The 53,299-nt window shown below is 62.9% G+C and carries 44 protein-coding genes; 24 read left to right on the forward strand and 20 right to left on the reverse strand.

Annotated features, from left to right (window positions below):
• Nucleotides 1-196 precede the first annotated feature (196 nt).
• From BMY84_RS25900 to BMY84_RS25910, 3 genes are read right to left on the reverse strand one after another with little or no spacing between them, the layout of a single operon-like run.
• On the reverse strand, nucleotides 197-946 hold the full coding sequence (locus BMY84_RS25900; protein ID WP_093087794.1) for an SDR family oxidoreductase: 750 nt from the start codon (nucleotides 944-946) through the stop codon (nucleotides 197-199).
• Nucleotides 946-1,884: a 2-hydroxyacid dehydrogenase gene (locus BMY84_RS25905; RefSeq protein ID WP_093087795.1), complete on the reverse strand. Its 939-nt coding sequence runs from the start codon at nucleotides 1,882-1,884 to the stop codon at nucleotides 946-948. Before BMY84_RS25905 ends, BMY84_RS25900 begins: the two co-directional genes overlap by 1 nt.
• Before the next feature lie 23 nt (nucleotides 1,885-1,907).
• Entirely contained in the window at nucleotides 1,908-2,669 is a 762-nt protein-coding gene (locus BMY84_RS25910) for an SDR family oxidoreductase (protein ID WP_093087797.1), read from the reverse strand.
• Nucleotides 2,670-2,807: 138 nt separating this feature from the next.
• Between BMY84_RS25910 and BMY84_RS25915 the strand changes: the two genes are divergently transcribed.
• From BMY84_RS25915 to BMY84_RS25940, 6 genes are read left to right on the forward strand one after another with little or no spacing between them, the layout of a single operon-like run.
• Nucleotides 2,808-3,863 carry an L-idonate 5-dehydrogenase gene (locus BMY84_RS25915; RefSeq protein WP_093087798.1) on the forward strand — a complete coding sequence of 352 codons (1,056 nt, stop codon included), beginning with the start codon at nucleotides 2,808-2,810 and terminating at the stop codon, nucleotides 3,861-3,863.
• Nucleotides 3,860-4,195, forward strand: a complete 336-nt coding sequence (locus BMY84_RS25920) for a hypothetical protein (protein WP_093087800.1) — start codon at nucleotides 3,860-3,862, stop codon at nucleotides 4,193-4,195. The genes BMY84_RS25915 and BMY84_RS25920 overlap by 4 nt, the downstream gene beginning before the upstream one ends.
• A gap of 45 nt (nucleotides 4,196-4,240) precedes the next feature.
• Entirely contained in the window at nucleotides 4,241-5,323 is a 1,083-nt protein-coding gene (locus tag BMY84_RS25925) for a LacI family DNA-binding transcriptional regulator (protein ID WP_218147040.1), read from the forward strand.
• Nucleotide 5,324: 1 nt separating this feature from the next.
• Nucleotides 5,325-6,206, forward strand: a complete 882-nt coding sequence (locus BMY84_RS25930) for an NAD(P)-dependent oxidoreductase (protein WP_093087801.1) — start codon at nucleotides 5,325-5,327, stop codon at nucleotides 6,204-6,206.
• On the forward strand, nucleotides 6,203-6,697 hold the full coding sequence (locus tag BMY84_RS25935; RefSeq protein WP_093087803.1) for a gluconokinase: 495 nt from the start codon (nucleotides 6,203-6,205) through the stop codon (nucleotides 6,695-6,697). Before BMY84_RS25930 ends, BMY84_RS25935 begins: the two co-directional genes overlap by 4 nt.
• 39 nt (nucleotides 6,698-6,736) lie before the next feature.
• Nucleotides 6,737-8,092 carry a spinster family MFS transporter gene (locus tag BMY84_RS25940; protein WP_093087804.1) on the forward strand — a complete coding sequence of 452 codons (1,356 nt, stop codon included), beginning with the start codon at nucleotides 6,737-6,739 and terminating at the stop codon, nucleotides 8,090-8,092.
• An 8-nt stretch (nucleotides 8,093-8,100) separates the two neighbouring features.
• Here BMY84_RS25940 and BMY84_RS25945 read toward each other — a convergent pair whose 3' ends face one another.
• Nucleotides 8,101-9,162, reverse strand: coding sequence for a LacI family DNA-binding transcriptional regulator (locus tag BMY84_RS25945; protein WP_093087806.1), 1,062 nt, complete (start codon nucleotides 9,160-9,162; stop codon nucleotides 8,101-8,103).
• Nucleotides 9,163-9,469: 307 nt separating this feature from the next.
• Here BMY84_RS25945 and BMY84_RS25950 point away from each other — a divergent pair, with 307 nt between their 5' ends.
• The 7 genes from BMY84_RS25950 (at nucleotide 9,470) to BMY84_RS25980 (ending at nucleotide 21,120) form a co-directional block, all read left to right on the forward strand.
• On the forward strand, nucleotides 9,470-11,851 hold the full coding sequence (locus tag BMY84_RS25950) for a TonB-dependent receptor (RefSeq protein ID WP_093087807.1): 2,382 nt from the start codon (nucleotides 9,470-9,472) through the stop codon (nucleotides 11,849-11,851).
• Between the two features lie 64 nt (nucleotides 11,852-11,915).
• Nucleotides 11,916-13,622, forward strand: a complete 1,707-nt coding sequence (locus BMY84_RS25955; RefSeq protein ID WP_256215450.1) for an arylsulfatase — start codon at nucleotides 11,916-11,918, stop codon at nucleotides 13,620-13,622.
• Entirely contained in the window at nucleotides 13,619-15,328 is a 1,710-nt protein-coding gene (locus tag BMY84_RS25960) for a glycoside hydrolase family 3 protein (protein WP_093087809.1), read from the forward strand. Before BMY84_RS25955 ends, BMY84_RS25960 begins: the two co-directional genes overlap by 4 nt.
• A complete protein-coding gene (locus tag BMY84_RS25965) occupies nucleotides 15,322-17,247 on the forward strand; it encodes a glycoside hydrolase family 3 protein (RefSeq protein ID WP_093087810.1) in 1,926 nt (641 codons plus the stop codon). Before BMY84_RS25960 ends, BMY84_RS25965 begins: the two co-directional genes overlap by 7 nt.
• 8 nt (nucleotides 17,248-17,255) lie before the next feature.
• Entirely contained in the window at nucleotides 17,256-18,188 is a 933-nt protein-coding gene (locus BMY84_RS25970) for a formylglycine-generating enzyme family protein (RefSeq protein WP_093087846.1), read from the forward strand.
• On the forward strand, nucleotides 18,185-19,828 hold the full coding sequence (locus BMY84_RS25975; protein WP_093087812.1) for a sulfatase family protein: 1,644 nt from the start codon (nucleotides 18,185-18,187) through the stop codon (nucleotides 19,826-19,828). The genes BMY84_RS25970 and BMY84_RS25975 overlap by 4 nt, the downstream gene beginning before the upstream one ends.
• Before the next feature lie 35 nt (nucleotides 19,829-19,863).
• Nucleotides 19,864-21,120 (forward strand): MFS transporter, encoded by a 1,257-nt coding sequence (locus BMY84_RS25980; protein ID WP_093087813.1) that lies wholly within the window; start codon nucleotides 19,864-19,866, stop codon nucleotides 21,118-21,120.
• On the opposite strand, the gene BMY84_RS25985 is transcribed toward BMY84_RS25980, so the two are convergent.
• The 12 genes from BMY84_RS25985 to BMY84_RS26045 form a co-directional block, all read right to left on the reverse strand.
• Nucleotides 21,121-21,810, reverse strand: coding sequence for a pentapeptide repeat-containing protein (locus tag BMY84_RS25985; protein WP_093087815.1), 690 nt, complete (start codon nucleotides 21,808-21,810; stop codon nucleotides 21,121-21,123).
• A gap of 112 nt (nucleotides 21,811-21,922) precedes the next feature.
• Nucleotides 21,923-22,921 carry a DUF6607 family protein gene (locus BMY84_RS25990; protein WP_093087847.1) on the reverse strand — a complete coding sequence of 333 codons (999 nt, stop codon included), beginning with the start codon at nucleotides 22,919-22,921 and terminating at the stop codon, nucleotides 21,923-21,925.
• A 16-nt stretch (nucleotides 22,922-22,937) separates the two neighbouring features.
• Nucleotides 22,938-23,537 carry a biliverdin-producing heme oxygenase gene (locus BMY84_RS25995; protein ID WP_093087816.1) on the reverse strand — a complete coding sequence of 200 codons (600 nt, stop codon included), beginning with the start codon at nucleotides 23,535-23,537 and terminating at the stop codon, nucleotides 22,938-22,940.
• Between the two features lie 63 nt (nucleotides 23,538-23,600).
• A complete protein-coding gene (locus BMY84_RS26000) occupies nucleotides 23,601-26,096 on the reverse strand; it encodes a TonB-dependent receptor (RefSeq protein ID WP_218147041.1) in 2,496 nt (831 codons plus the stop codon).
• A gap of 197 nt (nucleotides 26,097-26,293) precedes the next feature.
• Nucleotides 26,294-27,253, reverse strand: coding sequence for a FecR family protein (locus tag BMY84_RS26005; RefSeq protein ID WP_093087817.1), 960 nt, complete (start codon nucleotides 27,251-27,253; stop codon nucleotides 26,294-26,296).
• Between the two features lie 93 nt (nucleotides 27,254-27,346).
• A complete protein-coding gene (locus tag BMY84_RS26010) occupies nucleotides 27,347-27,853 on the reverse strand; it encodes an RNA polymerase sigma factor (RefSeq protein ID WP_093087819.1) in 507 nt (168 codons plus the stop codon).
• Nucleotides 27,854-27,981: 128 nt separating this feature from the next.
• Complete coding sequence (locus tag BMY84_RS26015; RefSeq protein ID WP_093087820.1) at nucleotides 27,982-28,332, reverse strand: UrcA family protein; 351 nt, start codon at nucleotides 28,330-28,332, stop codon at nucleotides 27,982-27,984.
• Between the two features lie 712 nt (nucleotides 28,333-29,044).
• Nucleotides 29,045-29,860 (reverse strand): phosphotransferase family protein, encoded by an 816-nt coding sequence (locus BMY84_RS26025; protein ID WP_093087823.1) that lies wholly within the window; start codon nucleotides 29,858-29,860, stop codon nucleotides 29,045-29,047.
• A gap of 77 nt (nucleotides 29,861-29,937) precedes the next feature.
• Nucleotides 29,938-31,623 carry a hypothetical protein gene (locus BMY84_RS26030; protein WP_093087825.1) on the reverse strand — a complete coding sequence of 562 codons (1,686 nt, stop codon included), beginning with the start codon at nucleotides 31,621-31,623 and terminating at the stop codon, nucleotides 29,938-29,940.
• A gap of 117 nt (nucleotides 31,624-31,740) precedes the next feature.
• On the reverse strand, nucleotides 31,741-34,869 hold the full coding sequence (locus BMY84_RS26035) for a M10 family metallopeptidase C-terminal domain-containing protein (RefSeq protein ID WP_093087826.1): 3,129 nt from the start codon (nucleotides 34,867-34,869) through the stop codon (nucleotides 31,741-31,743).
• Between the two features lie 174 nt (nucleotides 34,870-35,043).
• Nucleotides 35,044-39,720, reverse strand: coding sequence for a calcium-binding protein (locus BMY84_RS26040; RefSeq protein ID WP_093087828.1), 4,677 nt, complete (start codon nucleotides 39,718-39,720; stop codon nucleotides 35,044-35,046).
• Between the two features lie 297 nt (nucleotides 39,721-40,017).
• Nucleotides 40,018-43,581: a calcium-binding protein gene (locus BMY84_RS26045; protein WP_093087829.1), complete on the reverse strand. Its 3,564-nt coding sequence runs from the start codon at nucleotides 43,579-43,581 to the stop codon at nucleotides 40,018-40,020.
• A 75-nt stretch (nucleotides 43,582-43,656) separates the two neighbouring features.
• On the opposite strand from BMY84_RS26045, the gene BMY84_RS29480 reads away from it, so the two are divergent.
• Together BMY84_RS29480 and uvrA are read left to right on the forward strand one after the other, a co-directional pair.
• Entirely contained in the window at nucleotides 43,657-43,953 is a 297-nt protein-coding gene (locus tag BMY84_RS29480; RefSeq protein WP_143075167.1) for a hypothetical protein, read from the forward strand.
• A gap of 10 nt (nucleotides 43,954-43,963) precedes the next feature.
• Nucleotides 43,964-46,885 (forward strand): excinuclease ABC subunit UvrA, encoded by a 2,922-nt coding sequence (uvrA, locus tag BMY84_RS26050; RefSeq protein ID WP_093087831.1) that lies wholly within the window; start codon nucleotides 43,964-43,966, stop codon nucleotides 46,883-46,885.
• A gap of 111 nt (nucleotides 46,886-46,996) precedes the next feature.
• On the opposite strand, the gene BMY84_RS29485 is transcribed toward uvrA, so the two are convergent.
• On the reverse strand, nucleotides 46,997-47,593 hold the full coding sequence (locus tag BMY84_RS29485) for a hypothetical protein (protein ID WP_143075168.1): 597 nt from the start codon (nucleotides 47,591-47,593) through the stop codon (nucleotides 46,997-46,999).
• A complete protein-coding gene (locus tag BMY84_RS29490) occupies nucleotides 47,590-48,150 on the reverse strand; it encodes a hypothetical protein (protein ID WP_143075169.1) in 561 nt (186 codons plus the stop codon). Before BMY84_RS29490 ends, BMY84_RS29485 begins: the two co-directional genes overlap by 4 nt.
• 211 nt (nucleotides 48,151-48,361) lie before the next feature.
• Between BMY84_RS29490 and BMY84_RS26055 the strand changes: the two genes are divergently transcribed.
• The 7 genes from BMY84_RS26055 (at nucleotide 48,362) to BMY84_RS26085 (ending at nucleotide 51,460) form a co-directional block, all read left to right on the forward strand.
• Entirely contained in the window at nucleotides 48,362-48,556 is a 195-nt protein-coding gene (locus BMY84_RS26055; protein ID WP_093087832.1) for a type II toxin-antitoxin system RelB family antitoxin, read from the forward strand.
• Entirely contained in the window at nucleotides 48,556-48,831 is a 276-nt protein-coding gene (locus BMY84_RS26060) for a type II toxin-antitoxin system RelE/ParE family toxin (RefSeq protein ID WP_177204208.1), read from the forward strand. Before BMY84_RS26055 ends, BMY84_RS26060 begins: the two co-directional genes overlap by 1 nt.
• Before the next feature lie 22 nt (nucleotides 48,832-48,853).
• Entirely contained in the window at nucleotides 48,854-49,117 is a 264-nt protein-coding gene (locus BMY84_RS26065; RefSeq protein WP_093087835.1) for a hypothetical protein, read from the forward strand.
• Nucleotides 49,118-49,303: 186 nt separating this feature from the next.
• Complete coding sequence (locus BMY84_RS26070; protein ID WP_093022591.1) at nucleotides 49,304-49,516, forward strand: cold-shock protein; 213 nt, start codon at nucleotides 49,304-49,306, stop codon at nucleotides 49,514-49,516.
• Between the two features lie 148 nt (nucleotides 49,517-49,664).
• Nucleotides 49,665-49,865, forward strand: a complete 201-nt coding sequence (locus BMY84_RS26075; protein ID WP_093087837.1) for a hypothetical protein — start codon at nucleotides 49,665-49,667, stop codon at nucleotides 49,863-49,865.
• Between the two features lie 88 nt (nucleotides 49,866-49,953).
• On the forward strand, nucleotides 49,954-51,066 hold the full coding sequence (locus BMY84_RS26080) for a hypothetical protein (RefSeq protein ID WP_256215451.1): 1,113 nt from the start codon (nucleotides 49,954-49,956) through the stop codon (nucleotides 51,064-51,066).
• A gap of 181 nt (nucleotides 51,067-51,247) precedes the next feature.
• Nucleotides 51,248-51,460, forward strand: coding sequence for a cold-shock protein (locus BMY84_RS26085; protein ID WP_177185283.1), 213 nt, complete (start codon nucleotides 51,248-51,250; stop codon nucleotides 51,458-51,460).
• 45 nt (nucleotides 51,461-51,505) lie between these two features.
• Here the strand turns inward: BMY84_RS26085 and BMY84_RS26090 are convergent, their stop codons facing one another.
• Complete coding sequence (locus BMY84_RS26090; RefSeq protein ID WP_093087838.1) at nucleotides 51,506-52,105, reverse strand: hypothetical protein; 600 nt, start codon at nucleotides 52,103-52,105, stop codon at nucleotides 51,506-51,508.
• Nucleotides 52,106-52,228: 123 nt separating this feature from the next.
• Between BMY84_RS26090 and BMY84_RS26095 the strand changes: the two genes are divergently transcribed.
• Together BMY84_RS26095 and BMY84_RS26100 are read left to right on the forward strand one after the other, a co-directional pair.
• On the forward strand, nucleotides 52,229-52,438 hold the full coding sequence (locus tag BMY84_RS26095; RefSeq protein WP_093087840.1) for a hypothetical protein: 210 nt from the start codon (nucleotides 52,229-52,231) through the stop codon (nucleotides 52,436-52,438).
• A 173-nt stretch (nucleotides 52,439-52,611) separates the two neighbouring features.
• The gene (locus tag BMY84_RS26100) at nucleotides 52,612-52,968 is read left to right on the forward strand and encodes a glycine zipper 2TM domain-containing protein (RefSeq protein ID WP_093087841.1); all 357 of its coding nucleotides are present in this window, start codon (nucleotides 52,612-52,614) and stop codon (nucleotides 52,966-52,968) included.
• Nucleotides 52,969-53,086: 118 nt separating this feature from the next.
• Here BMY84_RS26100 and BMY84_RS26105 read toward each other — a convergent pair.
• On the reverse strand, nucleotides 53,087-53,299 hold a 213-nt coding region (locus tag BMY84_RS26105), incomplete at its 5' end, for an electron transfer flavoprotein subunit alpha/FixB family protein (protein WP_218147042.1).

The raw sequence follows: 53,299 nt of genomic DNA on the forward strand, positions 1-53,299 counted from the left end.
CCGCCATGCGAAAACTCATCGTCACCGCCAATGCCGTCCTGCAATCCAAATCCCAGTGGCAACAGATAACTTGACACATCAACACGGTTGCTGAGCTTGTCGAAGGACGCGCGCAACCTCACTTCGAAAAGCTCAGGACGAACGGAGATCGGATGGTCCCAATTTTAGCGAATGAGCCCTAAAATGCGGACCGCTCTCACCCCCGCCCGATAAACGGCATGTTCGTCGCCATCAGAGTCATGAACTGGACATTCGCGCCCAGCGGCAGGCTGTCCATATAGGCGATGGCCTCCCCCACCTGCGCCACATCCATGACCGGTTCCGCCATCAACGCGCCATGCGCCTGTCGCACGCCGTGCTGCATCCGGTCGCCCATCGCGCTGCTCGCATTGCCGATGTCGATCTGGCAGCAGGCAATGCCATACGCGCGGCCATCCAGCGCCGTGGACTTGGTCAGGCCCGTCACCGCATGTTTGCTGGCGGTATAGGCGATCGAATCCGGCCGGGGGCTATGGGCCGAAATCGATCCGTTGTTGATGATCCGGCCTCCTTGAGGCGACTGCGCCTTCATCACGCGAAAGGCCGCCTGAAGGCACAGGAATGCGCCGGTCAGATTGGTGTCGATGATATGGCGCCAGTCCGCTTCCGCCAGATCGTCTATCGCCACGTCCGGCACATTGACCCCGGCATTGTTGAACAGCAGGTCGACCCAGCCGAACGCCGCGACACTCTGGTCGAACAACGCCCGCACGCTGGCCGCATCGGTCACGTCGGTCGGGATCAACAGCGCCTCGACATCGGCGCCCAGCAAGGCGCGACTGTCCGCCAGCGCCTCCATCCGCCGCCCGGCCAGCGCCAGACGATAGCCGCGCTGCGCGAGCGCAATCGCCGCCGCGCGACCGATCCCGCTGCCCGCGCCAGTGATGACCGCGACTCGCCCCGTCATTATAGCGCGCTCGGCAAGGGCTGCCCGGCCAGCAGCGCATCCACATTGGCCAGCACCAGATCGGCCATGGCCTTGCGCGTTTCCGCCGTCGCGCTGGCGATATGCGGGGCCAGCACGGTGCGATCGCTGGCGATCAGCCCGGCCGGGACCGAAGGCTCGTCCACGAACACGTCGAGCGCCGCCCCGGCAATCGCTCCGCTCTCCAATGCCTGCACCAGCGCCTCCTCGTCCACCACGCTGCCGCGCGCGACATTGACCAGATAGCCCTCGCGCCCCAGCGCATCCAACACGCCCGCATCGATCAGGTTGCGCGTCTCCTCCGTCGCGGCGCAGGCCAGCAGCAGCACATCGCTGTCCCGCGCCAGCGCCAGCAAGTCCGGCTCGAACCGATAAGACGCATCCTTGGCCATGCGACCATGATAGGCGACCGGGCCGAAAGGCGCCAGCCGATCGGCAATGGCGCGCCCGATATGCCCCAGTCCGACGATGCCGAAGCGCCGCCCGGACATCTTGCGCTTCAGGGGGAAGCCGTCCTCCAGCCAGCGCCCGTCGCGCACGAAGCGATCGGCGGCAGGCAGGCCGCGCAACAGGCCGATGGTCAGGCCGATCGCCAGATCGGCGACATCATCGGTCAGGACGCCCGGCGTGGTGCTGACCGCCACGCCCCGTTCCCGCGCAAAAGGAATGTCGACCTTGTCATAGCCCACGCCATTGATCGCGATCAGACCCAGCGCGGGCAGCGCCGCCATCAGATCGTTGGAACAGCCCAAATGCCCGCCGGTCACGACGATCCGGACGGAGGCGGCATTTTTCGCCAGCCAGTCCGCCTGTGCCGCCACGTCCAGATCGAACCAGCGCACCACCGGGCCACGCCCCGCCAGTTCCGCCTCCAGATAATCGGACAGCGGACAGAGCTGCAATGCGATCCCCTGGTTCATGATCCCTCTCCTTTCTCTTTTTTTTAGATGACCGACAGGATGCCGCCATCGACATAGATGGTCTGGCCGTTGACGAAATTGGATGCGGAGGAGGCAAGGAAGACAGCCGCGCCGTGCAGCTCCTCCAACTGGCCCCATCGTCCGGCCGGCGTGCGCCTGCACAGCCATTCGTCGAACACCGGGTCTTCGACCAGCGCCTTGTTCAGCGGCGTATCGAAATAGCCCGGCCCGATCGCATTGACCTGAAGCCCGTGCCGCGCCCAGTCGGCGCACATGCCCTTGGTCAGATTCTTCACCGCGCCCTTGCTGGCGGTGTAGGGGGCGATGCCGGGGCGGGCCAGTTCGCACTGGACGCTGCCGATGTTGATGATCTTGCCATGGCCGCGCGCGATCATGTGCGGGGCCACCGCCTTGCTGACATAATAGACGCTGTCCAGATTGGTCGCCATCAGTTCGCGCCAGTGATTGTCGTCGAAACTGTCGAGCGGCGCGCGGCGCTGAATGCCCGCATTATTGACCAATATGTCGATCGGCCCGACATCGGCCTCCACCGCCGCGATGCCGGCATTGACCGATGCCTGATCCGTCACGTCGAACAGGCTGGTCGCAACTGCGATCCCCTGCCCTTCCAGTGCCGCCGCCGCGGCATCCAGCGCCTCGCGGCTCCGGCCATTCAGCACGACGCGCGCGCCGGCCTGACCCAATGCCGTGGCGATCGAAAAGCCGATGCCGCGCGCGGCGCCGGTGATCAGGGCAGTGCGCCCTTCAAGCGAGAACAGGGACATGATGCAAACCTCCAACTTGTCTTCAGCCTATTGAGTGACCGGTCACATTGCAATCTCCACCACTTCATTTTTATAAATTCCAATGGATATTGCGGCACTATTTGACAAATGATATCGGTCCCATAAAGGAGAGTCGATATGCTTGCTGCCGTGTGCCACGGAAAGAAGGATTTGCGGGTCGAAGCCAGGGAGGAACGGGCGCTGGCGGCCAATGAGGTGCGCGTGGCGGTGGCCTATGGCGGTATATGCGGGTCCGACATGCATTATTATCATCGCGGCGCCGTTGGCGATTTCGCCGTGCGCGAGCCGATGGCGCTGGGGCATGAGATTTCCGGCGTTGTGGTCGAAGTCGGCACGGACGTCACCCATGTCAGCCCCGGCATGAAAGCGGCACTCGACCCCAGCCGCCCCTGCCTGACCTGTGACTATTGCCGCGCCGGGCGCATGAACCTGTGCACCGACATGGTCTTTCTGGGCAGCGCCGGCCGCTTCCCCCATGTGCAGGGTGGCTTTGCCCAAACGCTGATCCTGCGCGGCGACCAGATCATCCCCGTGCCCGCCGATACCGACCTGCTCAAACTCTCGGTCGCCGAACCCCTCTCCGTCGGCCTCCATGCCGTGGCCCGCGCCGGTTCCTTGATGGGCAAGCGCGTCATCGTCACCGGCTCCGGGCCGATCGGCCTGCTGACCGCCCGCTCCGCCCTATATGCCGGCGCGATCGAGGTCGTCTGCACCGATGTCGAGGATGCGGCGCTGGCCGTCGCGCGGGACCATATGGGCGCGACCGGCACGATCAACGTCGCGCGCGACCCCGAAGCACTCAGCGCCTATGCCAGCCCCGCCGGCTATTTCGACGTCGCCTTCGAAGCCTCCGGCGCGCCTTCCGCCCTGCTCTCGCTCTTCCCCGTGGTCCGGCGCGGCGGCCGCATCGTGCAGGTCGGCATGCTGCCCCCCGGCACCGCCCCGATCCCGGTCAATCCGCTGCAATCGCGCGAGATCGAATTTGTCGGCGCCTTCCGCGCCAATGGCGAATTCCGCCTTGCCGTCGACCTGATCGTGTCGGGCGCGATCGACGTCGCCCCGATCCTGTCGGGCACCTTTCCGCTCGCGCAGTCGGTCGATGCCTTCGAACAGGCCGGCGACCGCTCGCGCTTCGTCAAACTCCATATCGCCATCAGCAAGGACGCCCAATGATCACCCGCACCGCCATTTTCGAAGGACATATCAAGCCCGGCTTCGAGGACCGATTTCGCGAGGAAGTGCGCACCCGCCTTGCCCCGCTCTGGGGCCAGTTTCCCCATGCCAGCAATGTCCGCCTCTTCTTCGTCGACCAGATGGATGATGGCGCCCCGCCGATCGCGATGATGCAGCAGGTCGACTATCCCTCGCTCGCCGCACTGGAGGAAGCCCTCGCCTCCCCCATGCGCACTAGGGCCCGCGCCCTGACGCTGGAATTGCTGGAGATGTTCGAAGGCCGTTTCTACCACGCCATCAGCGGCGGCAACGCAGTGGCCGCCACCGCCTGACGCTGATATGCGAAGAGGATTGCCTCTTTCAGGAAAGCCCCAGCCATGAGCCGCCCCCCCCGCGAGACAGACGCCGCCGCCGAACCGAAAGCCGGTCGCCGTGCGTCCCAGCGACCGACCATTCGCGACGTCTCGCGGCTGGCGGGGGTATCGCGCATGACCGTCTCCCGCGTGCTCAGCGATCCCGAACTGGTACTGCCCGCCACGCGGGAAAAGGTGCTCAAGGCGGTCGCCGACCTCGGCTATGTACCTGACAAGACGGCCGGCAGCCTGTCGAGCCGCCGTACCGGCTTCATCGCGCTGATGCTGCCGACGCTGACCAACGCCAACTTCGCGGCGGTCGCCCATGGCCTGACCGAAGCGTTGCGGGAGGCCGACTATCACCTCCTGATCGCCTATACCGATTATGACATGGCGGAGGAGGAGCGACAGCTCCGCAACCTGCTCGCTCGCCGTCCCGAAGCGATCGTGCTGACCGGCGCGATGCACCGCCGCAACGCCAGCCGCATGCTGATGGCGGCCGACGTGCCCGTGGTGGAAATCGCCGATCTGCCCAGCCAGCCGATCGAACATGCCATCGGTTTTTCCAACTACCAGGTCGGCCGCACCGCCGCCCGCTATCTGCTCGATCGCGGCTTCACCCGGATCGGCGCGCTGGCCGCCTCCCCCGACGGCGAAGTCACCGATCATCGCGGCGAAGAGCGTATGCGCGGCTTCGAGGATGAACTGCGCCTGTCACGCCTGTCGACCGACCGCGTGTTCCGCCACGGCACCGCGCCGGTCAGCTTCCATCATGGCGCCGCGGCCTTCCGCGCGCTGGTGGAACAATATCCCGATGTCGAAGCCCTCTTCGCCGTGTCCGACCTTTCCGCCGTCGGCGCGGTGATGGAGGCGCAGCGCATGGGCCTGCGCATCCCCGAAGACATCTCGATCATGGGCTTTGGCGATTTCGAAATCGGCCGGGAAATCAACCCGGCGCTCACCACCATCCTGGTGGATTTCCGCGCGCTCGGCGTCCGCACTGGCAAGATGCTGGTCGATCTGCTGGCCCGCGACACCCCTCTATCGCCCTCGATCGTCGATGTCGGCCTCCGCATCATCGAACGGGCATCAGTGAAGGACAAGTAGAATGCATATTGCGGTCATCGGCGTGGGCGTGATGGGATCGGCGATTGCCGGCCGCCTGCTGGACAGCGGGGTCACCCTCCACCTCTATGACCGCAATGCCGCAGCCATGGCGCCTCTCGTCGCACGGGGTGCCATGGCTGCGGACAGCGCATGCACCGCCACCGCCAGCGCCGATCATGTCATCATCAGCCTCAACAGCGCCGCGATCGTGGAGCAGGCCGTGTTCGGCCCCGATGGCGTGGCGCAGGCCGCCGCTCCCGACAAATTGCTGATCGACATGTCCAGCATCGACGCCGGTCGTACCGCCGCCATGGCACAGCGCCTGCGCGACGAAAGCGGCATGGGCTGGGTGGACGCCCCCCTCTCCGGCGGCGCACCGGCGGCCGCGCAGGGCAAACTCACCCTGATGGTCGGCGGCGCGGCAGAGGATTTCGAACGCGCACGAGCGGTACTGGACCTGCTGTCCACCAACATCACCCTGTTCGGCGCACCGGGCGCGGGCCAGACGGTGAAGCTGATCAACCAGATATTGTGCGCCAATTATTTCATGGCCGTGGCCGAAGCCGTCCGCTTTGCCGAAGCCCATGGCGTGGACGCAACCCTCATCCCCGCTGCCCTTGTCGGCGGCCGGGCAGACAGCCGCATCCTTCAGGAATATATGGCCAAGATGGCCCGGCGCGATTATTCGCCGACCGGCCGGATCGACAATATGCTCAAGGATCTGGAAACGGTGCAGGCGTCGGCGCTGGCCACCCGCACCCCCCTACCCGTCACCTCGCTGATCGCCGATCTGCACCGCATGGCCGTCGCCGGGGGCCTCGGCCCGGCCGACAGTGCGGCCTATATGCGCCTGTTCGCGCTGGACGGGGAGCAGCCGGCATGACCCGCGCTGTCGTGGTGATGGGGGTAGCGGGCTGCGGCAAGTCGACCCTGGGCCGGGCATTGGCCCAGCGCCTTGGCTGGTCCTTCGTGGAGGGCGATCTGTGCCATCCGCCGGAAAATGTCGCGCGCATGACCGCCGGCATTCCGCTGGACGACGAAGCGCGCCAGCCCTTCCTGCGCAATGTCGCCACCGCCCTCACTGCCTCGCGGCAGGGCGCCGTCGCCTCCTGCTCCGCCCTCAAGCGCGGCTATCGCGACCTCATCCGGCAGGAAGTGGGCGACGTGCTGTTCGCCCTGCCCCAACTGTCGCGCACCGATCTGGAACAGCGCATGGCGCAACGCCCCGGCCATTTCATGCCGACATCCCTGCTCGACAGCCAGCTTGCTACGCTGGAGCCGCCGGATGCGGACGAGCAGGCCCTGATCCTGGACGGAAACCTGCCGGTCGCAGAGCAGGTCAGCCGGATCGAAGCGGCCCTGCGCCACTCATAAAAGGCTGAAGTCGCCAGCTTATAAAAGAAGAGGATTGCCATGGCCCTGATGATTCAGCCGGACCCTGCCGCCGCCACGCCAGTCGGTACGGACCAGCGCCCCTGGCCCAACCCGCGCCGCGCCTGGACGGTCGCGCTGCTGTTGGCGCTGGCATCGATCGCATCGCAGTTCGACCGGGTCGTGCTCAACCTGACCGTGGAACCGGTGAAGGCGGAATTCGGGCTGGACGACACAAGCTTCGCCTTGTTGCAGGGGGTGGCGTTCGGCATCTTCTACACGCTGGGCGCCGTGCCGCTCGGGCGCATGGCCGACCGCTATGAACGGCGCATCGTATTGGGCATCAGCCTCTTCTTTTTCAGCCTCGCCTCCATGGCGTCGGGCTTGGCCCGCAACTTCTCCCAACTCTTCCTCTCGCGCGTCGCGGTCGGCTGCGGCGAAGCCAGCGTCACGCCCAGCGGCCTCTCTCTGCTCAGCGACCTCTTCCCGCCCGAAAAGCTCGGCCGCGCCGTCAGCGTCTTCTTCCTCAGCGCGCCCTTCGGCATCGGCCTTGCCTTCATGGCCGGGGGCAAGCTGCTCCAGTCGCTCACCGAACGCTGGCATGGCACCGGCCTGCCCTTTGGCCTTGAACCCTGGCAGGCAGCCTTCCTGATCGTCGGCGCGCCCGGCCTGTTGCTTGCGCCCCTGATGCTGTTCATGAAGGAGCCGGAACGGCGCGGCCCCGGCGGCGCGACACCGCTCAGCGTGCGCGAAGTCGTGCAGGTGGTGCTGGATCGGCGCCATGCCCTGCTGCTGATGTTCGCCGGCTTCTCGATGGTGACGGTGGTGAACTTCGCCTATAATGTCTGGACGCCGGCCCTGTTCGCCCGCGTCTATGGCTGGAACCCGGCGGAGGTCGGCATCGGCTTCGGCCTCATCATGATGATCTGCGGCACGGGCGGCACCTATTTCGCCGGCTGGCTCAGCGACCGGCTGACCCGCGCCGGCCATGTCGACGCCCATCTGCGCGTCGCGGCGCTGGGCTTCCTCGCCTGCGGCGTCTTCGGCGCGGCCGCCCCCCTGATGCCCAATGCCTGGGCTGCGCTGGCGCTGATCGGCCCGGCCATGTTTTTGAGCTGCATGCCCGTCCCCTGCGCCGGCACCGCCTTGCAACTCATCCTGCCCAACCGCGCCCGCGCCCAGGTAACGGCGCTCTACATCATGGTGATCTCGCTGGTCGGGATCGGCATTGGCCCTGTGGTGATCGGCTTCATGACCGACCATCTCTTCACCGGCCCTACCGACATCCGCTATTCTCTGGCGATCGTCGTCGGCTGCGCCGCGCCGATCATGTCCGGCCTGCTGCTGCTGGCGCTGAAGCCCTATCGCACGCTGCGGCTGAAGGGGCAGGAGGGGTAATTCTGTCCTTAGCCAAGAACCGTTGAACCAATCGGCGGCGCCGTCGATTCCCGGATCACCAGTTCATGGTGCAGATAATGGGTCGATGGCGTCGCTTCCGGATCGGCCCCCTTGGCAAGCACCACCGCTTGGGTCGCGGCCTCAGCCGAAATCTGGGCGCCGGGATGCCGCACTGTCGTCAATGGCGGCCAGATCTTCACCGCCACAGGCGTATCGTCGAACCCGACCACAGACAGGTCGCGCGGGACGTCCAGTCCCCGGCGATGCGCCAGCGACACGATCGCCGCCGCCATGTCATCATTGCTGGCAAAGATCGCCGTCGGCCGGGGATTGCAGGCGAACAGCGCCTCTCCCGCCGCCAGCCCGGATTCAAAACTCATGTCTCCGGCAAAGATCAGCTCCGGCCGCACCGCGATCCCGGCCTCCTCCAGCGCCGCAATATAGCCTTCGCAGCGGGTGCGATGGATCAGGTGCCCGGTCCCGCCGCGAATGAAGCCGATGTCGCGATGCCCCAGTCCGATCAGATAGGCGGTCATTTCCCGCGCCGCTTCCCGATCGTCGATCCGCACGCAATGTTCGCCCGGCAGATCGTCACCCGGCGACATGGCGACGACCGGCACCGGAAAATCGCGCGTCAGGCCAAAGCGACTGGCGACTTCGCAATAAGGCGGAACGATCAATATGGCATTCGCACCGCTATCGACCAGCGCCTGCATCTGCTGCGCGATTTCGGTCGGTTCCGCACTGTCCAGCCGCCGCAGCAGCAGTTGCGCTCCCAACTGGCTGGTCGCATCCAGCGCACCGACCAGAATCGCACTGAGGAACGCATTTTCGATATTGCGATGGAGCAGGCCGATCCGGATCGTCGCGGCGCTGGCCAGAGATCGCGCCGCCAGATTGGGCACATAATTGAGTTCGCGCACCGCAGCCATCACCAGTTCGCGGGTACTCGCCTTCACCTTGTGACTGTTGTTCAGTACGTTCGACACCGTCATCGTCGACACGCCGGCACGCTCCGCAACGGTCTGGATAGTGATGGCCTGACTGGCGCGACGCCCCGGACGGGCCATGATGATACTCCTGTTCCCCTGCGACAAAAGATGGACCCGCCACCACCTTCATACCCGTGCGCTGCATTTATCGCTAAAATTCAACAGAAGGCAAATGCCGCAAAGCCTTTTCCGCCTCTTTTTCCAGCCTTTTGTCAGACATGATTATAGCGCTAAAATTTACGCTTGACTCACCCGCTGGTTAGGAACATTTAGCGCTACAATTGCGCAAGCGAATAGCGTGAACCTGTCGGCACGGCCGATCAGGGATCAGGGTTTGAACGATCGTGCCGGATCGCAGTCGTCCGGGCGATATAGGGGAGGTAAAATGATGCGTATTTCCAAGAATTTCCTGTGCCATGCCGGCGTATCGGCGATCGCGCTGGGCGTATTGCTGTCGCCCGCGCTCGTCTTCGCCCAGGATCAGGGCGCCGCGCCGCAGGCGCCGCTGGACGGCACCGACATCGTCGTCACCGCGCAGAAGCGCGCCGAGCGCCTTCAGGACGTGCCGCTGGCCGTGACCGCCGTGGGCGCTGACACGCTCGCCAACCGCCAGATCAATGACAGCAGCTCGCTGGTGCAGGCGGTGCCCTCGCTGACCTTCCAGCAGGGCGCTACCCCCACCAACAGCAGCTTCCGCATCCGCGGCATCGGCACCGCTCTGTTCGGTCAGGGCGTCGAATCCTCCGTCTCCACCGTGGTCGACGGCGTCGTCGCCGTGCGCCAGACGCAGGGCTTCACCGACCTTGCCGATATCGAGCGCGTCGAAGTGCTGCGCGGCCCGCAGGGCACCTTGTTCGGCAAGAACGCCACCGCCGGCGTCGTCAACGTCACCACCGCCCGCCCCTCGCGCGAATTTGAGGGCAAGGCCGAAGCGACCATCGCCGAACATGGCGAATATCGCGTGCGTGGCACCGTGTCCGGCCCGATCAGCGACACGCTGCGCGCCCGCGTCACCGGCTTCTATAACGACGTGCGCGGCGTCGCCCGCAACATCGCCACCAATAGCTGGGACAATGGCTCAAAGAGCTGGGGCGTGCGCGGCAAGCTGGAATGGGATGCGACCGACAATCTGAACCTGCTGTTCGCGGCCGAATATCGCAAGACGGATGCCGATTGCTGCGCCTCCACCTGGATCGCGATCACCAACCCGAACCTGCAAACGCTGGTCGGCCCGATCGACGCCACCCGCAACAACCGCACGCTCAATGACGAGACGGTAACCCGGTCCAACAGCAAGCAGCAGACCTATTCGCTTCAGGCTGACTGGGATCTGGGCGGCGCCACCATCACATCGATCAGCGCCTATCAGAAATATTTTCTGGACGTGAACCAGCCGATCGAACGCATCAACAGCGACGTGCCGCTGTTCGTCGGCAGCAGCGCCACCTATGCCTATTTCAGCCAGAACCATGGCATCGTCGATCTCAGCGCCTTCAGCCAGGAACTGCGCATCGCCAATAATGGCAATAGCGACCTCAACTATGTCGCCGGTGTCTTTTACATGCACTCCGACATCGAACGCCCGTTCGACCGCCGCCGCGCCCGCTGCACCGCCGGCACCTTTGGCGAACCCTGCGCCACCAGCAACATCATCTGGCAATCGGCCAAGAGCGACATCCGCCTGAAGCAGGACAGCATCGCCGCTTTCGGTCAGGTCGATTATCGCATCATCGGCGGCCTGAAGGCGATCGGCGGCCTGCGCGTGCAATATGAAAAGGGCACGAACAGCGGCACCCGCACCGCGCCGATCGTGGCGGGCGACGTGATCTTCCCCGGCAACGCCTCGACCAGCGGCTCCATCACCGCCAGCGACACCGCCGTCACCGGCAAGGCAGGCCTGCAATATGAATTCAGCCGCAATGCGCAGGTCTATGGCAGCTATACCCGTGGCTATAAGGGCCTGGGCTATGAGATGGAAATCTCCGCCGACCTCGCCAACCAGCGCGTGCTGGAGCCGGAACATGTCAACGCCTATGAAGTCGGCTTCAAGGGTCGCACCGCCGATGGCGTGCTGAGCATCAGCACCGCTTTGTTCCTGGCCGACTACACCAATCTTCAGGTGCAGGCGAACCGGTCGGACATCGCGTCGGGCGTCGTCCAGTTCGTGTCCACCAACGCCGGCAAGTCGCGCACCAAGGGCTTTGAAATCGAGGCGACCGTGCGCCCCGACGATCATTTCAGCCTGACCGGTGCCGTCACCTATTCGGACGCGAAGATCGATATCGACGGCCTGAACTGCCCGCAGCAGATCGCCGCCACCGCGCCGGTCATGACCGGTACGCCGATCAATGTCTGCTACCGCACGGCGGCCGGCGTCACCCCGACGCAGAATCTGCGCGGCGCCACCCTGCCCGTCAGCCCGAAGTGGAAGATCAGCATCGCACCGCGTTATGAAGCGGACATTGCGGGCACCGACTTTGCCGGCTTCGCGCAGGTTGGCGTCAACTTCCAGAGCGCGATGAACTTCTCGGTCGAACAGGACCCGCTGCTGGAACAGCCGGCCTATGCGCTGGTCGACGCCAGCATCGGCGTGAAGCAGATTGACGGCCGCTACAGCCTGACCCTGTTCGTCAAGAATCTGTTCGACGAAAACTATCTGACCAGCATCGGCCACACCTCCTTCCTGGGCGGCAATTATGATCTGGTCGGCACCTTCAACAAGGATGCGGACCGTTATTTCGGCGCCACGCTCGGCGTGAAGTTCTGATCGGTCGGGCGCGGCGGTTTCCTGCCGCCGCGCTTCCTTATTCTTTCGGTACGGAGCAGGACGAATGGGCAAGCGCATCCTGATGGCGGCAACCATGCTGACGGCGGCGATCGGCCTGTCCGGGGCACAGGCCGCGCCTAAGCCCGCAGCACCGGCCAAGCCCAATATCGTCCTCATCGTCCTCGATGATGTCGGCTTTTCGGACCTTGGCGCGTTTGGCTCGGAAATCCACACCCCCAATATCGATGCGCTCGCCGCTGGCGGGCTGCGCTACAACCGCTTCGACAGCAAGGCGATCTGCACCGCCACCCGCGCCGCGCTGCTGACCGGCCGCAATCACCAGACGGTGCGCATGGCGGACCTGCCGACCAACACACGCACCACGGACATGAGCCGCGATCGCGGCGAACTGCCCACCAACGCCCAGATGCTGCCGCAGGCGCTCAAGGCCGCAGGATATCGCACCTATGGCGTGGGCAAATGGCATCTCGGCCCCGAATATGAGGACGGCAAAACGGGCGATAATGCCAGTTGGCCGCTCCAGCGCGGCTTCGACCGCTTCTATGGCTTCTATCTCGGCTGGACCGATCAATATCATCCCGACCTGATCGACGGGAACGCCGCCCTGCCCAAGCCAAACAAGCCGGGCTATCATTTCTCCACCGACATGGCCGACCATGCCATCGCCGATATCGATGATGCGGCGGGCAAGCCTTTCTTCCTCTATTTCGCCATGGGCGCGGGCCATGCGCCGTTGCAGGCCCCCCGCGCCTATATCGACCATTATCGCGGCACCTATGAAAAGGGCTGGGACGCGCTGCGCGCCGAACGCTTCGAACGGATGCGCAAGTCGGGCATCATCCCTGCCAGTGCCGTCAACACGATCCGCGCCGCTGGCGATCGCGCCTGGGATCAGCTCAGCGCCGACGAACAGGCCGTCTTCGCCCGTTACATGGCAACCTATGCCGGTTTCCTGGAACATGCCGACGCCCAGATCGGCCGGGTCGTCCAGCGGCTCAAGGACAGCGGCCAGTATGACAACAGCATCATCCTGCTGATCTCCGACAATGGCGCTGCGTCCGAAGCCGGTCAGGAGGGCAGCTTCGAAAAAATGTACCGCCCCAACAAGCTGAGCTTCGCCGAACAGCGCGCGCGCATCGACGATATCGGCACGGACAAGCTGCAACCCGAATATCCCCGCCCCTGGGCCTGGGCCGGCGGCACGCCATTCCGCCGCTATAAGGTGTGGCCCTATGCCGGGGGCGTGCGCACGCCGATGATCCTCTCCTGGCCGGCGGTCATTCGGGACAAGGGCGCGGTGCGCACCCAACTGGTCGACCCGATCGATCTGGCCCCCACCTTGCTGGACGCCGCCGGGACCGGCTTTGCCCGCAGCATCGATGGCGTGGCGCAGGTGCCTGTCGCCGGGCGCTCCATCCGCGCCACCTTCAACAATCCGCAAGCAGCAACCCGGCCGGTCCAATATTTCGAACTGCGCGGCCAGCGCGCGATCACGGCGGGCCACTGGCGCGCGGTCGCGATGCATCAATATGGCACCGACTTTGCCAAGGACCGCTGGGAATTGTTCGACCTGTCGAAGGACTTTTCCGAAAGCACGGACCTTGCCGCCAGTCACCCCGCCAAACTGGCGGAGATGAAGGCGCTCTGGTGGCAGGAAGCGCGCAAATACAGCACGCCGCCGCTCGCCGAGCCGCCCGAAATCTTCGCCAAACGCGCCCGCTATGACGACGCCTTCACCGATCCGAAATGAGTAACGCCATCTCCACTTTGACTTCCCCCCTTTCACCCGGTGCCGGTCCTCTGTTCCTCTCCCCGGAGGACATGGCCTGGGTGGAAAAAACCCGCGACGCGATGAGCGTCGAGGCGCAGATCGCACAGCTGTTCGTCCTGTCCGCGCGCCATGACAGCATCGCGGAAACCGACGGCCTGCTCGGCCATGCGCCGGGCGGCATCCACCGCTTCCCGACCCATGATCTGGATGCCGCCTGGGCCGCGACACGCCATGCGGTCGAGCGGTCGGAAATTCCACTGATCCTGTCCGGCGATATCGAGGGCGGCACGGTCAGCGCGCCCTTCACCACCGCCATCCCCAACCAGATGGGCATCGCGGCCTGCGACGATCTGGATCTGAGCGCCGATCTTGCCCGCATCGTCGGGCAGGAAAGCCGGGCGCTGGGCTATAACTGGTCCTTCACCCCCGTGATCGACATCAACCGCGCCTTCCGCAACGCGGTGGTCGGCACCCGCTCCTATGGCTCCGACCCCGACCGCATTTTGGCGCAAGCCCGCGCCTATGTCAGCGCGCTACAGGCACAGGGCGTGGCCGCCTGCGCGAAGCATTGGCCGGGCGATGGCCTCGACGATCGCGACCAGCATCTCGTCACCAGCGTCAACGACATGGACATGGACGAATGGCGTGCGACCTTCGGCCGTATCTACCGCACGTTGATCGACGACGGCGTGATGACGATCATGTCGGCCCATATCGCCCTGCCCGCCTATATCCGCGAAAAGCTGCCGCAGGTCGGCGCGCAGGCATTCGAACCCGCCTCCGTGTCCCGCCTGCTGAACCAGGATCTGCTGCGCGGCGAGCTGGGCTTTGACGGCCTGATCGTTTCCGACGCCACCGTCATGGGCGGCCTCACCAGCTGGATGGCCCGCGCCGAAGCGGTCCCCGCCGTGATCGAGGGCGGCTGCGACGTCTTCCTGTTCAGCCGAGATCCGGTCGCCGACATGGGCTTCATGTTGCAGGGCCTGCGTGACGGCCGCCTGTCGGAACAGCGTCTGCATGACGCCGTCACCCGCTTCCTGATGCTGAAGGCGAAGCTGGGGCTCCACCGCATGACCCCGGACGAACGCATCGCCCCGGTCGAACAGACCCGCGCCCTGCTGCGCCAGCCCGCCCATCTCGATCAGGCCGCCCGCGCCGCCGCCGCGAGCATCACTTTGGTCAAGGATCGCGAAGCCCTGATCCCGATCGCACAGGACCAGCATAAGCGCGTGCTCATCATTTCCGACGAAGGGACCAGCTTCTTCTCCGGCGCGCCCGAACGCGATTTCACCCCATTGATCGCCGGGCTCGAAAGCCGGGGCTTTGCCGTCCGCCATTTCGACCCCGAAGCGATGCCGAAGCCCGAGGATACCGGCCTCATCCTCTACCTGATCGGGCAGGAAGCCACGCCCTCGCTCAGCCACATCTTCCTCGACTTCGCCAAGCTGCACGCCAGCCCGCGCAACGGGATGATCCAGTTCAACCGCGAAATCCCGACCCTGCTTATCTCCTTCGGTCAGCCCTACTATCTGTATGACGCGCCGAATTTCGCGACTTATATCAACGCCTATGCCTCGCTGCCCGATGTGCAGACGGCCTTGGTGGAGCGGCTGACGGGCGAGGCGCCCTTCACCGGCAACAGCCCGGTCGACGCCTTTTGCGGGAAGGAACAATTGTCGTGGTAAGCCCTCGCAGGATCGCAGCGGCATCGCTTTTCGCCCTCGCACTGAGCGGTGCTGCGTCGCCGCCGAAGGGCTGGCGCGACCTCAACCATAATGGCCGGATCGACCGTTATGAAGACAGCCGCGCGCCCATCGACACACGGGTCGAAGATTTGCTCAAGCAGATGACGCTGGCGGAAAAGGCAGGCATGCTGGTGCACGGCACGCTGCCCACGCCCGGTTCCTCGATCGGTTTCGCGGGCAAGACCTATGATGCCGACGCCACCGCGAAGCTGCTGAACGATCGGCATATCAACAGCTTCATCACCCGGCTCGTCGTCGCGCCGTCCGATCTCGCGGCCCAGAACAACGCCGTGCAAAAACTGGCGGAAGCCAGCCGCCTCGGCATCCCCGCCACGATCAGCACCGATCCGCGCCACCATTTTCAGGCGACACTGGGTGCCAGCACCACCGGCGGCGGCTTCTCGCTCTGGCCCGACACGCTGGGCTTCGCCGCGCTGGGCGACACCGAAACCGTCCGCCGCTTCGGCGACATCGCCCGGCGGGAATATCGCGCCGTCGGCATCCATATGGCGCTCTCGCCACAGGCGGACCTTGCCACCGAGCCGCGCTGGCCGCGCTTCGCCGCCACCTTCGGCTCCGATCCGGCCGAAGTATCGCGCCTTGCCGGTGCCTATGTCGACGGCTTCCAGCATGGCCGCGCCGGGGTTCAGCCCGACGGCGTCGCCACCGTGGTCAAGCATTGGGTCGGCTATGGCGCAGAGCCAGAGGGTTTCGACGGCCACAATCATTATGGCCGCAACGCGCCGCTGACCGACGCCGCCTTCGCCCAGCATGTCCGCGCCTTTGACGATAGCCTGGCCGCCCATAGCGCGGGCGTCATGCCCACCTATGTCATCGTGCAGGGTCCGAAGATTGCAGGCCAGCCGATCGAGCCCGTCGCCGCCGGCTTCAACAAGCAGATGCTGACCGGCCTGCTGCGCGGGGAGAAAGGCTATCGCGGCCTGATCGTCTCCGACTGGTCGATCACCAATGATTGCCCGCAGGCCTGCATGGCCCCCGACGCGCAAAATCCGCAAACGCCCGCGTCGATCGGCACGCCCTGGGGCATGGAAACGGCCGACAAGACGACCCGCTTCGCCAAGGGGCTGAACGCGGGCATTGATCAATTCGGCGGCGCGAACGACCCTGCCCCGATTCTGGACGCGGTCGCCAAGGGGCTGGTCAGTGAAAAGCGGATCGACGAGTCCGTCCGCCGCGTGCTGCGCCTGAAGTTCGAACAGGGCCTGTTCGACAATCCCTATGTCGATGAAGCCGCCGCCGCCCGCATCGTCGGCAACCCGCAGGCGCAGGCCGAGGCGGACGCCGTCCAGCGCGCCAGTCAGGTGCTGCTGCGCAACGACAAGGCTACCCTGCCGGTCGCACCGGGCAAGCGCATCTGGCTGCACAATGTCGATGCCGCCACCGCCCGCGCCGCCGGCTTCGCCGTGGTCGAAGACCCGGCACAGGCCGAGATCGCGCTGGTCCGCACCGCGACCCCGTTCGAAACGTTGCACCCGCATCATTTCTTCGGCGCCCGCCAGCATGAAGGCCGGCTGGACTTCCGCGCCGACGACAAGGATGTGCAGGCGATCGCCCGCGCATCCGCCCATGTCCCCACCATCGTCGCGGTGGAGATGGACCGTCCCGCCATCCTGACCGCGATCGAGCCGGTGGCCCGCGCGATTCTCGTCACCTTCGGCGCCAGCGATGCCGCCGTGCTGGATGTCGTCACCGGCCGCGCCGTGGCAAAGGGGCATATGCCCTTCTCGCTCCCCCGCTCCATGGCCGATGTCGAGGCGCAAAGCCCCGACCTGCCGGATGATGGCCCCGCCCCCGCCTATCCGCGTGGCGCCGGGATCGTCCTGAAGGCGGCCCGGTGACGGACGGCATGATCCACCTGCCCGGCGGCGCCTTCCTGATGGGGTCGGACCGTTTCTACCCGGAGGAAGCGCCCGTGCGCCGGGTGCAGGTGGACGGCTTCCGGATCGACGAAACCCCCGTCACCAATCGCGACTTCGCGCGCTTCGTGGACGCGACCGGCCATGTCACGCTGGCCGAGATCGCACCCGACCCGAAGGACTATCCCGGCATGGACCCGGCCATGGCGCAGGCGGGCTCCTTGCTGTTTCAGCGCACCGGCGGCCCCGTGTCGCTCGACGATTACAGCCAGTGGTGGCAGTTCAGCTTCGGCACCGACTGGCGCCATCCCAATGGCCCGGACAGCCGGATCGAGGGGCTGGAGGATCACCCCGTCGTCCATGTCGCCTATGAAGATGCGGAAGCCTATGCGAAATGGGCGGGCAAGGCGCTGCCGACTGAGGCGGAATGGGAATATGCCGCCCGCGGCGGCCTGGACGGTGCGGACTATGCCTGGGGCGACGCACTGGCGCCCGATGGCAAGATGATGGCCAATTACTGGCAGGGCGCCTTCCCCTATGGCAACACGCTGGAGGACGGTTACGAACGCACCTCCCCGGTGCGCACCTATCCCGCCAACGGCCATGGCCTTTACGACATGATCGGCAATGTCTGGGAATGGACGACCGACTGGTTCGCCCAGCCCCGGATCGAGCGCAAGGCCAAGGGGAGTTGCTGCGTCCCCGCCAATCCGCGCGGCGGCACGAAGCGCGAGAGCCTGGACCCCGCCAGCCCCACCGTACCGGTCCCCCGCAAGGTGCTGAAGGGCGGATCGCATCTGTGCGCGCCCAATTATTGCCAGCGCTATCGGCCCGCCGCCCGCCATCCGCAGGCGGTGGACAGCGCGACCAGCCATATCGGCTTTCGCTGCATCATCCGGGACAAGAAGGGAATCCGTTCATGACCACCGCCCGTCGTGCGCTGCGCGCCGCCGCGATCGCCGCCTGCACCCTGCTGGGTCCGGGCGCCTTCGCCAAGCCGGTGAACGCGCCGCAGCCAAAGCCCACGAACATGATCTTCGTGCTGGTGGACGATCTGCGCTATGACGCGATGGGCTTCCTGACGCCCGGCCTTCAGACCCCCAATATCGACCGGCTGGCCAAGGACGGCGTCTATTTCCCCAATGCCGTTGTCACCTCCTCGCTCTGCTCGCCCAGCCGCGCGACCATTCTGACCGGCCAGACCGCACGCAACCATGGCGTCGTGGACAACAACAACAGTTCGGAGGAAGGGCTGACCTTCTTCCCCAAATATCTGCAACAGGCAGGCTATCAGACCGGCTTCTTCGGCAAATGGCATATGGGCTTCGATACCGACGCCCCGCGCGATGGTTTCGACAAATGGGTCAGCTTCAAGGGCCAGGGCACCTATTTCCCCACCGAACAGCTCAGCCCCGAAAAGATCGCGGCAGGCGAGCGGCAGATGCTCAACGTCGATGGCGCGCATGTGAAGCGCACCGGCTATATTACCGACGAGCTGACCGATTATGCGATGAACTGGCTGGAAAAAGGCCGCGACCAGTCCAAGCCCTTCTTCCTCTATCTCAGCCACAAGGCGGTTCATAGCGATCCGCTGCCGCCCGATCGCTACAAGGCGCAATATAGCGACCTCAAGATCAATCTGCCCGCCAGCATGGCGGACACGCCAGAGAATAATGCGGGCAAGCCGCTCTGGGTCCGTAACCAGCGCAATAGCTGGCACGGCGCAGACTTCCCCTATCACACCAACAACCCCATGACGGAGCAGGTGCGCGACTATTATCGCACCCTGTCCCCCGTGGATGAGAGCCTGGGTCGCATCCTGGCTTATCTGAAGGCGAACCATCTCGATAAGAATACGATGGTGGTCTTCTATTCCGACAACGGCTTCCTGATCGGGGAACATGGGCTGATCGACAAGCGCAACGCCTATGAACCGTCCGTGCGCGTGCCGATGATCGTCTGGGCGCCGGGCATGGTGCCCAAGGGGGTGACCAACCCCGCCGTCGTGCGCAATCTCGACCTCGCGCCGACCTTCCTCGACATCGCCCATGTCGCCAAGCCCGCCCAGATGGAGGGCAAGAGCTTCCTGCCCGTGGCCGAGGGCAAGATTGACGAGAAGACCTGGAATCCGGGCGATTTCGTCTATGAATATTATTGGGAATGGAGTTTCCCGCAGACCCCCACCACTTTCGCGATCGAGCGCGACCGGGTGAAATATATCCAATATCATGGCGTCTGGGATCTGGAGGAACTGTACGACCTCAAGAGCGATCCGGACGAGATGCACAATCTGATCGAGGACCCCAAATGGCTGGATACCAAGATCACTTTGCGCAAGGCGCTGTTCGAGCAGCTCGCCAACAATAAGGGCGCCCATGTCGTCCCCTATACGCGCAAGACCAGTTCCGGCCTCGTCCACCGCAATATCGACGGCCCGCATGCTGCCGATTTCCCGGCCGACTGGTATGTGCAGCCCAACCTGCCGACCAAGATGAACGATCTGTTCGCCGACAGCCCGGCCAAGGCGAAGGCGGACGCCGAAGGCAAGACCTACCACCCCTGATTTTGGCCAACCGGCCGCTTTGAAAGTTCGCGTCGATGACCGCATCCCCTTCGCCGGAATCCGCCCGGCCCGCCGTGTCGCTGGGCTTCGTCGCCATCTATGTGCTGGCGCAGTTCGGCATCTGGGTCGCGTTGCTGACGCCGGTGGTGATGACGCTGGCGCTGCGCGTCGGCGAGATTGCGAGCGAGGCGGAAAAGGGCCGCTGGCTGGGCATCATCCTGGCGATTGGCGGCTTCGTCGCGCTGGTGGCGACACCGGTCTGCGGCGCCCTGTCGGATAGGACGCGCAGCCGCTTCGGCCGGCGTCGGCCATGGCTGCTGGGCGGGCTGGCGGTCGCAGGTGCAGGCCTGCTGCTGCTAGGCCTCGCGCCCAATCTGCTGTTGCTGGGCCTGGGCTGGATCATCTGTCAGGCCGGCTTCAACGCGATGCAGGCGGGCTGCCTGCCGATCCTGCCCGACATCATCCCCGTGCGCTGGCAGGGCCGCGTCGCCGGCATGCTGGGCATGACCTCCACCATGGGCACCTTCGCGGGCAGCTGGATCACCCAATATACGCAGGGGTCGTCGCTGCTGATGTTCCTCACCCCCTTCGCGATCACCATCGTCAGCATCATCATCCTCTGCCTGATCCTGCCCGATCGCCCGGCGCAGGGCGACGACGACCGCCGCCTTGGCCCACTCGCCATGCTGCGCGCGATCGGCGCGCCGTTCCGCGACTGGGATTTCAGCTGGGCGTTCGGCAGCCGTTTCCTCATCATGATGGCCTGGTCGTTCCTCTTGACCTACCAGCTCTTCTTCCTGACCGACCAGCTCTCGCTGGCAAAGGCGGACGCGACGCAGGTGATGGTGAAGTCGATGGCGATCATCGCGACCGCCACGATCGGCATATCCCTGATCGGCGGCTTCATCACCGACTGGACGGGCCGCCGCAAACCGCTCGTCTTCCTCGCCGCCGCGCTGGAGGGCGCCGGTTTCCTGACGATCGCCCTCGCCCCGTCCGTGTCGCAATTCCTGATCGGCGTGGCCATGGCGGGGATCGGCAAGGGCCTTTATTTCGCGGTCGACCTCGCCTTGCTCGCCGCCATCCTGCCCCGACCGGAGGACAGCGCGAAGGATATGAGCGTGTTCCAGATCGCCAACAGCCTGCCCCAGTCGCTCGCCCCCGCGATCGCGCCGATCATCCTCGCCATCGGCAGCGCGCAGGGCAATGATTATGCCGCCATCTATTTCGTCGGCTGCCTGTTCGCCCTGCTGGGCGCGGTCGCTATCTGCCCGGTCCGCCGGTCCCGATAATCACCGCACTTTCAGCCCCAGTCCGCTCAGCAATTGCCCGGCCTGCTCGCGCGAGATCGTCGCACCGCGAAACGGCCGGGCATCCTCCAGCCTTATGCCGCCCAGATCGGCCCCGCGCAGGTCCGCGCCATCGAAGCGCGCGCCCTGAAGATAGGCGTCCCGCAGGCTGGAGTCCTCGAATACTGCCATCCGAAAATCGCAATTGCGCAAATCGGCCGACGCCAGATCGACCTTGCGCAATGTCGCCTTGCGAAACGACAGGCCGGGCATCTTGCTGTTGATCAGCAGCGTTTCTTCCAGATGAAATTCGATCGCGCTCGCCCCGGAAAAATCCACCCCCGTCAGCTTGCAGCCCGTAAAGCGCGCCGACGTCATCTTCGCCTGCCGCAAATTGGCATTGTTGAAATCGCAACTGACCAGCGTGTTTTCCTGCAACGCCGCGCCCCTGAAAGACGCGAACGCGCCACGACAGCCATGCCAGGACGCTCCGGTCAGGTTTGCGGAGGCAAAATCCGCATGCCGCAAATTGCACCGCTCAAATCGCGCGCCCGAAAAATCAAGCTGCGCCATATCCGCCTGCTCGAAATCGCATTCCACGAACAGCGCCGGCCCGAGCGCCAGATGATCCTGCACCATCTGCCGCGTCACGCTTTGCCCGGTCAGCATATGCCCCGTCGAAACTTCGTCCATTGGAATGCCTTATCCCAATCAGCCCGAAAGGCCACGACGAATATCAGGGTGCGCCAAGTGCCATGTTGATGCGACGGGCGACCTTGCACGCAGGCCACCCGCCGCATCGATCCTACGGCTTCCCTGCGACCTCGGCGATCACCGCCAGCCCGCGCTTCTTCGCGTCCGTGACGCTCACCTTTTTAGCTTGTATATCATCGGCCAGACCCATCAGCCGCTCGGCCGCTGCCGATCCGGTTTCCGCCACCTCGGTCACGGCGACACCGCCATTGCGCGCGACGACAGCATCCCAGCCCGCACGGATCGCCGCCCAATAGTCCTTCGTCGCGGACCAATAGGCATCGGCCGGTGCCGCATCAAACGCGGTGTCGCGGCTGTACGTATTCAGCACCGATTCCTGCACGAACGGCACGATCTTCTCGTCCTTGCCATTGCTGCCCGGTTCAGGCCCCATCTTGATATTATCCTGCCAGTGGATCCACCCCGCTGGCGAGGGCGAATGGCGGTTGATCGACAGATAGCGATCATAGGCCGGATGGCGCACCGCATCGCGTCGGGCAAGCGGACGCCAGGTCCAGCTACTGCGCCACCGGCGCACGCCGCCCTCTTCGGTCCACTGGCCCCATCCACCATAGCGCGGGGAATCGTCGGTCTGATACACCGTCTGCGACCAGCGACCCGCGCGCAGGCCAGCAGGCACCGGGTCCAGCTTCCACCGCCCCTTGCCGGCATAGACCAGCACGGTTTCGGGCTCATAGATCCAGTCCTGCCGCCAATGCTTGATCACCATCGGCTTGCCGCTGCCGTCATCGACGATCAGCAGATGTTGCAGGATGATGCGGCGACCGCTGTCCTCCACCACCCGCACCGCTTCATGCCCGCCCGACACCTTGTCCGGGATCGGCGTGTAATCGGCGCGCCATGGCGTGGTTTCGCGCATGTCGAACTTCACCTTGTAATTGCCCGCCATCGCCAAAATCGAAGCCCGGTCGGCTTCGAAGGCCTGCGCCTTCGCCGCGGCGGAGGGAGCGGCAACAGGGCCATCGGCCAGCACAGGCACAGCCGCGCCGATCGCGGTGGCCAGCAGGATGGATTTGATCAGGGACTTCATCGCAAATTCCATTCGGTTAAAGAGCAGCAGAAAGGCGGGCATCGACCAGCGCCTGAACATGGGCGAAGGCGGCATTGGCGCCGACCACGACCCGCGCTTCCTCCTCCGGGTCCAGCGCGACGGCATCCAGCGCAGCGGTAAAGGCGCGCCAATGCGCAGCCGGCCCCGCCTCGGCAGGGGCAAGATGCCGGGCGCCATAATCATCCGACAGGCCGATCTTCGCCGCTTCCTTGCGCAGCAGCGCCGCCCCCATATTCGATCCTTCCACGACATAGAGCCAGCCAAGCCCGGTCGCGACATCGCCATCCGGCCCGGACGCGCCGTCCACCGCCGGAATAGCGCTCCCTACATCCGCAAGGTCAGCAGAAATCAGCGCCAGCCTCTGCCGCCCTTCCAGCCCCGGCAACAGCGCCTGCAACCGCGCGTCGGCATAGAGCGGCGCGACCGCATGATGCAGATGATATTGGATCTCGGCAAAGCGCCGATAGCCCTCGATCGTGGCGAAGGATGCCGCCTCCATGATCGACCGGTCGAGCCGGTCATGCGTCCCATGGGTCGCCGCCTTCAGCCTTTTGGCCCGGCCCGGTTCACCCTGTTCTGGCTGCACTGGATTCATATATTCTACCCTTGATGGCGGGAGAGGGCGGCTCGGACCGCCCTTCCCCCTTTGGAAAACATGTCAGAAGGACAGGATGACCGACGCCTTGTAGGTGCGGCCCGGCTGGCTGTAGTAAAGCTGCGAGATGCTGCCGCTGTCGGGGATGTCGAGCGCGTTATAATAGGTCTTGTCGAGGATATTATAGACGCCGCCCTGAAGCCGCAGTCCTTCGAACAGGCCCGGTTTCACCCATCCGGTGAAGTCGACAATGCCATAGCCCGGCGTCTTGTTGAGCGACGAGCTCATATTCTCCACCTTGTCGCGCTTGGCGGCAACGGTGGCGGACAGGTCGGCGCCGAAGCGCTCCTGATGATAGCCCACGCCCAATATGCCACGCAGCGGCGGAACGGAGTTGAGGTACGTGTCCTCGTCCGTATCCTTGCCATGGGCATAGGCAACCGATCCCCACATCCTCCAGTTGGGCGTCAGCGACCATTGAGCGCTCGCCTCCGCGCCATAGATGCGCACATGCGCGCGGTTCACATAGCGGAACACGCCGAACGGATAGGCGCCGGTCAGGCCGACCGCCGCCGCCGTGGTCGTGATCGAGTCGATGAAATTGCGGTAGTAATTGTCGTAAATGGCGATCTTCGCGCCATTTTCCTTATCGCCGAATTTCAGACCGACTTCATAGCCATTGCTGGTTTCCGGCTTCAGGTCGGGGTTGCCGATGCTGACATAGCTGGAGGGGCCGCCATAGGTCAGATACAGCTCCGTCGCGGATGGCGCACGGAAGGCCTGCGACCACTGGCCATAAAGCGTCAGGTTCGGCAGCACATCCCATTCGGCCATCAGCTTGGGCGAGAATTTGGAATCGCGCGATTTGTCCGGCAGGCCTTCATAGGCGGCGTTGACGGTATAGGTCGCGGTTTCCTGCGGCGTGCGGCGGTAGGAATCGAACCGCAGGCCCGGCGTCAGGTGGAACGCGCCAAAGCTGATCCGGTCCTGCACGAACAGGCCGATGTCCGTCCCGTCGACGTCGGGCATGTCGGACTGGTTCACATGCAGGAAGCTGCAGCTATAGATGGCGGCCGTGCAATTATCGACACCGGATGCATATTGGCTGGTCTTGGTGGCATAGATTTCACCGCCCAGGCTGATCGCATGCTCCAGCGCGCCGGTCGTGGCGGCCGCGATGATCGATCCGTTCAGGCCATAGGATTCATCCTGCAAATCGCTGTCGCGGTCATATTGGCCGATCGGCGCGGTCGTGCGGGTCGCCTGCGTGTAAGTGCGCAGGTTCAGCCGCTGCCAGTAACCGACCAGATGCGCCTCGCGGATGAAGCCGTCGCCTTCGGACGTATAGTCATAGGTTCCCGCCACCCGCTTGCGCTTATTCTGCTCCAGCGTGCCGTAGCTGGGATAGGTCGACGTCACGCTCGTCAGCGTATTCTCGTCATAGCTGCGCTTGAAGATTTCGCCGGTCAGGCCGATGCGATGCCCGCTGCCCAGATATTGGTGCACTTTGACCAGCAGATTTTCCTGATCATAATCGGCCGGGTTCTGCGCGGTACGGGTCGAACCGCTGCCATAGGTCTTGCCCTGATTTTCGGTTTCATGGCCATTTTGATAGCCGCCCTGGATCAGGACCATCGTATTGCCGGTGCGAAACGCCGCGGCCTGATTAAGGTAGATGCTGTCGCTCGCGCTGTCATAGGTCGCCTTGCCCAGCGCCGCCTGCGTCTTGCCATCGACCAGCAGGTCTTCGGGGTCCAGCGAGCGCGCGGCGAACACGCCGCCCAGCGCACCCTGCCCGAAATAGCTGGCGTCGCTGCTCTTCACCACATCGATCACCGACAGCGAATTGAAGTCGAAAGAAGCCACGCCCCCCTGCACGCCGCGCGCCCCATCGGAAAGCCAGGGCAGGCGAATACCGTCCAGCGTCGTCAGCACGCGGTTGGAATCCAGACCGCGAATATTGATGCTGAAATTATTGCTGTTGAAATTGACCCCGGCGTCGACGCGGCGGGCATAGTCGGCGATATTGTCGACCATCCGGCCACGCAGCGTCGCGGCGCCGGTGCTGGTGGTCAGCAGCGGCGACTTGCCGGCCGCATTGCGATCCAGATTGGTGGGCACCTCGATCGCATCCGCCTCGACCCGCACGGACCCCAGCGGCACCGGCCGCGATGCCGTCTCATTGCTGCTCTGCCCCGTCGTCGTGGCCGCAGCGCCAGCGCCCTGCGTGTCCGCCCCGCCGCTATTGCCGCCCTGCTCCAGCGTGACCGTATTGGGGCCGGTAAAGCGATAGGTCAGGCCCGTGCCGGACAGCAGCCGCGACAGCGCCTGCGTCGGCGCCAGCTTGCCCGACACGCCCGGCGACTGGATGCCCGTCCCGATCGATGCCGAATAGCCGACCTGAATGCCCGACTGTTCGGTAAATTGCAGCATCGCGCTCAACAGCGGCTGCGCCCCGACCTGAAAGCTGCGCGCGGCCGGTGCCGCCTGCGCAAATGCGGGCGTCGCGACCGCCGCGATCGATAGCCCGGCGCTGCCGGCCATAAGGAGCGCGCGCAACGCGGCTCCGGTCAAAATTCCATGTCGTGCCGCGCTGGCCATGCCAAACCCCATTCGCTCCAGGGCGCTGCACCATGCCACGCCCGACGCTTGTTGCACAATGCTCGCATTAGCAAAAAGTCGTTCTAAGACGGATGCGGACCGGCTTGCCCTAACCCCTTCGCGAAATTTTTTTGCGCTCGCCCCTGACCGCCAACTCAGCGCCGCAGCACCATCATGCCGCCCGGCAGCGTCATGACCTGCAATCCGGCCATCTGCGCCACGCTGCGCAGCGCCTCATCCGGTGCGTCGATGCGAAAGATACCGCTGATCCGCGGCGCAGCCGACAGGTCGGCAAAGGTCAGCGTATAACCGGGCCGATACCGCCCGATTTCGGCGATGGCCTCCGCCACCGACCGGCCATCCAGCACGATCAGCCCCCGACGCCAGGCTGCCATGCTGCTCACCGTGCCGGGCTTCAGCCGGACAAGCGCGCCGTCATCGCCATAGCGCGCCCGCTCCGCCATGCCCAACAGCATGCCCGGCCCCGAAGCAGTCCCCCGCACGCGCACCGCCCCCTGCGTCACATTCACGCCGACGCCCGCCGCGCCCCGATCCACCTCGAAGGCGGTGCCAATATCCTGCGTCACCCCGCCCGATGCCGCCACCCGAAAGGGACGGCGATCGCCATGCTTCACATCGAACCAGGCTTTGCCCTGCAACAGGTCGATGCGCCGTTCCTGCCCGTCATAATGGATGGCGATAGCCGCATCGCTATCCAGCATCGCCGTCGATCCATCCGCCAGCGCGACCGTGCGCACCTCGCCCCTGCCCGCCATTTCATCGGCCCGCAGACGGATCATCATGCCCGGCGCCAGAAAGGCCAAAGTCGCCGCCACCGCCCCGGCCGCCAGCCACACACGCGGACGCGCCACCGCAGCCCAGCGCCGCGCCCTGCGCCGGGGCGCAGGCGTCACGCTGGCAAAGGCCGCCTGCTGGCCGTCCAGACTCTGCCACAACCCCCGCTCCCGATCGAAGGCGCCACGATGTGCATCGGACAAAGCGTGCCAGTCCTTGAACCGCGCCATCTCCGCCGCGTCCATCTCGCCGGACGCCAGCCGGACGACCCAATGGGCGGCCGCTTCGTCGATCGACGCATCGACATCTCTGCTGTTCATCGGCGCTTCCCCTCGGCCCGGTCCCACGGCGCTATCGCCTTTGAGACGTTTGTCGACCGGCGCGCCCTAACCCGCCCTGGCAAAAAATCGCAACTATGTCCTGTCCCGTGCGGCCCGCAATATGTCGAGCGCGCGGCGAACATGTTTTTCGACCGTCGTTACCGACACACCCAGCCGTGCCGCAACGTCACTTTGCCGCAAGCCATCGAAGCGGTGCATGCGAAAGATGCTGCGCGTGGGTTCGGGCAGCGTGCGCGCGGCGGCCAGCACCTGCTCCAATTCCGCCTCGGCCGCCACAATGTCTTCCGGGCTGGGCTGCTCGAAATCCGCCCATAAAAAGGCCTCCGCCTCCGCCTGTATTCTGGCTCGCGTGCCTTCGGCGCGAACATGGTCGATCGCCAGATTGGACGCCAGCCTGAACAGGAAAGACCGCTTGTTCGCGATCGCGATACTATCGTCGATCCGTTGCACGCGCAGATACAGGCTCTGTGCCACATCCTCGGCCGCTGGCTCGCTGCCCACGATCCGCGCAAGGCGCCGGATGATCGACGCCCGTTCTACGATCAGCATATCTGACAGGTCAGCAGCGTTGGACGACATGATCCGTCCTTAGCAGATTGCGATCCATTCGCAATATCAGCTTTCAGATTTGCATACCAACCCGCACTACGAAAAAGGCCCGGCAATGTGCCGGGCCTTTGTCGCTCTTTCCGCATGATCGTCGGCGGTCAGTTGCCGACGACCGGCCGAACCTCCTTGGCCGTACCGGCATCGGCATAGCGTTCCTTGCTGTCGGCGCGGGCGATGGCGGCGTTCATGCGCGATTCGACATGGGCGATCGCCTTGGCGCGGCAAGTCATCTGGGCCGACAGATCATTGGACGCACAGACGCGATTGGCGGCGCGGGAAATCCGGCTGCGCAGTTGCGCCTGCTGGTCCGCCTGGCTCAGGTCCAGATCGCCATGATAGACGGCGCTGGTGCGGCCATTGGACTGGAACTCCTCGGCGGATGCCGCACCGGCACTGGCCAGCAGGGTGGCGGACATCAGCACGGCGGCGAATTTGGTGGACGTGAACATGGGCCTATCTCCTCAAAACCTGTGGGGTCCGGCGTCCCGTCAAAAAGGGGGGCTGCACGAAGCGCCGGGTGCGAACGGGCGGAGCCTGGGTCATCAAGGGAGCGGCGCCTGTCCCGTTCGCCCATTTTGTTTAGGCCCATCACACGCCTGGCGCCCGCTCGCTTCGACCGATGGCAATCCCGCTCGGCCAACGACCCACCGGACGACGAAGCGCAAATCCGGGCGGACGAACAGCGCGACGAACGACATGACGAACGACATGCGGCGTGCGCCAAACGCAACATTCCGTAACGGAAAGCATCGAATCGTGCGGGAGGGTAGGAAAACGAAAACGCCCCCGGCGCAAGGGAAGGCCGGGGGCGTATCCAGGCGCTGTCGGGCACTCCGGATCTCGATAAACTGTCAGGATAGAAACGACGCCATAAGCGGTGAACCGTCCCTTAACGGATGGCCGGGGCCTTCCGCTTCCATGGCTTCACCATAGCGCGACGACCGGCCGACACTGCGCCGCTTCGATGATCAACCGCCCGCTTCCGCCGGGCGGCATCCCTGGAGGACGAACCGCGCTCCCCCATCCACCAACGACATTGATGGGCTTTGAAGTCGACCTGCATCGTCATTGCGAGCGCAGCGAAGCAATCCAATAGCGTGACCATGGATTGCTTCGCTGCACTCGCAATGACGTAGTGACTCTCAATGAAGCAACCAGGCCTCAATCCCGCAGCGACGGCAATCCCGCAGCGCCCAGCGCCGCTTCCAGATACGCCTCGAATGCCGCATCCCTCGCCGAACCCCGGTGCCGCATCCAGGCGAGCGCCACCAGCGGCCGCCATGCCGCCAGCGCTTCGGGCGCCATGTCGGTCCGCCGACAATAGGCATCGACATAGCGGGTCGCCGCGCCGTCGCGCACCCGCTCTTCCCACCATTTGCCCGCCTGTCCCGGTCCGAAGCGCATCAGCATCTCGCTGCGCACCACATCGGTCGGCGTCGCCCCCCGCGCCGCCCGCGACCAGTCGATCACCGCCAGCCCCTGCCGCGTCACGATCAGATTGGCGGGATGCAGATCGCCATGCGACAGGCGGTCGCCCTCCACCAGTTGGTCCAGCCGCTCGATCGCCGCCATGCGCAGCGTCTCGCCGATCGGCGCGCCTTCGATATCCTCGACCAGCAACGCCTTGCGGCTGCGCAACAGGGGCAGATGCTGCGCCTGTATCTCCTCCTGCAAGCGCGCCATTTCGTCCAGCGCCCAGCGCCAGCGATAGGGCCGCCGCTTCAGATAGGCCAGCAGGTCCGGCCCCTCCATTTCGGTATAGACGATCCCGCGCCGCCCGCCGACCGTGCGCAGTTCCAGCGCATGGGCCACCGGCAGGCCGGTCGCCTGCACGGTCTGCACCAGCCGATATTCGCGTTCCACGATCCCCGCGTCCACGCCCTCATGGAACAGTTTGAGCACCTGCCCCTGTTCCAGGCGAAAGACTTCGGCGCTCTGCCCGGCGGCAACGAAATGGGCGGGATCGGGCAGCGTCATCTCCGCGCCTCTGCCCGACCCGTGATCGATTGACCAGCCTCTTTGCGTCCGATCACATCGGGACAGCGCGGTTGCGGTCAATTTTCGTCGCGCCGTGGGCGACCGGGGCCATCGGCCCGCGCCATGCGCTGCGCCCGCTCCGCCTGCCGCGCCACAGCACGCTGCTGGGCCTGCGCCTGACGTTCCGCTGACCGCTGTTGCGCTTGTTGCTGACGTTGCACCTGCTGCTGTTGCGCCTGCTGCTGGCGTTGGACCTGCTGAGCACGAGCCTGCTCGGCTTGTGCCTGCTGCTGCGCCCGCTGTTGCTGTTGCGCCTGCGCCTGTTGCTGACGGACGGCCTGCTGTTGCCGGGCCTCCCGTTGATGCTGCGCCTGTTGTGCCCGCTCGGCCCGTGCCTGTTGTTGACGCTGCGCCTGTTGTTGACGCTGGGCCTGTTGCTGGTTTCGCTGCGCAGCCGCCTGACGCCGAGATGCCTGCGCCTGCGTCTGACGTTGCCGCTCCGCTGACGCGCGCTGGGCGCGAACCTGTTGCGCCTGTTGCTGCCGTTCCGCCTGCTGTTGCGCGCGGCGGTCCCTCACCTGCTGCTGGCGTTGCGCCTGCTGCTGCACCTGTTCACGCCGCTGCCCCGCACGCACCTGCTCTGCCCGCATGCGATCCGCCCGGACCCGATCGGCCTGCACCCGCTCGACCTGCGCCTGCCGCCGCTCCACCGCGTCCATCCGGCGATCGGCGATCCGCTGCTGCTGTGCCTGCGCCCGCCGGATGTCGGCCCGCTGCGCCGCCTCCCGCTGGACCAGCGCCGCGCGTTGCGCCCGCTCCACCCGCTGCTGACGCTCGACCGCCGCCTGCCGCTGCGCTGCATAGAAACGCGGCGGCGCACCGCGAAAATCATCCCGCTGCCAGCTTGCAAAGCGCGTCGCTGCCCCTTCGCGCGCCCGGCGTTCGGCCGCCCAATGCGCTCGCGCCCGATCATCCTGCCGCGCGCGATAGACGCGCCATTGCGCCTGATCCTGCCGCGCCTGCGCCCAGCGTTCCCGGTCCTGCCGGATCGCAGCGCGCCGCGCCGCCCATTGCCGCGCCTCGATCCGCTGCCGCTCATGCGCCCGTGCCGCCCGGCGCATGTCCGTCGCCCTGGCATAATAGCGTGCCGCATAGGCATCCCGCCGCCGCGCCTCCGCGCCGGAGATTATCCGCCCGCCACGATCATAGACCGCCACCAGATGGTCGTCGCGATAGCCATAACTGTTCCACGGATCGCGGACCAGATAGGGGCTGCTCCCGCCCGGCTCATAATAATAATAGCGATAGCCGCCATCGACCGGCTCGGCATAGCGCACATAGTCATCGCCGCTTTCCCAGGCCCAGGGCGTCACCCCCTGATCATAGGCAAAGCCATAGTCCGGCGGCGCATCGCCCAGCATGTCGGAAAACTGGTCCGCCCGGTCGATCCAGGCATAATCGTCGCCCTGCGCCTGCGCATAGCGGATCGGCGCCGCCGCCGGCAGCCTGTCCGCCGCCGGGGCAACCGCCGGTGCGCCCGCGTCGGCGACATCCATCGGCTGCGCCTCGGGCAGCGGCGGCAACCCGCCCTGATTGGCCAACCCACCCTGATTGGACAGCGCATTGGTCCAGGCCTGATCGGTCAGGGAAAAGCCGTTATCCGGCTTCTCCTCGCCGCACGCACTCAGCAGCAGGGCCAGCGACAACAGGCCCATGCTGGGCGCGCCGTGCAAAAAGTTTCGGGGCAAAAAGGTTCGGGTCATGGCATGTCTCCTTCACCAATCCCCCAACACCCCGGCACAATGCACCAGCGGGCATGAACGATCCTTGGCCGGATCGTTCATGCGACCGTCAGGGACGGAAAGAAGGAGAAAAGCGCCTTACCCGATCACCTCCACCATCGCCGCCACCGGCGCGAGTTGACGATGCTCATAATAGCCAAAGTCGATATAATGCTCGGTCAGCGCCTCGACATCGGTGCCGAACGCCGCCGCGACATCCGGGTTCGCCGCCGCATATTTCAGCGCGTCGAAACTGGTCATCGGCCGGTTCTCGGCAAAGCCCGACCGCAGATAATGCGCCGCCCCGCCATCGTCATCGCTGCCGATCGCCACGATCAGGTCCGCGTTGGACGCAATGTAACGCAGACTGTCGAACGCATCGGCAGACCGTCCTTCCGCCCGCCCGAACTGCAGATAATGGCGCGTTGCCGCATCCACATCCGTTCCGAACAACCCCGCCAGATCCTTATAGGATGCCGCATATTGCAGTCCACTGAACCCGTCGTCATTGCGACCCTCGGCCCAGCCAAGTAGAATATAGTGGCGCGCCGCAGCTTCCTCATCCGCGCCAAATGCGATGGCAAGATCCTTGTAAGACGCCGCATAGGCAAGGCCGCTGAAATTTTCATCTGTACGGCTATTATTAAAGCGGCCGGAATTCAGATAATGCTCCAATGCAGCATAGCTGTCGGCATGCATCCCCTGAATCAGATCGCTGTAACCCGCAATATAATCCAGGGGATCGAATGCCTTGGCATCGCGTCCCTCGGCAAAACCTGTATTGATATAATGGCTGGTCGCCGCCGCCGCATCCATACCGAACGCCGCCGACAGATCATCATAGCTCGCCGCATAACGCAGCCCGTCGAACGCGCCCAAATTGTACTTCAGGCTCGCCGTCGCCAGCGTCGTGTCGGCAAAACGCACCTGTTCCACCCCGGTCATTCGGGTCGCGCCCTCTTCACCCACCAGATAGATGGCGCCGTTCGCCTCCAGATAACTATAGCTGCTCTTCACCCCCAGCAGCAACAGCGTGTCATTCCCCGCCCCGCCATTGGCGACATTATTGCCGCTATCAGGGATAAGGATATCGTCCCCCGCCATGCCGTTGAGCGTATCGCCACCCAACAGCCCGGCCAGAACATTGTTGCCGTCATTGCCAACGATGATGTTCGCCAGCTGATTGCCGGTACCGCGCAGATTATCCGTACCCAGCAGGGTCAGCCATTCGACATTGCTGCCCAGCGTATAGGACAGGCTTGATCTAACATGGTCCGTCCCGCCCTTGGCCAGCTCCACCACGACATCGCCGACATTATCGACAATATAAACGTCGTCGCCCGATCCTCCGACCATATAGTCCGCGCCGGTGCCACCATGCAGATAGTCGTCCCGCGCGCCGCCAACCAGGCTGTCATTGCCGCCATAGCCGAAAAGATTGTTGTTGAACTGATTGCCGGTCAGCACATCATTGCCATCGGTGCCATGAAAGTCCGGCGACAGATAATTGATGTCCGACAGGGACACGGCATTGCGCACGAACAGGGCCAGCGTCTCGGTGCCCTTGGTGGCATAGATGTAATTGCCGAATGCATAATTGCCGATGCTGACAGTGGTCGGCGCCATCGCGGTCAGATCGATGACATCGATCCCCGTTTCGAAATCCTCGATCTGGTCGGAATGCCCTCCCGGTGAATCGCTGGACGATTTAAAAACGAACCGATCGGCACCCGTTCCGCCATAGAAGAAGCTGAACCCGCTGCCCGCGACCAATATGTCATTGCCCCCTTCGCCGCGCAGACTGCCATCCGCTGTCCCGGCATAAAGCGTGTCTGCACCATCGCCGCCATTCAGCGACACATTGGCCAACTGGCTGTCATTGCGCAGAATGTCGTTACCGCTACCGGAAGACAGGAACAGCGTTTCGATACCACGCATGTTGATGGCCGACACGGCCAGGTCGACCGACCGGTTCTTCACCTCATAGCTAAGAGAATCTGTGCCCTCGCCCCCATCGATCGTCGCCAGCCCGACCGCTCCCGATAGCTTGAAATACAGGCTGTCATCTCCTGCACCGCCCAACAATGTACCGCGGGTGCTGTCGGACAGGGCGAGATAGTCATTGCCGATCCCCCCATCCAGAAAATCTTCCCCGATGCCCCATAAATTGTCGTTGCCCGCATCGCCGCGCAGCGTATCGATCCCGATGACCTCGCCGGGATATCCCCAGTCGCCGCTCAGATAATCGTTGCCTGCGCCACCGTTCAGGACGTCATTGCCTTCCGCGCCATACAGCGTGTCATCATCAGCACCACCGGACAGCATGTCATTGCCTTCGCGGCCATTGAGAATATCACGGCCAGCACCACCGGCCAGGCTGTCATCTCCTTCCCCGCCATCCAGATCATCATCGCCATCGTCGCCACCCAGCAGGTCATTGCCCCGCCCGCCGCTCAGCGTGTCGTTGCCCGTACCACCGCTCAACTGATCCGCACCGTCGCGACCGACGATTTCGTCGTCGCCATCTCCGCCCGCAATGATGTCCGCGCCGCCAATGCCGTAAATGGCGTCCGCACCCGTCGAACCGATTTGCGTCAACGTCCGGGTCGCTATATTCCAGTTCCAGTTCGCGACCTGCGATCCATCCTTGCTCTGGTCACCGTAAAGATAGCGGATCGCCTGCAAATCGAATGTGCCCAGCACGTCCCCCGCCGTTCCGCCACTGGTATAGCTCAGCACCGTGGACGCAAAATTATCCAGATCGGTCGCCAGCGTCGGATCATCGTCGAACGGATGCTTCAGCCCCAGCGCATGGCCGATTTCATGCAACAACAAATGCATGTTATTGGCCAGTCCGGTGTCGATAAAGACATCGCTGGCCGCTTCGAATCCGTCGTAACCGCTCATCGGATAATAAGCGAAGCCGGCGGCATTGCTGTTCAGCGCCGCCAGATCGTAATTCATGAACTTGATGTCGCCCTCGCCGGGCGCCACCTCGAAGAAGGTCAGGCCGGAAACCTTGGCCCACAGGTCCAGCGCCGCCCGCGCCACTGCCTTTTCGGCTTCTGAAAATATCTGATAGGTCGCCAGTCCCTCAGCCGAATAGAGATCATAGAGATAATCCGGCACCACATCGGGGAAGGAATAGCTTACAAAGGCGCTCACGCCCGTAGTGCCGTTGATCGATGCGCCGGACAATATCGCCGTGTAATCGGAAACCGTCGTCATATACCCCCCCCAAAAGACCCGGAAGGCAGCTTATAAGCCATTCATATTTCGGTCAATTCATGGAATGATACTAGCCTGCATAAGGCCATTTTTCACAAAATAGAAATAAAGTTCATTTCCTTTACTTTCGCAACCGAAACGGGGTGAAAGCCTTTTGCTTCCACCCCGTCCCTATCACCCAATCACCTCGACCATCGCGGCCGCCAGCGCGAGCGGACGATGCTCATAATAGCCATGGTCGATATAATGCTCCGTCAGCGCCTCGACATCACTGCCGAACGCCGCCGCCACATCCGGGTTCGCCGCCGCATATTGCAGCGCATCGAAGCTGGTCGTCGGCCGGTTCTCGGCAAAGCCCGACCGCAGGAAATGCGACGCCGCGCCATCGTCATCGCTGCCGATCGCCACGATCAGATCCGCGTTCGACGCCACATAGCGCAGCCCGTCAAACGCATCGGCAGACCGTCCTTCAGCCCGCCCGAATTGCAGATAATGGCGGGTCGCCGCATCCGTATCCGTCCCGAACAGCGCCGCCAGATCCTTGTAGGACGCTGCATATTGCAGCGCGTCGAAGCCGTTGTCGCTCAGCCCCTGCGCCCGGCCCGTCAGGATATAGTGCCGCGCCGCCGCTTCCTCGTCCGCGCCGAACTGCGCTGCCAGCGTGGGATAGGAAGCCGCATAATCGAGGCCGCTGAACTTTTCGTCGGTCCGACCCTCCAGCCGCCCGGCGGTCAGATAATGGCGGGTTGCCGCTGCACCATCCGTCCCGAACGCTGCGATCAAATCGCTATAGCCCGCAATATAATCCAGCGGATCGAATGCCTTGGCATCACGCCCTTCGGCAAAACCGGTGTTGAGATAGTGATTGGTGGCCGCTACCGCATCGGTCCCGAACGCCGCCGCCAGATCGCCATAGCTCGCCGCGTACCGCAGCCCGTCAAACGCCGCCAGACCCGCCTTCAGGTCCGCCGTCGCCACCGTCCCGTCGGCAAAGCGCACCTGCTCCACCCCGGTCATCCGGGTCGCGCCCTCTTCGCCCACCAGATAGATGGCGCCGTTCGCTTCCAGAACATTATAGCTGCTCTTCACCCCCAGCAGCAGCAGCGTGTCATTCCCCGCCCCGCCATTCACCACATTATTGCCGGTGTCCGGGATCAATATGTCGTCGCCCGCCATGCCGTTCAGCGTATCATCGCCCAACTGCCCGGCCAGCACATTATTGCCCGTATTACCGACGATGATGTTATCCAGCTGGTTGCCCGTGCCACGAAGATTATCCGCCCCCGTCAGCGTCAGCCATTCGACATTGGCGCCCAGCGTGTAGGACAGGCTCGCCTGTACATGGTCGGTCCCGCCCTTCGCCAGTTCCACCACCTTATCGCCGACATTGTCCACAATATAGATGTCGTCGCCCAACCCGCCGACCATATAGTCCGCGCCTGCACCACCATGCAGATAATCGCCCCGATCCGATCCGACCAGTTGGTCGTTGCCGCCCTCGCCGAACAGCCGGATCGTCACGCCGGACGCAACCGTACCGTTCACGCTCAGGATATTATCGGCCCCGTTGCCACGCCCGTCGACCAGAGCACCGGCCGCGACATCCTGCACCTGCAACACTTCGACATTGTCCGACAGCGTGTAACTGACGCTGGTCCGCACCGTATCCAGGCCTTCGCCAGCCGCTTCCACCACGACATCGTCAGCATTGTCGACGATGTAGATATCGCTACCCGCGCCGCCGACCATCCGGTCCGCGTCCAGCCCGCCGTCCAGCACATCATTGCCGACGCCGCCGGAAAGCAGGTCAGCGCCATCATCGCCATAAAGCGTATCGAACCCGTCCCCGCCATCCAGCGTGTCGGCATCCGCCCCGCCGTGCAGCACGTCATTGCCCGCTTCGCCATAGAGCATATCCGCACCGGCCTCCCCGAACAGCGCGTCAGCACCACCGCCGCCCTTCAGCATGTTGGCAACGCCATTGCCGGTGATCACGTCATTATAGGCGGAACCGATGACATTCTCGACATCGACGATCTGATAGCCATAGGCACCCGACCCCACCATGCCCGCCGCACCCAGCGTGACCGTAATCGGACCGAAGCTGCTATAGTCGATCGTGTCGGATCCATCACCTCCACGGAACAGATGATTGATCTCGGCTGTGAGCTTGAAATAGTCGTTGCCCGCGCCGCCAATTACCGTCAACGCAGCCGACCCGCCGATGATGATGTCGTCGCCCGCTCCCAGATCGATCGTCGGCGCCGACGTGCCATTGGTGTCAACGGTGACATAATCGTTGAACTCCGAGCCACGCAGTCCGGTCAGCATCTCGAAATTCTGGACGATACCGCCGCCAATCTGGCGCGGCCCTGTTCCCAAAAGGTCGCTGGTGCGCATGGTGACCCCGGCACTGGCGCCACCGAAGGAATAATAAAGCTGGTCGTTACCTGCTCCGCCATCGGCGTCATCGCCATAGCCGGCGGACACCAGGTCGACATTATCGCCGGCCGACAGCACATCCTTTTCGGCGCCCATATCCCAATTGCGTTCACCAGCCACATAGTTGCCAGCGAACAATGCATCCTGTCCTGCGCCTCCGGTCAGGACATCCGCGCCCGCACCGCCGATCAGCGTTCCACTACCAGCGCCTACCGTAAGCCGATCACTACCGTCCATCCCGTCCAGCATATTGAGCCCGGCGTTACCGGTGATGACATTGTCCAGGTCATTGCCAGTGCCGCGCAGAGGCGCTGACCCGACCAGGATCAAATTCTCCACATTGGCGCCGAGTGTAAAATTGAGCGTGGTCTGCACCGTGTCAATTCCGGCATTGACGCTTTCGGTCACGGTAAAGCCGATAGCCGTCAGGATGTAGAGATCGTCGCCAGTTCCGCCGATGAGCTTATCTTCGCCTTGCCCACCTTCCAGAATGTCGTTGCCAGCGCCGCCTTCCAGAAGGTCGTCGCCCTCCATTCCCCGTAACGTATCATTCCCCTCACCGCCGATCAGGTGATTGGCACCGTCATTACCGATGATGACGTTGTCGAGAACATTGCCGATACCGTCGATATTCTTCCGGTTATAACCACCCTCGACAACTGTCAGCGTCAAATTTTCGAAATTATCCGACAAGGTAAGACTGACAGAGGATCGCACCTCGTCGCCCCCCTCTCCGGCGGATTCGACAATCTTATCGTTAACATCGTCGACAATGTAGATGTCATTGCCCGCTCCACCATATAGAAGGTCTGCGCCAGCCCCACCATCCAATATGTCATCGCCTGCGCCGCCCTCCAGTCGGTTGACGCCCTCTGCTCCGGTGATCCTGTCCGCGAATGACGAACCCACAATATTCTCGACATCAACTATCAGGTCGCCGTCAGAGCTTCTGGCCGCCCCCAACGACACCGTGATGCCAGTGAGGGCCTGGCCATAATCGATCGTATCGGAATCGCCATTGCCATAGAAGGAACCGCCATTGCCATAAAATGTGTCTGCGCCGCTTCCACTGACGAACCAGTCATCGCCCTCACCGCCAATGAATGTAACGACGCTATCATGTGCCGTGACGCGATCATTTCCACCGCCGCCATCGATATACATCGATCCCACTTGCGTTGCTGCGTCGATAACATCGCCAAACTCGGTGCCTCGCACCGCAAAAAGCCCCTCGAAATTCTTTATGACCCCACCGCCGATAGTCAGCGTGCCACCGGTCACCAAACTGGCCGTGGACAATGTGATAGCACCAGACGCAGCGCCAAAAGAATAGCGCAGATAATCAGTCCCGGCCCCACCATCAGCGTCATCGCCGTAACCAGCCCAGATGATGTCATCACCATCCCCGCCGGTCAGAAAATCCTTTTCCGCACCAATATCATCCAGCGGGATGCCAACTGCGTCCGTACCCCCGGAATAAAGCAGATCATTCCCCGCTCCGCCAATTATCCGATCGCTGCCTGCTCCGCCAAAAACCGATGCGTTGTTCCCGCTGACATGAATTTCGTCGTCGCCATCATCGCCATAGGCGCGATCATAATATGCGCCGTCATTCAGATAGAAGACGTCATTGCCTGCCCCACCATGGCTGTCACTGCCTCCATAGATGATGTCGTTGCCATCACCACCATAAGCATGGTCGCCAACCCGCATCTTCAATATGTCGTCGCCGGCGTCTCCATGGGCATAGACTGTTCCCCCAGCCTCACTGGCATCGATGACGTCGCTGCCTTCGCCCCCATATAGGTGGATCGATCCGATGGTGATTGCCGTATCGACGATGATGATATCGTCGCCGCCCCAGCCATGGACTTCCGCATCGGTAACACTACCGATAGGCACCAGAAAATCGTTGAAGTTCGTTCCCTGGATGGAACCGGTAGTCTGAATGTTTCGGATGGTTCCGCCACCCAAGGTCATTGAAGACTGGCTCAAAAGAAGCCGAAAATCCGCGACTACGCCCTCAGATGCACCTTGCAGATTGATATAGAGGCTATTACCCCAGATATTGCTCGTTCCACCGTCGATAATATCGCCATATCCGGCAAATATTATGTCGTCTCCATGACCACCATTCAGGGTGTCGACCTCGGTGTAGATGTCATCGGAACGAGCTCTGGGGAGACTATCCTGACGCGGAAAAGCGTCATCCACGGATCGCACGTCTGAAAACAGGATATCATTTCCATCGCCACCGTTCAGAATGTCGCTACCGGCATCACCTGCAATATTGTCAGATTGTGCCAAGCCGCTTAGCCGGTCATTACCGCCCATTCCCCTGAGAATATTATTATAGTAGCGGCCCGTGTAGACATCATCGCCATCGGTACCGACATAATCGTCTTTCACACATCCCCCCACGCGCGGCAAAACACCACGCCCTGCACAGTAAAGCCCCCCACGGGCATCTGACGCCAAACGCTAAATATCGGCAGAGATTCGGCAAGAAAAAAATGACCTAACAACAAGCAATTGATCGCATTGTTTGTTAGTCGAGATTCGAGACCAGATGCCGCCTCGCACCTTCAAGATATCGAAGATTGCCGGAAATATGTCCTTCACCCCCGCTTTGGCGGATATTTTCCGGCGGTCTGATCCGCAGTGAGACCAAGCTGCCATCAGCAGGCTGCCGGTTCACTTCAGTCCTTACCCGATCACCTCCACCATCGCCGCCACCGGCGCGATTTGACGATGCTCATAATAGCCAAAGTCGATATAATGCTCGGTCAGCGCCTCGACATCGGTGCCGAACGCCGCCGCCACATCCGGATTCGCCGCCGCATATTTCAGCGCATCGAAACTGGTCATCGGCCGGTTCTCGGCAAAACCCGACCGCAGATAATGCGCCGCCCCGCCATCATCATCGCTACCGATCGCCACGATCAGGTCCGCGTTGGACGCAATGTAACGCAGGCTGTCAAACGTATCGATCGCCCGGCCCTCGGCCCGTCCGAATTGCAGATAATGGCGGGTCGCCGCATCGGTATCAACCCCGAACAACCCCGCCAGATCTTTGTACGACGCTGCATATTGCAACGCATCGAAACCGCTGTCGCTCAAGCCCTGCGCACGCCCCGTCTGGATATAATGCCGCGCCGCCGCTTCCTCGTTCGCCCCGAACTGCGCCGCCAGCGTGGGATAGGAAGCCGCATAGTCCAGCCCGCTGAACTTATCGTCGGTCCGCCCCTCGGACCGGCCAGCGACCAGATAATGGCGGATGCCCGCGGCCGCATTCGTCCCGAACGCCGCCATCAGGTCGCTATAGCCCGCAATATAATCCAGCGGATCGAAGGCCTTGGCGTCGCGTCCCTCGGCAAAGCCCGATCGGATATAATGGTTGGCCGCCTCCACCGCATTGGTCCCGAACGCCTTCGCCACATCGGCATAGCCGGCCGCGTAACGCAGCCCGTCAAACGCCGACAGATTGGCCTTCAGATCCGCCGTCGCCAGCATTCCGTCGGCAAAGCGCACCTGTTCCACCCCGCTCAACCGGACTGCGCCCTCTTCACCCACCAGATAGATGAACCCGTCATAGGGGGCCTGGGTCCCCTCCAGATAGCTATAGCTGCTCTTCACCCCCAGCAGGATCACCAGGTCATTCCCTGTCCCGCCATCGATGACATTATTGCCGCTGTCGGGGATCAATATGTCGTCCCCCGCCATGCCGTTCAGCGTGTCGTCGCCCAACAGACCAGACAGGACATTATTCCCGTCATTGCCGGTGATGACATTATCCAGCTGGTTGCCCGTGCCGCGAAGATTGCCCGATCCCGTCAGCGTCAGAAACTCGACATTGGCTCCCAGCGTGTAGGACAGGCCGGTCATCACATGGTCTCTGGTCCCGACATTGGTCAGTTCCACCACCACATCGCCGACATTATCCACGATGAAAACGTCGCTGGCCTGGCCGCCGACCATATAGTCCGCACCACTGCCGCCATCCAGGATGTTGCCGCTGTCCGCACCTATCAGCTGGTCGTTGCCATCCTCGCCATAAATGGCCGCGGGACCGCCATATTGGAGCGAGGCACGCAGCGTGGTCAGGCTGATCAGATTGTCGGACGCATTGCCATGCAGAACAATCCTGTTGGCGTCGTAGACATCGCGGACTTCCAGCACCTCGACATTGTCCGGCAACGTATAGATGTCATGCCCGGTCCGCACGGTATCCATCCCGCCACCAGCCGCCTCGATCACGACGTCATCGACCGTGTCGACGATATAGATGTCATTGCCCGCACCGCCGATCATCCGGTCGGCGCCCGCACCACCATCCAGCAGGTCCGCTCCCGCGCCACCATAGAGTATGTCGTCGCCCGCCCCGCCATTCAGCCTGTCGTCGCCCGTATCCCCCCGCAGATCGTCATTGCCCCAATAGCCAGACACCACGTCATTCCCCACGCCGCCCAGCAACAGATCGGCGCCGACACTGCCGGAAATCGTCATCGGCTCGGTGTAGGAACTCAGGTAAAAAGAGTCCGCATTCAGCTCTGATGGAAGGACATTCAGGATACGGAGCACCCGCTCTTCCCCATTGAAGAAGGTGCTGATCAGCGTATCATTGCCCGACTGGCTGATCCGGTCTTCGATCAGCGACAGGGTGGCAAGGCCAATGGTGGACAAGTCGATCTTGTCCACGCCCACCTCAAAGTCGGTGATCACATCCTCACCAACGGAAAAGCCGCCAAAGATAAAGCGGTCCGCGCCAGTACCGCCCGTGAAGATATTGTTGCCCAGAGCGCCGAAAAATATGTCGTCGCCTTCACCCCCGCGCAGTTCGTCATCGCCGGAAAGGCCACTCATACTGTCATTGCCCAGTCCGCCAAACAGCAGATCAGCCTGCTCCGCTCCCCAGACAATCTGGTCGTCCAGCACCTTGCTGAAAATGAAGGATGCCTCGGTCAGCTCTGATGGCAGGACATTGAGGATGCGGATTTCTTCTTCCTGTCCATTATAGAAGAAGCTGATCACCGTATCATTGCCTGACTGGCTGATCCGGTCCTGGATCATCGCCAGATCGCTTATGCCCAGTTGCGACAGGTTGATCCTGTCGGCGCCGACCTCGAAATCGGTGATCACATCCTTGCCGAACAGGCGTGCCTTGGTCCCGTAATAATCATTATTGTCATAGCTGAAGATATCGAGACCGGCACCACCCGACAGCAGATCATCCCCCTTCCCGCCGCTCAGACGGTCATTGCCTGTCCCGCCGAACAGCCGGTCGTTACCGGCATCACCGCGGAGATCATCATTGCCTGCGTCCCCGCGCAGTTCTCCACTGCCCGACAATCTGTCATTGCCCATCCCGCCGAACAACAGGTTCGGCCCCGCGCCACCGTTGGTATACAAGGACTGAGTCGAACTGTTGAAAATGAAAGAGTCTTCCGTCAGTTGCGATGGCAGGACATTCTCAAGGCGGATTTCCTCCACCGCGCCTGCGTAAAGGAAGCTGATCACCGTATCGCTGCCCGATTGGCTGATCCGGTCCTGGAATATCGCCAGATTGGATATGCCCAGCGCGGACAGGTCGATCTTGTCTACACCGACCTCGAAATCGGTGATCACATCCTGACCGAAGGGACGCAGGGAATAGTAAAAGACATCGGCGCCCGCACCCCCGCTCAATATATCGTCGCCCCGTCCGCCATCTATCCAGTCATTGCCCGCATCCCCGCGCAGATCGTCATCACCGTCATCACCGATCATCTGGTCGTCGCCCGCCCCGCCGAACAGCAGGTCGCCATACATGGTGCCCACGATCCGCTGCGCGGTCGTCACGCCGCTGAAGATGAAGGACGTCGCATCCAGCTGTGACGGCAGCACATTCTGGATGCGGATGCGGTCTTCATTGCCATGCTGGAATATGCTGATCAGCGTGTCCGTGCCCGACTGGCTGATCCGGTCCTGCACTATCTCCAGGCTGGATATGCCATAAGCGGACAGGTCGATCCGATCGACGCCGACCTCGAAATCCGTGATCAGATCCTCATCGATATCGCCGGTCACGAAATCATTGATCGGGCGGTAATGATAAACGAAAATATCGGCCCCCGCGCCGCCGGTCAGTCGGTCGCTGCCATTGCCCCCGTCGATCCGGTCGTCTCCGTCCAGGCCGTTGATCTGGTCATCCCCGTCATAACCATAGATTTCGTCGGCATCGGCCGTACCGTTCAGCCGGTCCGAGAAATAGCTGCCATTTATTCTCGCCATTTTCCGCAAATCCTGTCTTCTGACGCAGCCTCCCGCTGCCTTGGGGACATTGATTTCATCGGCGCAATCGACCGCATGACGCGGAACCTGATGCCGATCCTCATCATCATTACATCATGCCGCGATCGCGCCGCACGAATCGACTATCCCCATCACTTGAGGCAACTGCATGATTTATTGACGATAAAGCTGACAACGCAACAACATTTATATCATCAATATTGCATTATATTGCAGGACTGGCGAACAGGTCGGCCATTTGATCAGAGCGCCATCCGCCCCAATGGCCACATTGCCGACGATCATCCCCCTAGCTTACCGCCCGCCGGCTTCCTACCTTCGCCTCTGGCCTTCCACAAAGAACACAAGTAGAACGCACCCCATGAGTCTGACCCACATTTCCGTACGCGGCGCGCGTGAACACAACCTCAAGGGCGTGGATGTCGATCTGCCCCGCGACAGCCTGGTCGTCATCACCGGCCTGTCCGGCTCGGGCAAATCGTCGCTCGCCTTCGACACCATCTATGCCGAGGGTCAGCGCCGCTATGTGGAGTCCCTCTCCGCCTATGCCCGCCAGTTTCTGGAGATGATGCAAAAGCCCGATGTCGAGCATATCGAGGGCCTCAGCCCCGCCATCTCCATCGAGCAGAAGACCACCAGCCGCAACCCACGCTCCACCGTTGCCACGGTCACGGAAATCTACGATTACATGCGCCTGCTCTGGGCGCGCGTCGGCATCCCCTACAGCCCCGCCACCGGCCTCCCCATCAGCGCCCAAACTGTCTCGCAGATGGTCGACCGCGTCGCCCTCCTGCCCGAAGGCACGCGCTTCTACCTGCTCGCGCCCGTCGTGCGCGGCCGCAAGGGCGAATATCGCAAGGAACTGGCCGAATGGCAGAAGGCGGGCTACACCCGCGTCCGCATCGACGGCGAAATGATGCTGATCGAGGATGCGCCCGCCCTCGACAAGAAATACAAGCATGACATCGAAGTCGTGGTCGACCGCCTCGCCGTGGACGCCGACATGGGCACCCGCCTCGCCGACAGTTTCGAACAGGCGCTCAAGCTCGCCGACGGCCTCGCCTATGTCGATCTGGCCGAAGGCGTCGTCCCCGGCCGCGAAGACGAAGTGCAATCCACCGACAAGAAGATGAAGGGCGCGGGCATCCCCCTGAACCGCATCGTCTTCTCCGAGAAATTCGCCTGCCCCGTCAGCGGCTTCACCATCCCCGACATCGAACCGCGGCTCTTCTCCTTCAACGCCCCGCTCGGCGCCTGCCCCGCCTGCGACGGCCTTGGCGAACGGCAGGAGTTCGACCCCGATCTCGTCGTCCCCAACGAAGCACTCTCGATCAAGAAGGGCGCCGTCGTCCCCTGGGCCAAGTCCAACCCGCCCAGCCCCTATTATATGCAGGTGCTCGGCTCCCTCGCCAAGGAGTTCGGCTTCTCCCTCGAAACGCCGTGGACCGACCTCCCCGGCGAAGTGAAGCTCATCATCCTCCACGGCACCGGCGGCAAGCCCGTCACCCTGCGTTTCCAGGACGGCAAGAAAAGCTATGAGGTCAAGAAAGCGTTTGAGGGCGTCATCGGCAACCTCAACCGCCGCCTCCTGCAAACGGATTCCGCATGGATGCGCGAGGAGCTGGCCAAGTACCAGACCGCCATGCCCTGCGAGACCTGCAACGGCGCCCGCCTCAAGCCCGAAGCTCTGGCGGTCAAGATCGCGGGCGAGGATATCAGCGTCTCTACCCGCCGCTCGGTGGTGGATGCGCTCGCCTTCTTCACCACCCTGCCCGATCATCTGAACGACCAGCAGCAGCAGATCGCCAAGGCCATCCTCAAGGAAATCGTGGAACGCCTCGGCTTCCTCAACAATGTCGGCCTCGACTATCTGAACCTCGACCGCACCAGCGGCACGCTGTCGGGCGGCGAAAGCCAGCGCATCCGCCTCGCCAGCCAGATCGGCAGCGGCCTGTCGGGCGTCCTCTACGTCCTCGACGAACCCTCGATCGGCCTGCACCAGCGCGACAATGACCGGCTGCTCGTGACCCTCAAGCGCCTGCGCGACCTCGGCAACAGCGTCATCGTCGTGGAGCATGACGAGGATGCGATCCGCGCCGCCGACTATATTGTCGACATGGGGCCGGGCGCGGGCGTTCATGGCGGTACCATCGTCGCGCAGGGCACGCTGCCCGAACTGCTGAAGAACAAGGACAGCCTCACCGCCGATTATCTCAACGGCACCCGCCGCATCGACGTGCCGGCCAAGCGCCGCAAGGGCAGTGGCAAGAAACTCACCGTCCACAATGCCCGCGCCAACAATCTGACCGGCGTCACCGCCAGCATTCCGCTCGGCACCTTCACCTGCATCACCGGCGTCTCCGGCTCCGGCAAGTCCAGCTTCACCATCGACACGCTCTACGCCGCCAGCGCCCGCGCCCTGAACGGCGCCCGCATCGTCGCCGGCCCGCATGACAAGGTGACGGGCCTCGAACATTGCGACAAGGTGATCGACATCGACCAGTCGCCCATCGGCCGCACCCCCCGCTCCAACCCGGCCACCTATACCGGCGCCTTCACCAATATCCGCGACTGGTTCGCCGGCCTCCCGGAGAGCCAAGCGCGCGGCTACAAGCCCGGCCGTTTCAGCTTCAACGTCAAGGGCGGCCGCTGCGAAGCCTGCCAGGGCGACGGCGTGCTCAAGATCGAGATGCACTTCCTCCCCGACGTCTATGTCACCTGCGACGTCTGCCACGGCGCCCGCTATAATCGCGAGACGCTGGAGGTGAAGTTCAAGGGCAAGTCCATCGCCGACGTGCTCGACATGACGGTCGAGGATGCGGTCGAATTCTTCAAGGCCGTCCCGCCGATCCGCGACAAGATGGCGATGCTCGCCGAAGTGGGCCTTGGCTATATCAAGGTCGGCCAGCAGGCCACGACCCTGTCCGGCGGCGAAGCCCAGCGCGTCAAACTCGCCAAGGAGCTTTCACGCAGGGCGACCGGCAACACCCTCTACATCCTGGACGAACCCACCACCGGCCTGCATTTCGAGGACGTCCGCAAGTTATTGGAAGTCCTCCACGCACTAGTCGACCAGGGCAATAGCGTGGTCGTGATCGAACATAATCTGGACGTCATCAAGACCGCCGACTGGATCATCGATATGGGACCAGAGGGCGGCGTCAAGGGCGGCGAAGTGGTCGCGGAAGGCACGCCGGAGAAGGTGGTGAAGGAGAAGCGCAGCTTTACCGGGCGGTATCTCGCCCCTCTTTTACTCCAGCCGAAGACCGAGGCCGCTGAATGACTGGGTCTCGACATTTGATCGCGCCGAGACCGTCCGGAGGACGGTCGAACGCGATCAACCGGAAGGCGGCGTGAAGGGCGGCGAGGTTGTAGCGGTGGATGAAATAAGCGCTCAGGTCTCTGGCAACTTAAAAGGGAACTGTGTCATAATGTTCAATTTGGCTATCGCCTGCTCTGTTGCAATTAAGGCGGCTTTTCGAGCCAAACCAGCCTTTCTAAATCGAGTGACAAAAATTTCCTTACGCACTTTACGCCAGTGCGCCGCGAATCCAGTGTCAGGAACCTCAATTAAGACATTTCCTGCATTTATGTTGTCTGAATATCTGTCCCCAGGCTTTCCAGGCTGCAAATAAATAGCATTCGCCTCAATAATGAGACTGATCAGAGCCGTATGTTTTATTGTATCGAAATTTATTAAAATTGTGGTCTCTACAGGTCTTAATACATCCAATTTTAGTGTTATTGAAGTTTTTGACGAACCAGCACCCCAAGTAACGATGACGTCACCGCCATTGTAATTTTTGTGCGCTAAACAATATTCAAAAACATCCGGCCTGTCCGTTGAATCTATTATTACAAGAGGAACAAGTCGACCTGACGCAACTGTGGGGTTTGCAATGGCTGCATCAGCCACCACCTGCAAAGGAACAGACTCAAGCGTATTTCTAAAACTTATTTTCCTCTTTTTCCAATCAGAGGGCCTTTTCATACATTTCTCTCGCTAACAATTTCAGTTTTACAATTATAAACTGCACCCGTACTATCGGATATTTCCAATACAACACTTGGCAATCTCTTCAATTTCGAAGCCAATTCCTCAAGATGGAAAGAAGATATACAAGCCTTTGCCTCCCAAGGATTAAACCTTAATCCTATACAAAGATTATTTCCATCATTTTCAGAAAATGATGGGCGCACCCTTCTTCTCAGTTCATATCCGTTTGGTTGAACAAATGTGATTATTGCTTCAACGCCGCATATAGTGTTTGCAGTATCCGACCTGTTAGTAACTACATTTTTTATGAAAAAGTTCAATCCTTTCTCATCTTTTATTATGTATGCATCTTCTAGATATATAGATAAATCCGGCAGACTACGACGCTCTTTCTTTTCAGAAAGGTGGTATGATTTTCTTGAAATAGTCATGCTGATGAGAGAAATTACCAATGCGATCCAAGCTGGGAAATTACCTGCCATCGCTATCCAGTTTTCTTTAGAAAAACTCAAATCCAAGACATTTTGCATCATTTCAACAATTATCTCCATTTATTAATGCAAATATCAGTAAGTAAATTTAGAAAATTATCAATTTGATATAATTTCTTACCATAGAACTGCAACGTCTAGAATTACGAAATTACGGTAGAATTACGGTAACATTTTACTCAATCCCCAAACCCCTCCAAACCTGGCCCATATCGGACCAATCTGCCCCACCCCGATTGGCCCTGACGCACCTATCTGCTACACTCCACCCATGCCAAAGCTCACCCCCATCGAGTCCGAGTTCGCGACGACCGAAGACGCGGAAGCCTATGACGCATGGTTCCGTGCGGAGGTCGAGGCCGCGATGGCATCGGACGAAGCCGATATCCCCCATGACGAAGCGATGGCCCGGATGCAGGCCATTATCGACCGCCGCAAGAAGGCGGACGAGCGCAAGACGGCCTGATGCTGCCAGTCGTCTGGAGAGCCAGCGCTCTGCGCAAGCTCGAAAGCGTCGTCGACTATATCGAACTACGGAACCCGGCGGCGGCTGATCGTATCGGCGCTGCGATCCGGCACGCAGCCGATCGCCTGCCCGACCATCCCTATCTTCACCGTCCCGGTCGTGTTCCCGGCACGCGCGAAGCAGTGGTCCATCCCAACTATATCCTCGTCTACCGCGTCTTGGCCGACCGGATTCAGATACTTGCGCTCCACCACAGCCGCCAGCAATATCCCTGACGGGAATCGGGGGAGCCTGCACATGAACGACATCATCAATCTCGCCATCGTGCTGGGCTGTCTGGCGCTGCCGTTCGTCGCCATGCCGCTGCTCTGGCGTCGGATGAAGCGCATCCGCAACCAGACCTATCAGCAGCAGAAGCAGGACCGCCGCGCCCAGCCATGGGAGGAATCCCTCGGCACCGATGGCAAGGTCCGGCTCGCCCGTTCCGGCAGCGCCAATGAGGATCTGATCGACCTCGGCAGCAAGGCGCGCGAAACCCGCTGGCCGATCGACAATAGCTGACCGGCCGCCCCGCAAACGCCCCCCCCATTTGCTTTTCCCCCCATTATCCCCTATATCGGCCTCGTTCAGTCGCAAATCGACGGTCTTTCGGCGCTTTGCAGCTCCCTTTCTCCTTCTTTCCCTGCCCCTTGAGCGTTTCGGCGCGTCCACACGGGGCTCGCCGCACAGAAAGAAGGAATATTTTCCATGAGCATCACCGGAACCGTCAAATTCTTCAACGCCGACAAGGGCTATGGCTTCGTCGCGCCTGACGATGGCAGCCCGGACGCCTTCGTCCACATCACCGCCGTCGAGCGGGCCGGCCTCGCCACGCTGCGCGAAAAGGACCGGATCACCTATGATCTGGAACAGGATCGTCGCGGCAAGATGGCGGCTGTGAATATCGCCCACGCCGAATAAGCGGTGCGTGGTGCGACGGGCTTCGGCCCGACGCATCCCGCCGCTGGCCCCCGTCGCCTCCGTTCGCGGAAGGCGGCGGCGCGGGCCGGCCGGGCGTCGCTCTCATGGCGCCCGGCCATATATTTCAGGGGGTTGAAGGAAAAATTCCATGGCCAATCCCGACTATCGGTCGCTCGCGACCAAGGCGCATGATGAAGCCGCCGCCACCACGCTCGCCAATGTGCGCGACCGTTGCCTCCGCTCCGAAGCCGCCTTCCTCGCCATGGCCCATCGCCAGGATGCGATCGACCAGACCCGCGCCCGGCGCGAAGCGGCTGCCGCCCTGCATGGCGGCCTGCATAGCGGATAGCCCCTCCGGCGCCGCCATTTCCGTCTGTCCTACACAGCCCTGTTCTGCCTAGCCTCCCGGCAAATCCTTGTCGCCGGAGGCCAGACCCATGTCCTTTCACGATTCCACCCTCTCCACCGCCGCGCCGCAAATCCGGGAGGATGGCTGGTCGCCCGCGCGCCAGCGCCGCTTTCTGGAAGTGCTGGCGTCCAGCGGCGTCATCATGCTCGCCTGCGAAGCCGTGCGCATCACCGCGCGCAGCGCCTATAATCTGCGCAACCGCCGCGATGGCGCGGCCTTTCGCCTCGGCTGGGACGCCGCGATCCTGATCGCCCGCGCCCGCCTCGCGACGGATCTGCTCGCCCGCGCCATCACGGGGAATGAGGAAGTCATCCGCAAAGACCCGGACAATCACGAAATCACCCGCCATCGGCACGACAATCGCCTGGCCATGTCGATGCTCGCCCGGCTGGATCGCATGGCCGACAGCCCGGTCGAAGGGTCCGACGCCGCGCTCGCCCGCATCGTCGCGCAGGATTTCGCCGCCTATCTAGACATGCTCTGCCCCGAAGACATGGCGCAGGCGGAGTTGGACGGCCTCGCCCTCCCCCGCACCGGCGCGGAACCCGGCGCCCGCAATATGGCCGATGCGCACCTGCTCGACGGATCGCGCCCGGACACCCCGGACCCGATCGAGGAAGCCGTCGCCGCCGCCCTCTCCCCCGGCGCCTCGGCCGCGCTCTTCATCGCCGCGCGTCTGCCGCTTGCAGCCGGTCAGAATCCGCAGATTTCCGTCGCCGATGAACGGTGTGAACTTCGCCCCGAACCAGCGCCGGACGATGAGGAGGAGGAGGAGGAGGAGGAACTGATCCATTGGGCCAATCTGACGCCCGATGAGACGGTCGACAGGCTGCGCAGCATCTGGTGGAATGACGTATTGCTATGCTGGCAAACCGATTTCCCGCCGCCGCCCGGCTTCACCGGCTATGCGAACGCGCCGACCTACGAGATTGACGGCTATGTGCGCGGGCTCTCGCCAAAGGAGGAGCAGGCGCTGGAAGCCATGATTGCGGAGGATCGCCGCCCCTATGAGGAAGCGGCGGCGCAGGCGCGCGACCTGTTTTTCGGCTTCCTCCGCAAAGAAGACATCCTGCCAGAAGCGGCAGACGTCACCACAAAGCCCGCCGCGGACATGGCCGACACCCATTCCGCGCCTGCCTGATCGGGGCGTCCGTCCGCCCCCGATTTGCTATTGTGGCGCCGCTCCCCTATAATGGGCGCGCTACAGTCGCAAATTGACGGTCTTTCGGTGCTTTGCGGCTCCCTCTCTCCTTCTTTCCCTGCCCCTTAGCAACGCGGGCCGTCCACACGGGGCGCGCCGCATAGAAAGAAGGACTAAAATTATGAGCATCACCGGCACCGTCAAATTCTTCAACGCTGACAAGGGCTATGGCTTCATCGCGCCCGATGATGGCAGCCCGGACGCGTTCGTCCACATCAGCGCCGTGGAGCGCGCCGGCCTCGCCACGCTGCGCGACAAGGACCGCGTCTCCTTTGATCTGGAGCAGGACCGTCGCGGCAAGATGGCGGCCGTGAACATCGCGCACGCCGAATAATATCCGTGCGGGGCGGCGGGCTTTCAGGCGCGCCGCCCCGACCGATCATACGAAGTCCTCCAGCAGGCTGGTGCCCAGCAGGATCAGGTTCAGCGCCGCCAGCATCGCCACATTCCACCGCCGGTTGTGGACGAACAGCAAGGCGATCAGTAGCCCGAACAGGGACAGGGCGCCCAGCCCATAAAGCAGCACCAGCTCCAGCCCGCCCCCCTCCGCCGCATCGGCCACCGGGCGCAGCGTATCGAGCAACCCCTGCCCCACCATGGTCGCCACATTGGCGAACAGCAGCCCGCCGATCACCATCCGGTTCTGCCGGTCATACCAGTCGTCGAAATCGGGCCAGTCCTCCGGCTCGTCGGGAAAGATCAGCGATGCGGCCAGGTGATAGACGCCCACCACCGCCAGCACCGACAATAATGTCAGATTGCTGGCGTCCATCTGGTCCCGCAGGCTGTAGGCGATGCCCCAGAAACTGGTCAGGTCGATGATGACGAACAGGCCCAGCAGCGGCGTCAGCCAGCCGATCCGCACTTTCCGCGCCGCCCGCTTGAGCTTCAGCACACGGGCAAATCCGCCCAGAACCTCGGCAATGGCCAGCCCCAGCAGCAACCCCAGCAGCGCAAATACCAGATCGAACGCCGACATGATCTTCCCCCAGCCACACCGTCCGTCGCAAGCCTAGCGGAAACCGTCGCAAGGGCAATTGGAGTCGGAACCGCTCCGGCCGCCACCGGTTATCCTCTCCAAACCCATCTCAAGGAGACAATCATGATCCGCACCCTGATCTTCGGCGCCATCGCCGGTTATGTCGGCAAGAAGCTCTATGACGACGGCAAGCTCACCGAATTCAAGGATGACCTTGTGACTCGTTACAATGAAGCCAAGGCCAATCTCGCCGAACAGCGCGCCGAAACCGCGCCGACCACCGCTCCGGTGATCAGCCCGTCGACCAGCCCGGCTGCGCCGCTGGCCCATTGATTTTCTGATTTCCCGGTTCCGGCGGCACATCCCCCCGCTCGCCGCCGGTCGCCGCCCGTCCGCTGCCGCGTCCCCCCCTCTCACGGCAGCTGGCGGGCGGCATTCGTTTTTGGGGCAACCATTATTGTGTGAGCGGGTTTGTCCGCCGACAGGGAAAAAATAAGGAGTCCCCCATGCGCAAACCCATTCTCGCTGCCGCCATGCTGGCAATGCTGCCGCTCGGTGCCTGCACGTCAGACAATTATGGTGGCGGCTATGGCTATGACCGACCCGGCGACCGCCGCGGTCCGCCCCGCCATGCCCGCCGCCCGATCCGCGACAATGACCAGATCTACCGCGACCGCGACGGCCGCTATTATTGCAAGCGGGATGACGGCACCACCGGCACCATCGTCGGCGCCATTGCCGGCGGCGTACTCGGCAACATCATCGCCCCCGGCGGTTCGAAGACGCTCGGCACCATCCTCGGCGGCGCCGGCGGTGCCCTTGCCGGCCGTGCCATCGACAAGAATGACATCAACTGCGAATAAGCATTTCCAAGTCAGATGGTCACATCTGACGTCCAGGGAAATGCGGCAAACAGAGACGGCATAGAAAAAGGGCGTGGGGATCAGTCCCCACGCCCTTTCCTACATCGGATAAACCGCCTTACAGCTTGCCGGTGAGTTCCGGCACAATCTTGAAGAGATCGCCCACCAGGCCGATATCGGCCACCTGGAAGATCGGCGCATCTTCATCCTTGTTGATGGCGATGATGGTCTTTGAATCCTTCATCCCCGCCAGATGCTGAATCGCGCCGGAAATGCCGACCGCGACATAGACTTCGGGCGCCACGATCTTGCCGGTCTGCCCGACCTGATA

The sequence above is a fragment of the Sphingobium sp. AP50 genome (assembly GCF_900109095.1).
GTDB lineage: Bacteria > Pseudomonadota > Alphaproteobacteria > Sphingomonadales > Sphingomonadaceae > Sphingobium.

Excerpts from the sequence above, each read along its gene's own strand:
- BMY84_RS25900 (WP_093087794.1), bottom strand. The coding sequence starts at position 946 with ATGACGGGGCGAGTCGCGGTCATCACTGGCGCGGGCAGCGGGATCGGT.
- BMY84_RS25905 (WP_093087795.1), bottom strand. The coding sequence starts at position 1,884 with ATGAACCAGGGGATCGCATTGCAGCTCTGTCCGCTGTCCGATTATCTG.
- BMY84_RS25910 (WP_093087797.1), bottom strand. The coding sequence starts at position 2,669 with ATGTCCCTGTTCTCGCTTGAAGGGCGCACTGCCCTGATCACCGGCGCC.
- BMY84_RS25915 (WP_093087798.1), top strand. The coding sequence starts at position 2,808 with ATGCTTGCTGCCGTGTGCCACGGAAAGAAGGATTTGCGGGTCGAAGCC.
- BMY84_RS25920 (WP_093087800.1), top strand. The coding sequence starts at position 3,860 with ATGATCACCCGCACCGCCATTTTCGAAGGACATATCAAGCCCGGCTTC.
- BMY84_RS25925 (WP_218147040.1), top strand. The coding sequence starts at position 4,241 with ATGAGCCGCCCCCCCCGCGAGACAGACGCCGCCGCCGAACCGAAAGCC.
- BMY84_RS25930 (WP_093087801.1), top strand. The coding sequence starts at position 5,325 with ATGCATATTGCGGTCATCGGCGTGGGCGTGATGGGATCGGCGATTGCC.
- BMY84_RS25935 (WP_093087803.1), top strand. The coding sequence starts at position 6,203 with ATGACCCGCGCTGTCGTGGTGATGGGGGTAGCGGGCTGCGGCAAGTCG.
- BMY84_RS25940 (WP_093087804.1), top strand. The coding sequence starts at position 6,737 with ATGGCCCTGATGATTCAGCCGGACCCTGCCGCCGCCACGCCAGTCGGT.
- BMY84_RS25945 (WP_093087806.1), bottom strand. The coding sequence starts at position 9,162 with ATGGCCCGTCCGGGGCGTCGCGCCAGTCAGGCCATCACTATCCAGACC.
- BMY84_RS25950 (WP_093087807.1), top strand. The coding sequence starts at position 9,470 with ATGATGCGTATTTCCAAGAATTTCCTGTGCCATGCCGGCGTATCGGCG.
- BMY84_RS25955 (WP_256215450.1), top strand. The coding sequence starts at position 11,916 with ATGGGCAAGCGCATCCTGATGGCGGCAACCATGCTGACGGCGGCGATC.
- BMY84_RS25960 (WP_093087809.1), top strand. The coding sequence starts at position 13,619 with ATGAGTAACGCCATCTCCACTTTGACTTCCCCCCTTTCACCCGGTGCC.
- BMY84_RS25970 (WP_093087846.1), top strand. The coding sequence starts at position 17,256 with ATGATCCACCTGCCCGGCGGCGCCTTCCTGATGGGGTCGGACCGTTTC.
- BMY84_RS25975 (WP_093087812.1), top strand. The coding sequence starts at position 18,185 with ATGACCACCGCCCGTCGTGCGCTGCGCGCCGCCGCGATCGCCGCCTGC.
- BMY84_RS25980 (WP_093087813.1), top strand. The coding sequence starts at position 19,864 with ATGACCGCATCCCCTTCGCCGGAATCCGCCCGGCCCGCCGTGTCGCTG.
- BMY84_RS25985 (WP_093087815.1), bottom strand. The coding sequence starts at position 21,810 with ATGGACGAAGTTTCGACGGGGCATATGCTGACCGGGCAAAGCGTGACG.
- BMY84_RS25990 (WP_093087847.1), bottom strand. The coding sequence starts at position 22,921 with ATGAAGTCCCTGATCAAATCCATCCTGCTGGCCACCGCGATCGGCGCG.
- BMY84_RS25995 (WP_093087816.1), bottom strand. The coding sequence starts at position 23,537 with ATGAATCCAGTGCAGCCAGAACAGGGTGAACCGGGCCGGGCCAAAAGG.
- BMY84_RS26005 (WP_093087817.1), bottom strand. The coding sequence starts at position 27,253 with ATGAACAGCAGAGATGTCGATGCGTCGATCGACGAAGCGGCCGCCCAT.
- BMY84_RS26010 (WP_093087819.1), bottom strand. The coding sequence starts at position 27,853 with ATGTCGTCCAACGCTGCTGACCTGTCAGATATGCTGATCGTAGAACGG.
- BMY84_RS26015 (WP_093087820.1), bottom strand. The coding sequence starts at position 28,332 with ATGTTCACGTCCACCAAATTCGCCGCCGTGCTGATGTCCGCCACCCTG.
- BMY84_RS26025 (WP_093087823.1), bottom strand. The coding sequence starts at position 29,860 with ATGACGCTGCCCGATCCCGCCCATTTCGTTGCCGCCGGGCAGAGCGCC.
- BMY84_RS26030 (WP_093087825.1), bottom strand. The coding sequence starts at position 31,623 with ATGACCCGAACCTTTTTGCCCCGAAACTTTTTGCACGGCGCGCCCAGC.
- BMY84_RS26035 (WP_093087826.1), bottom strand. The coding sequence starts at position 34,869 with ATGACGACGGTTTCCGATTACACGGCGATATTGTCCGGCGCATCGATC.
- BMY84_RS26045 (WP_093087829.1), bottom strand. The coding sequence starts at position 43,581 with ATGGCGAGAATAAATGGCAGCTATTTCTCGGACCGGCTGAACGGTACG.
- BMY84_RS29480 (WP_143075167.1), top strand. The coding sequence starts at position 43,657 with ATGACGCGGAACCTGATGCCGATCCTCATCATCATTACATCATGCCGC.
- uvrA (WP_093087831.1), top strand. The coding sequence starts at position 43,964 with ATGAGTCTGACCCACATTTCCGTACGCGGCGCGCGTGAACACAACCTC.
- BMY84_RS29485 (WP_143075168.1), bottom strand. The coding sequence starts at position 47,593 with ATGAAAAGGCCCTCTGATTGGAAAAAGAGGAAAATAAGTTTTAGAAAT.
- BMY84_RS29490 (WP_143075169.1), bottom strand. The coding sequence starts at position 48,150 with ATGGAGATAATTGTTGAAATGATGCAAAATGTCTTGGATTTGAGTTTT.
- BMY84_RS26055 (WP_093087832.1), top strand. The coding sequence starts at position 48,362 with ATGCCAAAGCTCACCCCCATCGAGTCCGAGTTCGCGACGACCGAAGAC.
- BMY84_RS26060 (WP_177204208.1), top strand. The coding sequence starts at position 48,556 with ATGCTGCCAGTCGTCTGGAGAGCCAGCGCTCTGCGCAAGCTCGAAAGC.
- BMY84_RS26065 (WP_093087835.1), top strand. The coding sequence starts at position 48,854 with ATGAACGACATCATCAATCTCGCCATCGTGCTGGGCTGTCTGGCGCTG.
- BMY84_RS26070 (WP_093022591.1), top strand. The coding sequence starts at position 49,304 with ATGAGCATCACCGGAACCGTCAAATTCTTCAACGCCGACAAGGGCTAT.
- BMY84_RS26075 (WP_093087837.1), top strand. The coding sequence starts at position 49,665 with ATGGCCAATCCCGACTATCGGTCGCTCGCGACCAAGGCGCATGATGAA.
- BMY84_RS26080 (WP_256215451.1), top strand. The coding sequence starts at position 49,954 with ATGTCCTTTCACGATTCCACCCTCTCCACCGCCGCGCCGCAAATCCGG.
- BMY84_RS26085 (WP_177185283.1), top strand. The coding sequence starts at position 51,248 with ATGAGCATCACCGGCACCGTCAAATTCTTCAACGCTGACAAGGGCTAT.
- BMY84_RS26090 (WP_093087838.1), bottom strand. The coding sequence starts at position 52,105 with ATGTCGGCGTTCGATCTGGTATTTGCGCTGCTGGGGTTGCTGCTGGGG.
- BMY84_RS26095 (WP_093087840.1), top strand. The coding sequence starts at position 52,229 with ATGATCCGCACCCTGATCTTCGGCGCCATCGCCGGTTATGTCGGCAAG.
- BMY84_RS26100 (WP_093087841.1), top strand. The coding sequence starts at position 52,612 with ATGCGCAAACCCATTCTCGCTGCCGCCATGCTGGCAATGCTGCCGCTC.